The organism is Streptomyces sp. NPDC000075 (assembly GCF_040301925.1).
GTDB classification, from domain to species: Bacteria; Actinomycetota; Actinomycetes; order Streptomycetales; family Streptomycetaceae; genus Streptomyces; species Streptomyces polychromogenes.
The window spans coordinates 1-57,231 of sequence record NZ_JBEPFL010000024.1 but is presented as its reverse complement, the minus strand read 5'-3'; the positions used below and the strand labels follow the sequence as shown (position 1 = coordinate 57,231).

Sequence of the window (57,231 nt, the reverse complement as noted above, 5' to 3'; positions counted from 1 at the left end):
CGGGGACGAGGGCGGGTCGGCCCGCACCGCGGACACGGGGCCACGGAGCGGACCGGCTGCGGCCCGGGAAACAGAACGCCGGTGCGTCCGGGCTCAGGGGGAACGAGCCCGGACGCACCGGCGTTTCAGCGTGTCCCGGGGGCGGCCCCCGTCCGGACCGTCAGCCCCGGCCGCGCAGGGGGAGACGGATGCGGCCGCCGGCCCGGGACAGCGCCGACGAGACGGCCGACAGCCGGGCCGAGACGGCGGCGGACACCCGCGCCCCCGACCTCGGCAGCAGCAGCGCCCGCAGCCGGGACCACCGGCCGAGGCCGGCCAGGAGGGCCGCCCGGGCCGTGAGGACGTCCGCGGCCAGCCCGGGGTACGCGACCTCCGTGCCGGGCGGCGCGTACAGCTCCCGCTCCACCGCGCCCGCCACCCGGTGCACGGCCTCCGCGGCCCCGCCCTCCAGCCGGCCCAGCAGCACGATCCGTCCGGCCGCGCCGCGCGGAGACAGCGCCTCGTCCGGCGGGATGCCGACGTCCCAGGCGCAGTCGCCCAGCTCCCGCCAGGCGGCGGGCACGTCGCCCGGGCCCAGCCGCCGCTCACGCACCCGGCGGCGCCACAGCAGCGGCAGCAGCGGGATCCCGGCCGCCAGCACGGCCACCGCGGCCCAGCCGAGGACCGTCCCCGCCGACACCCCGCCCGCACCGGACCCGGTGTTCCGCTGCGCCACCGCGGCCCCGCACTCGCCGAGCTTCTTCAGCTCCGGCGGGCAGGCCTCGGACTGCGAGGGGGCGGGCGCCGGGGCCGACGCCGACTGCGAGGGCGCCGCGGACGAGGCGGACGGCTGCGGGGCCGGGGCCTCGGGACGGCTGTAGTCCGGCAGCGTGATGCCCGAGCGGGGGGTCGGCTCGAACCGGGTCCAGCCCACGCCCTCGAAGTACAGCTCCGGCCAGGCGTGCGCGTCCCGCATCGAGACGTTCACCGTACCGTCGGACTGCTTCTCGCCCGGGGTGAAACCGACCGCGACCCGCGCCGGTATCCCCAGCGTCCGCGACATCGCCGCCATCGAGAAGGCGAAGTGGACGCAGAAGCCCTCCTTGTCCTCCAGGAAACGGGCGATGGCCTGCGAACCCGTACCCGAGGACACCTTCGTGTCGTAGCGGAAGCCGCCGGTCACGGCGAAGAAGTCCTGGAGCTTGACCGCCCGCGTGTAGTCGTCCCGCGCGCCCTGGGTCACCCGTCGCGCCGTCTCCGCCACCACCGGCGGCAGGTTGTCCGGCAGCTTCGTGTACTCCCCGCGCACCGCCGGGTTCGCGGCCGGCGCCGACTGCAGCTGCTCCGCCGTGGGCCGCAGCAGCAGGCTCCGTACGGTGTACTGCGCGCCCTGCACGTTCTGGAAGCGGTCCTTGCCGAGCTGGTCGCCGACCAGGGTCCGGCCGGCGGGCTCGAAGCGCCACTTCCCGGCGATGTCGACCTGCGTCGCCGGGTACGGCATCGGCAGGTAGCGCTGGGCGTACGTGTCCGCCGCCGAGACCGTCGTGCGGACCTCGGCCGCGTTCTCGCGGACCTCCTCGGTGAGCCCCGCCGGGTTCGGCAGCCGCTGCGGGACGTCCGTCAGCGGGCGGGCGGACGCCTCCCACTTGACCCCGTTGAACTCGTCGAGGGCCAGGATCCGCAGGTACTGCTCGCCGAGCTGCGGGCTGTCCGTGCGGTACTTCATGACGACCCGGTTGTCCTGCGCGTTCAGGCTGCTCTGCAGCGAGACCAGCGGGTTCACCGCCGAGATCGTGCCGCCGCCCCCGCCCGCCGAGGGGGAGTCCTCGCCCGGGGCGCCCAGCATCCCGCCGCCGAGCGACGGCAGTGCGGCCGGCACGGCCAGGGCCAGGCCCAGCGCGACCGCGCCGATCCGCCGCCCGGTGCGTACGGGGGCCACGGCGCGGGTGCCCCCGGCCCCGTTCGCCCCGTAGCCGGAGGCGGCGGAGGCGGGCGTACGGGCGTTCGGGGCCCCGCCGAAGACCCGGCCCCACTGGGCCAGCCGGTCGCGGCCCTCCGACAGCAGCATCATCAGGTAGCCCGCACCGGCGAGCAGGAACGCGATCCAGGGCTGTCCGTGCCCGGCCGACAGCCCGGCGGCGACCGAGTACAGCGCCAGCAGCGGCAGTCCGGCCGCCGCGGCCGTCCGCAGCGTCACCGCCAGCAGGTCCACCAGCAGCCCGATCAGCAGCACCCCGGCCAGCAGCAGCAGCCGGATGCCGTCGGTCAGCGGCGCGGGTATGGCGAACTCGCCGACGTCCCGCACGCCCTGCTGGAACAGTCCCGCGAAATCGGTGACCAGGAAGGCCAGCGGCCCGCCTCCGGTGGACTCGGCCTTCCCCGCGAAGAGGAAGACGAGCAGCAGCAGCGACGCCAGCAGCTGGGCGCCCACGGTCAGCGTCCGGGCCAGCGGCACCCGCCGCCCCCCGGCGCCCACCGCGGCCTGCACGGCCAGCAGCAGCGCCGCCTGGACCAGCCAGCCGGAGGTCTCCACCAGCGGGGTCAGCGACCAGGAGGTCAGCAGCGTCGCCAGCGCTCCGAAGATCGTCACGCGGGTGCGCCCGCTCATACCGTGCCTCCGGGGGTCCGCATGCCGAGGGGGGCGTTCCCGGCCTGGCGCCACAGGTCGCCGAAGGCCGCGCCGGGCGGTACGGCCAGTGCCGTCCAGCCCGCGTCGCGCAGCCTGCGCAGCCGCTCCTCCACCCGCGTGGGCGCCCCGGCCCAGAGCGCGGGGTCCAGGACGAAGGCGACCGCGGCCGCGCTGCGCTGCCGCATCCGGGCGGCCAGCTCGGCCTGTTCGTCGTCCAGGTCGCCGAAGAAGGCGACCAGCAGTCCGTCGCCGCCGGAGCCGGAGACCGCCCCGCCGCGCAGCGCGTCGTGGGCGCGGCCCAGGCCGCTGCCCTCGGAGTGGCCGACGACCGCGAGGGTGTCCATCATCAGCCCGGCCGCCTCGACGGACTCCGGGCCGCCGGCGGTGCTCCCGCCGGCGAAGGCGCCCGCGCCGGGCACCGCGTCCCCGGTGTCGGTGAGCAGCCGGGCCGCGAAGCCCTGTTCGAGGACGTGCAGCAGGGTGGAGGCGGCGGCCGACACCGCCCATTCGAAGGCGGAGTCGGGGCCGGCTCCCTCGTAGGCGAGGTAGCGGGTGTCCAGCAGGACGGTGGCCTTGCTGCGCTGGGGCTGCTCCTCGCGGCGGACCATCAGCTCGCCGTAGCGGGCGGTGGAGCGCCAGTGGACGCGGCGCAGGTCGTCGCCGCGCCGGTAGGTGCGGGGGATGACGTCGTCGTCGCCGGCCAGGGCCAGGGAGCGGCGGCTGCCGTCGCCGTGGCCGCCCGCCTCGCCGGTCATCCGCACGGCGGGCAGGGGCTCGGTGCGCGGGACGACGGTGAGGGTGTCGTACGCGGTGAAGGAGCGGGTCAGCTCGACCATCCCGAAGGGGTCGGTCAGCCGCAGCTGGAGGGGGCCCAGCGGGTAGCGGCCGCGCAGGTCGGAGCGGACCCGGTAGGACACCTCGCGGCGGCCGCCGGGCTCGACCCGGTCCAGGACGAAGCGGGGGCGGGGCCCGAGGACGTAGGGCACCCGGTCCTGGAGCATCAGCAGGCCGGTGGGCATCCGGGAGACGTTCTCCAGCCGGAGCCGCACCCGGGCCTCGCCGCCGGCGGGCACCCGCGGCGGGGTCAGCCGGCGGCCGGCGGTGACCTGGTGGCGGGTGCGGTGCAGGGCCAGGACGCAGATCAGCGGCAGGACGACGAGCAGCAGCCCGACCCGCAGCAGCTGGTCCTGCCCGAGGACGTAGGCGCAGACGGCGGCCGCGGCCCCGGCGGCGAGGAACGAGCGGCCCCGCGTGGTGAGACCGGACAGCGAGGCGCGCACCCCGCCGGGGTTCCCGGCCTGCCCGCCGGCGCCGCCCTGGGCACCGGCGCCCATCAGAAGCTCCGGGCGCCCGCGCCGGGCGGTACCTCGCCGCGGGTGTGGGTGGCCGGGACGGGGGTGCGCTGGAGGATGTCGTGGACGACCTGCTCGGCGGTGCGCCGGTTCAGCTGGGCCTGCGCGGTCGGCAGGAGGCGGTGCGCGAGGACGGGCGCGGCCAGCTGCTGGACGTCGTCGGGCAGCACGTAGTCGCGGCCGGAGAGGGCGGCGGAGGCCTTCACGGCGCGCAGCAGGTGCAGGGTGGCGCGGGGGGAGGCGCCCAGGCGCAGGTCCGGGTGGCTGCGGGTGGCGGAGACCAGGTCGACGACGTAGCGCTTGACCGGGACCGCGACGTACACCTCGCGGACGGCCTCTATCAGCTTGACCACGTCGTGGGCGTGCGCGACGGCGGTGAGGTCGTCGAGCGGGGAGATCCCGCCGTGCACGTCGAGCATCTCCAGCTCGGCCTCGGGGCTGGGGTAGCCGACCGAGACGCGGGCCATGAAGCGGTCGCGCTGGGCCTCGGGGAGGGGGTAGGTGCCCTCCATCTCGACCGGGTTCTGGGTCGCGACGACCATGAACGGGCTGGGCAGCGCGTAGGTGGTGCCGTCGATGGTGACCTGGCGCTCCTCCATCGACTCCAGCAGCGCCGACTGGGTCTTCGGCGAGGCCCGGTTGATCTCGTCGCCGATCACGATCTGCGCGAAGATCGCGCCGGGCTTGAACTCGAACTCGCGGCGCTGCTGGTCGTAGATGCTGACGCCGGTGATGTCGGAGGGCAGCAGGTCCGGGGTGAACTGGATGCGCTGGACCGAGCAGTCGATGGACTTGGCCAGGGTCTTGGCCAGCATCGTCTTGCCGACGCCGGGCACGTCCTCGATCAGCAGGTGGCCCTCGGCCAGCAGGACCACCAGCGCGAGGCGGACGACCTCGGGCTTGCCCTCGATCACGCGCTCGACCGACCGGCGGACCCGCTCGGCCGTGCTGGTCAGATCAGCGAGGCTCGCTCGGTCGTCGTACGTGGTCACCTGGTTCTCCTCGGCCCATTCCACAGGGCCGACGCGCATGGCGCACGGTCCGGCCCGCCCCGAAACACGGACACCGCCCCGGAGGGTTCCGGGTGACGTCTCACCGCATTCTTGACGGCGCCGGGCGCTGTGTCACTCAGGTGGCCGGATCGATCTCCCGCAGGAGCCCGGTGTGCACGTCGAAGACGAAGCCTCGCACATCGTCCTTGTGGAGCAGGAACGGGTTGGTGCGAACCCGCTGCATGGACTGGCGCACGTCCTGGTCCACGTCGCGGAAGGCCTCGACCGCCCAGGCGGGGCGCTGGCCGACCTCGTCCTCCAGTTCGTGCCGGAAGTCCTCGGTCAGGCTTTCGAGACCACAGCCGGTGTGGTGGATGAGTATGACCGAGCGGGTGCCCAGGGCGCGCTGGCTGATGGTGAGCGAGCGGATGGTGTCGTCGGTGACCACGCCGCCGGCGTTGCGGATGGTGTGGCAGTCGCCGAGCTCCAGGCCGAGGGCCTTGTGCAGGTCGAGACGGGCGTCCATGCAGGCCACGACCGCCACGTGCAAGACGGGACGGGCGTCCATGCCGGGGTCGGTGAACTCGGAGGCGTAGCGGCGGTTGGCCGCTACGAGCCTGTCGGTGACGGAGTCGCCGGATTCCGAGGGCGCGGGGTGTGCGGGCAGGGATGCGGATGTCGTCATGGATACGACGTTAGTGGTCACAGGCCGTCCGGGCATGGGGTGAGGGTGGACAAAGAAGGTCATCCCCACTTGTCGGGAGCTCGTTGTGAGCTAACCCACAGGAGTGATACGGGGGCCGCCGTCCGGGTGATTCACGGCTTTTGCGGGTGCGCCGGGGCGGGGGCGCACCGCGCGCGGGGCGGTTCGTTGACCGGGGCGGGCGTTGCACTAAAGTGACGCGAACCGGCCGGAGCCCGGCCCCACCGGCCGCCCGGCCCCCTGGTAACACTCCGCGTGTGCGGCGCGGCGTACGCCTGCCGCGCCGTTATCTGAGAGGGCGCTTTGACTAGCGAGTCCCGACATGTCCCGGTGATGCTCCAGCGGTGCCTGGACCTGTTGGCCCCGGCGCTGGAGAGGCCGGGGGCCGTCGTCGTCGACTGCACCCTCGGCCTCGGCGGCCACAGCGAGGCCCTGCTGACCCGGTTCCCCGAGGCGCGCCTGATCGGCCTCGACCGCGACAAGGAGGCCCTGCGCCTCTCCGGCGAGCGGCTCGCGCCCTTCGGCGACCGGGCCACCCTCGTCCACGCGATCTACGCCGACCTCGCCGAGGTCCTCGACGGACTGGGGCTCCCCACCGTCCAGGGCATCCTCTTCGACCTCGGCGTCTCCTCCATGCAGCTCGACGAGGCCGACCGCGGGTTCGCGTACGCCCAGGACGCGCCGCTGGACATGCGCATGGACCAGACGACCGGCATCAGCGCCGCCGAGGTCCTCAACACCTACGCCCCCGGCGAGCTGGTGCGCATCCTGCGCCAGTACGGCGAGGAGAAGCAGGCCAAGCGGATCGTCTCGGCGATCGTGCGTGAACGCGCCAAGGAGCCCTTCAGCAACAGCGCCCGCCTCGTGGAGCTGATCCGCGACGCGCTGCCGCAGGCGGCCAAGCGCACCGGCGGCAACCCCGCCAAGCGGACCTTCCAGGCGCTGCGCATCGAGGTCAACGGGGAGCTGGCCGGACTGGAGCGGGCCATCCCCGCCGCCGTGGACCGGATCTCGGTCGGCGGGCGGATCGCGGTCCTGTCGTACCACTCCCTGGAGGACCGGCTCGTCAAGCAGGTCTTCACGGCCGGCGCCACCTCCACGGCCCCGCCCGGGCTGCCCGTCGTACCGGAGAAGTACCAGCCGAAGCTGAAGCTGCTCACACGGGGGGCGGAACTGCCGACCGAGGAGGAGATCGCCGAGAACCGGCGGGCCGCCCCGGCCCGGTTCCGGGGCGTCGAGCGCATCCGCGAGGCGCGGCCGTGACCAAGGCCGGGAAGGCGGGGAGGGCCGGGAAGGTGGCCACGCTGACCCGTGGGCAGGCGGCCCGCCTCGTCCGGGGCCGCACCGGCGGGAGCGGCCCCGGCGGTGCCCGGCAGGCGGCGAAGATGCCGTTCGTCCTCCTGGTCGTGGCGCTCCTGGCCGGCGGCCTGATCAGCCTGCTGCTGCTGAACTCGGCGCTCAACCAGGGCTCCTTCCAGCTGAGCCGGCTGAAGAAGGAGACCACCGCGCTGACCGACGAGCAGCAGGCCCTCCAGCGGGACGTCGACGCCTACTCGGCCCCCGACGCCCTCCAGCGGAGGGCCCGCGAGCTCGGCCTGGTGCCCGGCGGCAGCCCCGTTTTCCTCGGCCCCGACGGCAAGACCGCCGGCACCCCGGCGGTGGCCGAGGCCCCGCCGCCCCCCTCCCCGACGCCCACGCCCGCGCCGCCACCGGCTCCGGCCGCCACGCAGAACCCCGACGGCCCGGCCGGCCCGGCCGCGAGCGGGACCCCGCAGCCCACCCCGACCCCAGGCAGGTGACGTCGTGACGCGGATCCTCCCCCAGCTCCCGCCGGGGGTTTCCCCGGCGGGACTTCTGACCGCCCCGCCCGCCCCCCGTTCCCCGGAGCTCTGCGGAGCCCGCCGGTGAGCCCCAAGGAGCCTCCGCGCCGGGTGCCCGGTCCCGGGCGGCGTCCGCCGGCGAAGCCCGCGCAGCGCACCCCGCACACCATCCGCCTCGGCAGCCCCAAGCCGCGGCTGCGCCTGATCGGCGTCGGGCTCACCCTGGTGATGGTCGCCTTCGTCGTCCGGCTCCTCCAGGTACAGGCCGTCGACGCCTCCGCCTACTCCGCCAAGGCCACCGAGAACCGCTTCGCCAGCTACGTCCTGGCCGCAGAGCGCGGGGAGATCACCGACCGCAAGGGCGTCGCCCTGGCCACCAGCGTCGACGCGTACGACATCACCGCCGACCCGAAGATGTTCACCCCCCAGGAGAGCAAGGCCCCCGACGCCCCCGAGCAGGCCGCGGCCCTCCTCGCGCCGATCCTCGGCAAGGACGCCAGGGAGATCGCCGCCCGGCTGAAGACCAAGGACACCCGCTACGTGGTCCTGGCCCGCCGGCAGACCCCCCAGGTCTGGAACCAGATCAGGGACCTCAAGAAGCTCTTCGCCGACAAGGCGGCCGCCGACAAGCGCGGCAACGGCCCCGGCGCCAACGTCATCGCCGGCGTCTTCAACGAGAACAGCAGCAAGCGCGTGTACCCGAACGGCGACCTCGCCGCCGGGATACTGGGCTACGTCAACGCCGAGGGCAAGGGCGGCGGCGGCCTGGAGTCCGCCCTCGACAAGAAGCTGGCCGGCAAGGACGGCGAGATCACCTACGCCCAGTCCGGCGGCCGCCGCGTCCCCACCGCCGGGTCCCACGAGAAGCCCGCCGTGCCCGGCGAGGACATCGAGCTGACCATCGACCGCGACATCCAGTGGGCCGCGCAGAGCGCCATCGCCGAACAGGTCGAGAAGTCCGGCGCCGACCGCGGCTACGTCGTCGTCCAGGACACCCGCACCGGCGAGGTGCTGGCCATGGCCAACGCCCCCGGCTTCGACCCCAACGACCTGACCCGGGCCCGCTCCACCGCCCTGGGCAACGCCGCCCTCCAGGACGTGTACGAGCCCGGCTCCACCGCCAAGGTGATCTCCATGGCCGCCGTCCTGGAGGAGAAGAAGGCCGCCCCCGACACCCACGTCGAGGTCCCCAACCGGCTGCACCGGGGCGACCGGCTCTTCAAGGACGACATCGACCACCCCACCTGGTACCTGACCCTCAACGGGGTCCTCGCCAAGTCCTCCAACATCGGCACCATCCTGGCCACCGGCCAGCTCGGCGCCACCCAGCCCGAGGCCAACAAGGTCCTGTACTCCTACCTGGACAAGTTCGGCATCGGACGGCCCACCGGCCTGAACTACCCCGGCGAGTCCCGCGGCATCCTCGCCAGGCCGGAGGCCTGGTCCACCTCGCAGCAGTACACGATCCCCTTCGGCCAGGGCCTGTCCCTCAACGCGATGCAGGCGGCCTCCGTCTACTCCACCATCGCCAACGGCGGCGTCCGCATCACCCCCACCCTGGTCCGCGGCACCAAGGGCCCCGACGGCCGCTTCACCCCCGCCCCGGCACCCGAGCAGACCCGCGTGATCAGCGCCCAGACCGCCAAGACCCTCTCCGAGATGCTGGAGTCCGTGGTCGACGACCAGGAGGGCACCGGAACCAAGGCGAAGATCCCCGGCTACCGGGTCGGCGGCAAGACCGGCACCTCCAACCGGGTGGATCCCGCCACCGGCCGCTACAAGGGCTACACCGCCTCCTTCGCCGGCTTCGCACCCGCCGACAACCCCCGGATCACCGTCTACTGCGCCATCCAGAACCCCACCAAGGGCAGCTACTTCGGCGGCCAGATCTGCGGCCCGATCTACAAGACGGTCATGGAGTTCGCACTCAAGACCCTCCAGGTCGCGCCCACCGGAACGGCCCCCGCGGGCCTCCCGGTGACCTACGGATCCGCCCCGCCGCCGGCCGCCCCCACCCCACCGCAGCCCAGCCCGCAGCCCTGACAGAGAACCGACCGTCCCACCACTCACGCGTGAGGCTCCATCAGTGACAACGATCACCCCGAAACCCGGGAACCAGACGGCCGAAGCCGCCCAGGACGGGCCCTCGCTTCGCGAGCGGGCCGCCGCGCCCGGTACGCTCACCGCCGTGCCCCACGCTGATCAGCCCAGAACCGCCCAGAAAGACGCCCCGGCAGCGCCGCCGGGAGCGCCCCGGCCCGTGAACGCCCGCCCGATCCCCCTGGGCGAGCTGGCCGGCCTCCTGGGCCTGCCCGAGTCCGGCGCCGCTCGGATCACCGGCATCACGCACGACTCCCGTGCCGTGCGCCCCGGCGACCTGTACGCGGCCCTGCCCGGCGCCCGGCTGCACGGCGCCGACTTCGCCGCCCAGGCGGCCGCCCTCGGCGCTGCCGCCGTGCTGACCGACCCGGCGGGCGCCGAACGCGCCGCCGCGACCGGCCTGCCCGTCCTGGCCGTCGCCGACCCGCGCGGCCGGATGGGCGAGCTCGCCGCCGAGATCTACGGCCGCCCCGGCGAAGCCCTGCTCCAGCTCGGCATCACCGGCACCTCCGGCAAGACCACCACCGCCTACCTCGTCGAGGGCGGGCTGCGCGCGGCGGGCAAGACCACCGGACTGGTGGGCACCGTCGAGATGCGCATCGGCGACGAGCGCATCAAGTCCGAGCGCACCACCCCCGAGGCCACCGACCTCCAGGCCCTGTTCGCCGTCATGCGCGAACGCGGCGTCGAGGCCGTCGCCATGGAGGTCTCCAGCCACGCACTGGTGCTGGGACGGGTCGACGGCTGCGTCTTCGACGTCGCCGTCTTCAACAACCTCAGCCCGGAGCACATGGAGTTCCACTCCGACATGGAGGACTACTTCCAGGCCAAGGCGCAGCTCTTCACCGAGCGCCGCGCCCGCCTCGGCGTGGTCAACGTGGACGACGAGTACGGCCGCCGCCTCGCCAAGGAGTCGCCGATCCCGGTCGTCACCTTCTCCGCCGCCGGGGACCCGGCCGCCGACTGGCGCGCCGAGGACGTGGTCAGCGGCCACATGGACTCCACCCTGACCCTGGTCGGGCCGGAAGGACAGCGCGTCCGGGCCAAGGCCCCGCTGCCCGGCCCGTTCAACGTCGCCAACACCGTCGCCGCCGTCGTCACCCTGGCCGCCGCCGGGCTCGACCCGCAGACCGCCGCCGACGGCGTCGCCGCCGTCCCGGGCGTCCCCGGCCGGCTGGAGCGGGTCGACGCGGGCCAGCCGTACCTGGCCGTCGTCGACTACGCCCACAAGACCGACGCCGTCGAGTCCGTGCTGCGCGCCCTGCGCGAGGTCACCACCGGCAAGCTGCACATCGTGCTCGGCTGCGGCGGCGACCGGGACACCACCAAGCGCGGCCCGATGGGCGCCGCGGCGGCCCGCTACGCCGACACCGCCGTCCTGACCTCCGACAACCCGCGCTCCGAGGACCCCCTGAAGATCCTCGCCGCGATGTTCGAGGGCGCCGTCTCCGTCCCCGCCGAGGAGCGCGCCGCCGTCCTCGTCGACGCCGACCGGGCCGCGGCGATCGCCGCCGCCGTCGCGCGCGCCGGGGCCGGGGACACCGTCCTCGTCGCGGGCAAGGGCCACGAGCAGGGCCAGGACACGGCCGGCGTCGTACGCCCCTTCGACGACCGCGCCGTGCTCCGCGAGGCCATCGAGAACCGCCAGCACAGTGCCCGACAGGCCGAGGTGAACCAGTGATCGCCCTCTCCCTCGCCGAGATCGCCGACATCACCGGCGGGCGGCCCCACGACATACCGGACACCGCCGCGCTGATCAGCGGCCCGGTCGTCATCGACTCCCGCCAGGTGGAGCCCGGCAGCCTCTTCGCCGCCTTCGCCGGCGAGCACGTCGACGGCCACGACTACGCCGAGCGCGCGGTCGCCGCCGGCGCCGCCGCCGTCCTGGCCGCCCGGCCGGTCGGCGTTCCGGCGATCGTGGTCGACGACGTGGAGAAGGCGCTCGGCGCCCTCGCCCGCGCCGTCGTCGGACGGCTCGGCACCGACGTGGTCGCCCTGACCGGCTCGGCCGGCAAGACCTCCACCAAGGACCTGATCGCCCAGGTGCTCCAGCACCACGCGCCCACCGTGTGGACGCCCGGCTCCCTCAACAACGAGATCGGCCTGCCGCTCACGGCCCTGAAGGCCACCGGGGACACCCGGCACCTGGTCCTGGAGATGGGCGCCCGCGGCATCGGGCACATCGCCTACCTCACCGGGCTCACCCCGCCGCGCATCGGCCTCGTCCTGAACGTCGGCACCGCCCACATCGGCGAGTTCGGCGGCCGCGAGGCCATCGCCCAGGCCAAGGGCGAGCTGGTCGAGGCCCTGCCGTCCGAGGCCGAGGGCGGCGTCGCCGTCCTCAACGCCGACGACCTGCTGGTGCGCGCGATGGCCTCCCGCACGAAGGCCCGTACGGTCCTCTTCGGCGAGGCCGAGGACGCGGACGTACGCGCGACCGAAGTGCGGATGACCCCCTCGGGACAGCCCTCCTTCACACTCCACACACCGACCGGGTGCAGCGATGTGACCTTGCGCCTGTACGGTGAGCACCACGTGTCGAACGCGCTCGCCGCGGCCGCCGTCGCCCATGTCCTGGGCATGTCGGCCGAGGAGATCGCCACCGCGCTCTCCGGGGCGGGCACCCTGTCCCGGTGGCGCATGGAGGTCACCGAGCGGGCGGACGGCGTCACGATCGTCAACGACGCCTACAACGCGAACCCCGAATCCATGCGGGCCGCCCTGCGCGCACTGGCCGCGATGGGCGGCGCCGGCAAGGAGGGCGGGGGACGTACGTGGGCGGTGCTCGGTCCCATGGCCGAGCTCGGTGACGCGTCGCTGGCCGAGCACGACGCGGTGGGGCGGCTTGCCGTCCGGCTCAACGTGAGCAGGCTCGTGGCAGTCGGGGGCAGGGAAGCGTCCTGGCTGCAGCTGGGCGCATATAACGAGGGTTCGTGGGGTGAGGAGTCGGTGCTCGTGTCCGACGCGCAGGCGGCGGTCGACCTGTTGCGCAGTGAACTGCGCCCGGGGGACGTCGTGCTGGTGAAGGCTTCCAGGTCGGTCGGTCTGGAGCGGGTGGCGCTGGCGCTGCTCGAGGGTGAGGTCGCCGGCCGATGAGGCAGATCCTGTTCGCCGGTGTCATCGGCATGTTCCTCACCGTCATCGGCACCCCGCTGCTGATCAAGCTGCTGGCCCGCAAGGGCTACGGCCAGTTCATCCGCGACGACGGCCCCCGCGGCCACGCGGGCAAGAAGGGCACGCCCACCATGGGCGGTATCTCCTTCATCCTGGCCACGCTCATCGCCTACGCCCTGACGAAGGTCATCACCGGCGAATCGCCGTCCTTCTCGGGCCTGCTGGTCCTGTTCCTGATGGCGGGCATGGGCCTGGTCGGCTACCTCGACGACTACATCAAGATCGTCAAGCGGCGTTCCCTCGGTCTGCGGGCCAAGGCCAAGATGGCCGGCCAGCTGATCGTCGGCATCGCCTTCGCGGTGCTCGCGCTCCAGTTCAAGGACTCGCGCGGGCTCACCCCCGCCTCCACGAAGCTGTCGTTCGTCACGGACTTCGGCTGGGCCATCGGCCCCGTGCTGTTCGTGGTCTGGGCCCTGTTCATGATCCTGGCCATGTCCAACGGCGTGAACCTGACCGACGGTCTGGACGGCCTCGCCACCGGCGCCGCCGTGATGGTCTTCGGCGCCTACACCTTCATCGGCGTCTGGCAGTTCCAGGAGTCCTGCGCCAACGCGGTGACCCTGACCAACCCCAACGCCTGCTTCGAGGTCCGAGACCCGCTGGACCTCGCGGTCGTCGCCTCCGCCCTCATGGGAGCCTGCTTCGGCTTCCTATGGTGGAACACCTCGCCCGCCAAGATCTTCATGGGCGACACCGGTTCGCTCGCGCTCGGCGGCGCGCTCGCGGGTCTCGCCATCTGCTCCCGCACGGAGTTCCTGATGGCCCTCCTCGGCGGCCTCTTCGTGCTCATCACGATGTCGGTCGTCATCCAGGTCGGCTCCTTCAAGCTGACCGGCAAGCGAGTCTTCCGAATGGCCCCGCTCCAGCACCACTTCGAACTCAAGGGCTGGTCGGAAGTCCTCGTCGTGGTCCGCTTCTGGATCATCCAGGGCATGTGCGTGATCGTGGGTCTCGGCCTCTTCTACGCGGGATGGGCAGCGGACAAGTGACCCCCTGGCAGGACCGGAACATCACCGTCGCCGGCCTCGGCGTGAGCGGCATCAGCGCCGCCCGCGCCCTGGCCGGCCTCGGCGCGGTAGTGACCGTCGTCGACAACGGGGACGGGGACGCGCACCGTGCGCGGGCCGCCGAGCTCGCGGAGCTGGGCATCGGGGTACGCCTCGGCCGGCTGGAGAGCGGCGAGCGGGCCGGCGAGGTGCTGCCCGAGGGCACCGACCTCGTGGTGACCTCGCCGGGCTGGCAGCCCGACAGCCCCCTCTTCCTGGCGGCCGCCGAGGCGGGCGTGGAGGTCGTCGGCGACGTCGAGATCGCCTGGCAGCTGCGCGGGGAGAACGCCGCCCCCTGGCTCGCCATCACCGGCACCAACGGCAAGACCACCACCACCCAGATGCTGGCCTCGATCCTGCGGGCGGCCGGTCTGAAGACCGCGGCCGTCGGCAACATCGGCACCCCCATCATCGACGTGGTGACCGGCGAGGAGACGTACGACGTCCTCGCCGTGGAGCTCTCCAGCTACCAGCTGCACTGGGCGCCCTCCGTGCGCGCCCACTCGGCGGCCGTGCTCAACCTGGCCCCGGACCACCTCGACTGGCACGGCTCCATGGAGGCGTACGCCGCCGACAAGGGCCGGATCTACGAGGGCAACACCGTCGCCTGCGTCTACAACGTCGCCGACCCCGCCACCGAGCGGCTGGTCGAGGAGGCCGACGTCGAGGAGGGCTGCCGGGCCATCGGCTTCACCCTCGGCGCCCCCGGCCCGTCCATGCTCGGGGTGGTCGACGGGATCCTCGTCGACCGGGCGTTCGTGCAGAACCGGCAGAAGAACGCGCAGGAGCTGGCACACGTCGACGACGTCAACCCGCCCGCCCCGCACAACATCGCCAACGCCCTCGCGGCGGCGGCCCTGGCCCGCGCCTTCGGCGTCGAGCCGCGGGCCGTCCGCGACGGGCTGCGCGACTTCCGCCCCGACGCGCACCGCGTGGCGTACGTGGACGAGGTCGACGGGGTCCGCTACGTCGACGACTCCAAGGCCACCAACACCCACGCGGCCGAGGCCTCCCTCGCGGCCTTCGAACCGGTCGTCTGGATCGCCGGCGGCCTCGCCAAGGGCGCGACCTTCGACGAACTCGTACGGAAGTCCGCGAAGCGGCTGCGGGGCGTCGTGCTCATGGGCGCCGACCGGGCGCTGATCGCCGAGGCGCTGGCGCGACACGCGCCCGAGGTCCCGGTGACCGACCTCGAACGGACCGACACTGGGGCGATGCTCGCAGCGGTCCGGGAAGCGGCCCGGCTCGCGGAGCCCGGAGACACCGTCCTGCTGGCACCCGCGTGCGCCTCGATGGACATGTTCGCGAACTACAACGAGCGGGGCGACGCGTTCGCCGGCGCGGTACGCGAACTCGCCTCCGGGAGCGCCGCGGACACGGCCTAGCCGAGGGCGCCCGACAGGTTCCCTCCGGCCGGCTGCTCGCCTCGTACGAGTGGAGGGGAAGATCACAGATGCCGGCCAAACAGATGCTGCCGGGACGGCGGCCCTCCGCCGTCAAGGCGCAGGGCCGCAAACGTCCCGCGCCCGGTGCCGGGCGGTCCGCCCGGCGCGGGCCGCTGGAGCGGCTGCGGCGTACGCGGGGGCAGGTGACGAAGGCCTGGGACCGGCCGCTCACCGCGTATTACCTGATTTTCGGCAGTTCCCTGCTCATCACCGTGCTCGGCCTGGTGATGGTCTACTCGGCGTCCATGATCAAGGCCCTCCAGCTGGGCCTGGGAGACGCCTACTTCTTCAAGAAGCAGTTCCTGGCCGCCGCGATCGGCGGCGTCCTGCTCTTCGCCGCCTCCCGGATGCCGGTCAAACTGCACCGCGCGCTGTCCTACCCGGTGCTCGCCGGCACCCTCTTCCTGATGGTCCTGGTCCAGGTCCCCGGGATAGGGGTCTCCATCAACGGCAACCAGAACTGGATCTCCCTGGGCGGCCCGTTCATGCTCCAGCCCAGCGAGTTCGGAAAGCTGGCGCTGATCCTGTGGGGCGCCGACCTGCTGGCCCGCAAGGGCGACAAGGGGCTGCTGACCCAGTGGAAGCACCTGCTGGTGCCGCTCGTCCCGGTCGCCTTCCTGCTGCTCGGGCTGATCATGCTCGGCGGGGACATGGGCACCGCGATGATCCTCGGAGCGGTCCTGTTCGGCCTGTTGTGGCTCGCGGGGGCGCCCACGCGGATGTTCGTGGCGGTGCTCGCCTTCGCGGGTGTGATCGTCGCACTGCTCATCAAGACCAGCCCGCACCGCATGGACCGGCTCGCCTGCCTCGGGGCGACGGACCCGGGCAAGAACGACCTCTGCTGGCAGGGCGTGCACGGGATCTACGCCCTCGCGTCCGGCGGATGGTTCGGTTCCGGACTGGGTGCGAGTGTGGAAAAATGGGGGCAACTGCCCGAAGCCCACACCGACTTCATCTTTGCCATCACCGGTGAGGAACTGGGCCTGGCGGGGACGCTGTCGGTGCTCGCCCTGTTCGCGGCTCTAGGCTATGCGGGTATCCGCGTGGCCGGACGCACGGAGGACTCCTTCGTACGGTATGCCGCGGGAGGCGTGACCACCTGGATCACGGCCCAGGCCGTGATCAACATCGGTGCGGTGCTCGGTCTGCTGCCGATCGCAGGGGTACCCCTCCCGCTGTTCTCCTACGGGGGGTCCGCCCTGCTGCCGACCATGTTCGCCGTCGGACTGCTCATCGCGTTCGCGCGGGAGGAGCCGGCGGCGCGTGCGGCGCTCGCGCTGCGACAGCCGGGAGCCGGCTGGAAGCGGAGCGGGCCGATATGGAAGTCGATGAGACGGCGCGTCAAGAGGCGTCCGTCCGGAGAGCGGTGAATTTCGGTGCATGTCGTACTCGCCGGTGGGGGGACCGCCGGCCACATCGAGCCGGCGCTCGCCCTCGCGGACGCCCTGCGCAGGCAGGACCCGACCGTGGGCATCACCGCCCTGGGCACGGAACGCGGCCTGGAGACGCGCCTGGTGCCCGAACGCGGCTACGAGCTGGGCCTCATCCCGGCCGTACCGCTGCCCCGCAAGCCCACCCCGGAACTGATCACCGTCCCCGGCCGGCTGCGCGGGACCATCAAGGCCGCCGAGGAGATCCTCGTCCGCACCAAGGCCGACGTGGTCGTCGGCTTCGGCGGCTACGTGGCCCTGCCCGGCTACCTCGCCGCCAAGCGGCTCGGCGTGCCGATCATCGTCCACGAGGCCAACGCCCGGCCCGGACTGGCCAACAAGATCGGCTCCCGCTACGCGCACGCCGTCGCCGTCTCCACCCCCGACAGCAAGCTGCGCGGCGCCCGCTACGTGGGCATCCCGCTGCGCCGCGCCATCTCCACCCTCGACCGGGCCGCCGTCCGCCCCGAGGCGCGGGCCGCCTTCGGCCTCGACCCCAACCTCCCGACCCTGCTCGTCTCCGGCGGCTCGCAGGGCGCGCGCCGGCTCAACGAGACCATCCAGCAGGCCGCGCCGACCCTCCAGCGCTCCGGGATCCAGATCCTGCACGCGGTCGGCCCGAAGAACGAACTGCCGCGTGTCGACAACATGCCCGGGATGCCGCCCTATGTCCCGGTATCGTACGTGGACCGGATGGACCTCGCGTACGCCGCCGCCGACATGATGCTGTGCCGCGCGGGCGCGATGACCGTCGCCGAACTCTCCGCCGTCGGACTGCCGGCCGCCTACGTACCGCTGCCCATCGGCAACGGCGAACAGCGGCTCAACGCCCAGCCGGTGGTCAAGGCCGGCGGCGGCCTCCTCGTCGACGACGCGGAACTGACGCCCGACTGGGTGCTCGGCCAGGTCCTCCCGGTGCTGTCCGATCCGCACCGCCTGTACGAGATGTCCCGCGCCGCCGCCGAGTTCGGCCGCCGGGACGCCGACGAGCTCCTCGTCGGACTCGTCCACGAGGCGATCGCGGCCGCACGCGGGTAACCGCTGACCCAGGAGGCGCAGGAGTGGCCGGAGCGACGACGGCACGACGCGGACCGTCCGGCCGGGCGGGCAAGGGCGGCAAGGGCGCGGGCGTGCCCAAACCGCCCCGGCCGCCCAAGTCGCCCAAGGGCACCGGCCCGCGCGGGTCCGGCGGCGGGAGACCGCGCCGGGTCCGCCTGTTGGTGACCCTCGCCGCCGCGGCGCTCCTCGCCGGGGGCGGCACCTGGGCGCTCTACGGCTCCGCCTGGCTGCGCGTGGAGAAGGTCACGGCCTCCGGCACCGAGGTGCTCACCCCCGAGCAGGTCCTCTCCGCCGCGGCCGTGCCCGTCGGCGCGCCCCTGGTCAGCGTCGACACCGACGAGATCGCGAGCCGGGTGCGCACCCGGCTGTCCCGCATCGATTCGGTCGATGTGGTGCGGGCCTGGCCGCACGGGATCGGGCTGAAAGTGACGGAACGCAAACCGGTCCTGCTCATCAAAAAGGGCGCGGACTTCATCGAAGTGGACGCGAGGGGTGTCCGCTTCGACACCGTTGCGAAAGCACCCGTCGGCGTTCCGCTCCTCGAAATGGCCGCGGACCGCTCGCCGAGCGCGCGCCGCTTCGACGAGGAGCGGCTGCTGAGGGAGGCCGTGGGCATCGCGGGAAGCCTCCCCGACGCAGTCGCGAAGGAAACGGTGCAGGTCAAGGTGCGGTCGTTCGACTCGGTCGTACTGGAGCTGACGAAGGGCCGCACCGTGGTGTGGGGGAGCGGCGAACTGGGTGAGGCCAAAGGCCGGGCGCTGAGCGCCCTGCTGAAAGCCGCGCCCAAGGCCGGTCACTTCGACGTGAGCGTTCCCACCGCCCCGGCGGTGTCCGGGAGTTGACGTCGGGTCGAGGCCCGACGCACCCTGGTTGGCCACCGATACGGGTGATCACATAGGGTGAAAAGAAAAACGGGAGGTTCGGCGTGTTCGTTGAACACGCGCTACTTGTCGACTTAGTGTCCTGTTCGGAAGAGTCCAAGGAACAGACACACCTCTAACCCTAAACTTCAGGGTTAGGGTTCGGGTCGGCGCGTAGCGGACCGTCCCACATTTCGGCATCAGTCGTCGCACCGCAGGCCCGCGAGGCGGCGACACGTAACTCGAGGCGAGAGGCCTTCGACGTGGCAGCACCGCAGAACTACCTCGCAGTCATCAAGGTCATCGGTGTCGGCGGCGGTGGTGTCAATGCCATCAACCGAATGATCGAGGTCGGTCTCAAGGGCGTCGAGTTCATCGCCATCAACACCGACGCCCAGGCGCTGTTGATGAGCGACGCCGACGTCAAGCTCGACGTCGGCCGTGAACTCACCCGGGGCCTCGGCGCCGGAGCCAACCCGGCCGTCGGCCGCAAGGCGGCAGAGGACCACCGCGAGGAGATCGAGGAGGTCCTCAAGGGGGCCGACATGGTCTTCGTCACCGCCGGCGAGGGCGGCGGCACCGGCACGGGCGGCGCGCCCGTCGTCGCCAACATCGCGCGCTCGCTCGGCGCCCTGACGATCGGTGTGGTCACCCGCCCGTTCACCTTCGAGGGCCGGCGCCGCGCGAACCAGGCGGAGGACGGCATCGCCGAGCTCCGCGAAGAGGTCGACACCCTCATCGTCATCCCCAACGACCGCCTGCTGTCCATCTCGGACCGCCAGGTCTCGGTCCTCGACGCCTTCAAGTCGGCCGACCAGGTCCTGCTGAGCGGCGTCCAGGGCATCACCGACCTCATCACCACCCCGGGTCTGATCAACCTCGACTTCGCCGACGTCAAGTCCGTGATGTCCGAGGCGGGCTCGGCCCTGATGGGCATCGGCTCCGCCCGCGGCGACGACCGCGCGGTGGCCGCGGCCGAGATGGCGATCTCCTCGCCGCTGCTGGAGGCGTCCATCGACGGCGCCCGCGGCGTGCTGCTCTCCATCTCCGGCGGCTCGGACCTCGGTCTCTTCGAGATCAACGAGGCCGCGCAGCTGGTGAGCGAGGCCGCGCACCCCGAGGCGAACATCATCTTCGGCGCCGTCATCGACGACGCCCTCGGCGACGAGGTCCGCGTCACGGTCATCGCGGCCGGCTTCGACGGCGGCCAGCCCCCGGCCCGCCGGGACAACGTCATCGGCGCCGCGTCCACCAAGCGCGAGGAGCCGGCCCCCGCGCCGGTCCGCGCGCCCGAGCCGGTCCGCCCGGCCTTCGGCGGACTCGGCACCGTGACCCCGCGCGAGGAGCCCCCGGCCCCGGTCGAGCTCCCGGTCGAGGCCGCGCCGGCCCCGCCGCAGGTCCCGACGGCCCGGCCCTACCAGGACAGCCCGGCCGAAGAGCTGGACGTTCCGGACTTCTTGAAGTGACGCTGGAGCAGCATCACGAGAGCGGCGCCCACTTCGCCTTCACCGACCGGTGGGGCGGGGTGAGCGCCGTTCCGTACGAGGAGCTCAATCTCGGCGGCGCGGTCGGCGACGACCCGGCCGCCGTTCGCGCGAACCGGGCGGCGGCCGCGAAGGAACTGGGCATCGACCCGGACCTCGTGGTCTGGATGAACCAGGTGCACGGGCGGGACGTGGCCGTGGTCGACGGGCCCTGGGGCTCCGCCGCCGACATCCCCTCGGTGGACGCGGTGGTGACCGCCCGTCGGGGGCTCGCCCTCGCCGTGCTCACCGCCGACTGCACCCCCGTCCTGCTGGCCGACCCCGTCGCCGGGGTGGCCGGGGCCGCCCACGCCGGGCGGCCCGGGCTGGTCGCCGGGGTGGTGCCCGCCGCCGTCGAGGCGATGGTCGCCCTCGGCGCCGACCCCGCGCGCATCGTCGCCCGTACCGGACCCGCCGTCTGCGGGCACTGCTACGAGGTGCCGGCCGAGATGCGGGAGGCGGTCGCAGGGGTGGTGCCGGCCGCGTGGGCCGAGACCAGCTGGGGGACGCCGGCCGTCGACGTGGTCGCCGGGGTGCACGCCCAGCTCGCGGAGGCGGGGGTGCCGCAAGGCCACCGCTCCCCGGTCTGCACACTGGAGTCGCGGGACCACTTCTCGTACCGCCGCGACCGGGTGACCGGGCGGCTTGCCGGATATGTCTGGTTGGACTGACTGATGACGGATCGTAAGTCCGAGCTCGCGCAGAACCTCGCGCGGGTGGAGGAGCGGATCGCGTCCGCCTGCGCGGCGGCGGGCCGGAAGCGGGACGAGGTGACCCTGATCGTGGTCACCAAGACGTACCCGGCGACCGACGTACGCCTCCTGGCGGACCTGGGGGTCCGTCATGTTGCGGAAAACCGCGACCAGGACGCCGCCCCGAAGGCGGCCGCCTGCGCGGACCTGTCGCTGAACTGGCACTTCGTGGGCCAGTTGCAGACGAACAAGGTCCGTTCGGTGGCCGGATACGCGCAGGTGGTGCAGTCGATCGACCGGCCGAAGCTCGTCACGGCGCTCTCGGCGGCGGCGGTGGCCCACGGCCGGGAGATCGGCTGCCTCGTGCAGATCGCCCTCGACGCCGAGTCGGGCGAGCGCGGGGCCCGGGGTGGTGCCGCGCCCGAGCAGCTGGCCGAGTTGGCGGACCTCGTCGCCGGCGCGCCGGGACTGCGGATCGACGGTCTCATGACCGTCGCCCCGCTCGCCGGGCCTTACGCGGGGCGCGAACAGGCGGCCTTCGAGCGGATGATGGAATTGTCATCCGGCCTGCGCGCGGACCATCCGGCTGCCACGATGGTGTCGGCGGGGATGAGCGCCGACCTGGAACAGGCCGTCCTGGCCGGTGCGACACATGTACGCGTCGGCACTGCGGTACTCGGCGCGAGACCCCGGCTCGGGTAACGTCGCGAAGAAAGTCGGACCACAGCAGAAAATATGGTCATTTCCGCAGATGAGCGGACAGACCACGTGGATCGCGGGCAGTTGGTGACTTTGGTGACACAGCGACACCTGCGACAGGGCGATCCACCACAGAGCGGAGGACTCGGAGAATGGCCGGCGCGATGCGCAAGATGGCGGTCTACCTCGGCCTCGTGGAGGACGACCGGTACGACAACCCGGGGTACGACCCCGATGACGAATTCGAGCCCGAGCCCGAGCCCGAGCGCCCCCGGGAGAGGGAGCGGCGGCAGCAGCCCGTGCACCAATCGCCCGTAACGGACGAACCGGTACGAGCGGTGCAGCCGCCGGCTCCGCGCGAACCCCTCCCAATTCCGTCAGAAAACGGACGTCCTGCGCGAATTGCCCCCGTGGCATCTATCACACCTGACCGCACCAACCTGGAGAAGAACGCCCCCGTGATCATGCCCAAGGTCGTCTCCGAGCGGGAGCCGTACCGCATCACGACGCTGCACCCCCGGACCTACAACGAGGCCCGTACCATCGGGGAACACTTCCGTGAGGGCACTCCGGTGATCATGAATCTCACGGAGATGGACGACACCGACGCGAAGCGTCTGGTCGACTTCGCGGCCGGCCTCGTCTTCGGTCTGCACGGCAGTATTGAACGCGTGACACAGAAGGTGTTCCTGCTGTCGCCTGCTAACGTCGATGTCACGGCGGAGGACAAGGCCCGCATCGCGGAGGGCGGGTTCTTCAACCAAAGCTAGACCGATCCGTCAGATACGGGACCGGGAACAGAGCGGGAAACGGGGAGAGGGAAGCTCGGATGGGCATCGCACTAGACGTGGTCTACTTCGCGCTGTCGTGCTTCCTCATCGTGCTGATCTTCCGGCTGGTCATGGACTACGTGTTCCAGTTCGCGCGTTCATGGGCACCCGGCAAGGCGATGGTGGTCGTTCTGGAGGCCACCTACACTCTTACCGATCCACCGCTCAAGCTTCTTCGGCGGTTCATCCCGCCGTTGCGTCTCGGGGGCGTGGCACTCGACCTGTCCTTCTTCGTTCTGATGATCATCGTTTACATCCTCATCAGCTTCGTAAGAGCCGCTGCGAGCAGCGTGTGAACGATGAGCTCCCCCGCGCCTGCGGGGACAGTCCCGATACGGTCCTGCCGACTGCCGACGACTACGTAGAGGTGAAGAAGACATGCCGCTGACTCCCGAGGACGTGCGGAACAAGCAGTTCACGACCGTCCGCCTGCGTGAAGGCTATGACGAGGACGAGGTCGATGCCTTCCTCGACGAGGTCGAAGCCGAGCTGACGCGTCTACTGCGCGAGAACGAGGACCTGCGCGCCAAGCTGGCCGCCGCCACGCGCGCCGCCGCGCAGAGCCAGCAGCAGGCCAACATGCGCAAGCCGGAGCCCCAGGACCAGCGAGGCCCGGGCGCCCCCGTGCCGGCGGCCATATCCGGCCCGCCGCAGCCGCAGCAGCCGCAGATGGGTCCGCCGCAGCTGCCGGGCGGCCAGCCCCAGCTGCCCCCGGGCCCCGGTGGACACGGTCCGCAGGGTCCGGGCCCGATGGGCGGCCCCATGCAGCAGCAGTCCATGGGCGGCCAGCACCCGATGGCCCCGCAGCAGCAGCAGCAGCAGATGGGCCAGCAGCCCATGCCGCAGCAGATGCAGCAGCAGTCGATGGGCGGCCAGAACCAGCTCGGCCAGCCCATGGGCCAGCAGATGCAGCCCATGGGGCAGCAGATGCAGCCGATGGGCCAGCAGATGCAGCCCATGCAGCAGCCGCAGCTCCCGCAGCAGGGCCCCGGTGGCGACAGCGCCGCCCGCGTCCTGTCGCTCGCGCAGCAGACCGCCGACCAGGCGATCGCGGAGGCCCGCTCCGAGGCCAACAAGATCGTCGGCGAGGCCCGTTCGCGCGCCGAGGGCCTGGAGCGGGACGCCCGTGCCAAGGCCGACGCGCTGGAGCGGGACGCGCAGGAGAAGCACCGCGTCGCGATGGGCTCCCTGGAGTCCGCCCGCGCCACGCTGGAGCGCAAGGTCGAGGACCTGCGGGGCTTCGAGCGCGAGTACCGTACGCGTCTGAAGTCCTACCTGGAGTCGCAGCTGCGCCAGCTGGAGACCCAGGCCGACGACTCCCTGGCCCCGCCGCGCACGCCGGCCGGTCCGGCCCTGCCGCCGTCGCCGTCCCCGTCGATGGCTCCGGCCGGTGCGATGGGCATGGGCGGACCGTCCCCGATGGGCGGACCGTCGCCGATGGGCGGCCCCTCCCCGATGAGCGGTGCGCCGTCCTACGGTGGCCAGCAGCAGATGGCCCCGGCCATGACGCAGCCGATGGCTCCGGTGCGGCCGGTCGCTCCGCAGCCGATGCAGCAGGCGCCGTCGCCCATGCGGGGCTTCCTGATCGACGAGGACGACAACTGACGTAGCCGTCGGCAGTCTCTACGGGCCGGGCCCGGTTCCCCTGAGGGGGACCCGGGCCCGGCCCGTTTTCCGCTGCGCGGGCGCGGAGCGCCACGTGCGCGGGAGAGAACACGAAAGCGGCGCCCCCCCGCACGGGGAGGGCGCCGCTTCGTGGGGGTTACGCCTTGCGGAGGCGGAACGTCAGGGCGAGGGACTCGTCCTCGAAGGGGTCGCCGTACGAGCCGTCGGCCTCGCCGGAGGCGAAGTCCGTCGCGAGGACCTCGTCCGCGATCAGGGCCGCGTGGTCCGTCAGGGCCGTCACGACCTCCGGCGACGCCGAAGACCACCGCAGGGCGATCCGGTCCGCCACGTCGAGGCCGGAGTTCTTCCGGGCCTCCTGGATCAGCCGGATCGCGTCACGGGCGAGACCCGCCAGCCGCAGCTCCGGGGTGATCTCCAGGTCCAGCGCGACGGTCGCGCCGGAGTCCGAGGCCACCGACCAGCCCTCGCGCGGGGTCTCGGTGATGATGACCTCCTCCGGCGTGAGGGTGACCTCCTCACCGTTCACCGTCACGACCGCCGAGCCGGAGCGCAGCGAGAGGGACAGGGCGGCGGCGTCGGCCGCGGCCACGGCCTTCGCCACGTCCTGGACGCCCTTGCCGAACCGCTTGCCCAGCGCCCGGAAGTTCGCCTTCGCCGTCGTGTCCACCAGCGAGCCGCCCACCTCGGAGAGGGAGGCCAGGGAGGAGACGTTCAGCTCCTCCGTGATCTGCGCCTGGAGCTCCGGCGACAGCGCGTCGAAGCCGACCGCGCCGACCAGCGCACGCGACAGCGGCTGGCGGGTCTTGACGCCGGACTCGGCGCGCGTCGCCCGGCCCAGCTCCACCAGACGGCGGACCAGCAGCATCTGCTGCGAGAGGGCCGGGTCGATCAGCGAGGCGTCCGCCGTCGGCCACGTCGACAGGTGCACCGACTCCGGCGCCCCCGGCGTGACCGGGACGACCATGTCCTGCCAGACCCGCTCCGTGATGAAGGGGGTCAGCGGGGCCATGAGCCGGGTGACCGTCTCGACGACCTCGTGCAGCGTCCGCAGCGCGGCCTTGTCGCCCTGCCAGAACCGGCGGCGCGAGCGGCGCACGTACCAGTTGGACAGGTCGTCCACGAACGCGGACAGCAGCTTGCCGGCACGCTGGGTGTCGTACGCCTCCATCGCCTCGGTGACGTCGGAGACGAGGGTGTTCAGCTCGGACAGCAGCCACTTGTCCAGTACCGTGCGGTCCGCCGGCGCCGGGTCGGCCGCCGAGGGGGCCCACTCGGACGTCCGGGCGTACAGGGCCTGGAAGGCGACCGTGTTCCAGTAGGTGAGGAGCGTCTTGCGGACGACCTCCTGGATGGTGCCGTGGCCCACGCGCCGCGCCGCCCACGGGGAGCCGCCGGCCGCCATGAACCAGCGGACCGCGTCCGCGCCGTGCTGGTCCATGAGCGGGATCGGCTGGAGGATGTTGCCCAGGTGCTTGGACATCTTGCGGCCGTCCTCGGCGAGGATGTGGCCCAGGCAGACCACGTTCTCGTACGAGGACTTGTCGAAGACCAGGGTGCCGACCGCCATGAGGGTGTAGAACCACCCGCGGGTCTGGTCGATCGCCTCCGAGATGAACTGCGCCGGGTAGCGCTTCTCGAAGATCTCCTTGTTCTTGTACGGGTAGCCCCACTGCGCGAACGGCATCGAGCCCGAGTCGTACCAGGCGTCGATGACCTCCGGGACGCGGACGGCTTCGAGGGAGCAGCCCTCGGCCGTGCACGTGAAGGTCACGTCGTCGATGTACGGGCGGTGCGGGTCCAGGGCGGAGTGGTCCCGCCCGGACAGCTCGCTCAGCTCGGCGCGGGAGCCGACGCAGGTGAGGTGGTTCTCCTCGCAGCGCCAGATCGGCAGCGGGGTGCCCCAGTACCGGTTGCGGGAGAGCGCCCAGTCGATGTTGTTGTTCAGCCAGTCGCCGAAGCGGCCCTGCTTGACCGACTCGGGGAACCAGTTGGTCTTCTCGTTCTCCCGCAGCATCGCGTCCTTGACGGCGGTGGTGCGGATGTACCACGACGGCTGCGCGTAGTAGAGCAGGGCCGTGTGGCAGCGCCAGCAGTGCGGGTAGCTGTGCTCGTAGGCGATGTGCTTGAAGAGCAGGCCGCGCGCGTCGAGGTCGGCGGTCAGCTTCTCGTCGGCCTTCTTGAAGAAGACGCCGCCGACCAGCGGGACCTCCTCCTCGAAGGTGCCGTCGGCGCGGACCGGGTTCACGACGGGCATGCCGTACGAGCGGCAGACCGCGAGGTCGTCGGCGCCGAAGGCCGGGGCCTGGTGGACCAGACCGGTGCCGTCCTCGGTGGTGACGTACTCGGCGTTGACCACGTAGTGCGCGGCCTCGGGCTCGGGGAACTCGACGAGGGAGAACGGGCGCTCGTAGGTCCAGCGCTCCATCTCCTTGCCGGTGAAGCTCTGGCCGGTGGCCTCCCAGCCCTCGCCGAGCGCCTTCTCCAGCAGCGGCTCGGCGACGACCAGCTTCTCCTCGCCGTTGGTGGCGACCACGTACGTGACCTCGGGGTGCGCGGCCACGGCGGTGTTGGAGACCAGGGTCCAGGGGGTCGTCGTCCACACGACCAGCGCCGCCTCGCCCGCGAGCGGGCCGGAGGTCAGCGGGAAGCGGACGTACACGGAGGGGTCGACGACCGTCTCGTAGCCCTGCGCCAGCTCGTGGTCCGAGAGGCCGGTGCCGCAGCGGGGGCACCAGGGGGCGACGCGGTGGTCCTGGACCAGCAGGCCCTTGTTGAAGATCTCCTTCAGCGACCACCACACGGATTCCACGTACTCGGGGTCCATGGTCCGGTACGCGTCGTCCAGGTCGACCCAGTAGCCCATCCGGGTCGTGAGCTCGGTGAACGCGTCGGTGTGGCGGGTCACGGACTCGCGGCACTTGGCGTTGAACTCGGCGATGCCGTACGCCTCGATGTCCTGCTTGCCGTTGAAGCCGAGCTCCTTCTCGACGGCGAGCTCGACCGGCAGGCCGTGGCAGTCCCAGCCGGCCTTGCGGGCCACGTGGTAGCCGCGCATGGTGCGGAAGCGGGGGAAGACGTCCTTGAAGACGCGGGCCTCGATGTGGTGGGCGCCGGGCATGCCGTTCGCGGTGGGCGGGCCCTCGTAGAAGACCCACTCCGGGCGTCCCTCGGACTGCTCCAGCGTCTTGGCGAAGGTCTTGCTCTCGCGCCAGAAGTCGAGGACGGCGTGTTCGAGGGCGGGCAGGTCGACCTGGGCGGGTACCGGGCGGTACTGCGGCGGTGTGGTCATGAGGCTGAACTCTTCCTCCGGCGGGGTGTCACTTCCGTCCGGAGGGACGAGAGCGTCTGCTGCTCCCGCGGTACCACCCTCCTTGGCCTCCGGACGGGTCCGGCGGCCCCCTCATTGGGGTGCGAAGCCGGTTCTACCGGCCCGACGGGATCCCGTGCGGGCTTTCTTCCGGCGGCTCCGGGGTGATCCTTCACATCGCGCTCGCCCCCGGGCTCTCACCGTCCCCGGGTCGCTCCTGGCTGCGTCCGACGCTACTCGTCCCCATCCATGCCTTTCGCTGCGCCCAGTGTACGGGCCGGGGCGCGGCTCGGCAGACCGGTTTACGGCGGGGCGCGTCGGCCCGGGGGAGGGGCCGGGGTGACCCGGACGGTCCGATGGGCCGTCCGGGGAGCGGCCGGGGCGGGTGGGGCGGATTTACGGGGGCTTCCGCTGGGCACAACGGATGCAGGTTGACCTTGATGGACGCGTGCCCCGTTGCCGTGGGGTCGGAGGCGATTTATCGTTCCGGCACGATTTGGCTAAAAAGGCCACATCCGGTGAAAAGGGGCCGCGGCCATGGTGGCGAAGAAGACGGCGGCCGGGACGGCGCCGGAAAAGGGGGCGCCGGCCGAGAAGGCCGTCGCCGAAAAGACTGCCGCCCGGAAGGCGGCGGCCGCCGGCAAGGCCCCGGCCGGGAAGGCGGCCGCGAAGAAGGCCGTGGCCCAGAAGACGGCGGCCGAGAAGGCGGTCGCCAAAGAGGCGGTCGCCAAGAAGGCCCCGGCCAAGAAGGCGGTCGCGAAGAAGGCCCCGGCCAAGAAGGCGGTCGCGAAGAGGGCCCCGGCCAAGAAGGCGGTCGCGGAGAAGGCCGTGGCCGAGAAGGCGGTCGCGAAGAAGGTACCGGCAGGGAAGGCGGTGGCCGGGAAGGCCGCCGAGGCTCCGGCCCCGAAGGCGCCGGCAGGGAAGACGGCCGCCACCGGTGTGGCGGGCGAGGGGGCGGCCCCGGCCGCGCGGAAGACTGGAGCTCGGAAAGTGGTTGCCAAGAAGACCGCGGGCGCGGCCCGCAAGACGGCCGACGACACCGCCGGCGGGCTCGCGGCCACGGCCCCCGGTGAGCTGGCCGTACGCCCCGGCGAGGAGCCCTGGACCGCCGAGGAGGTCGCGGAGGCCCGTACGGAGCTGCTCTCCGAGGTGATGCGGCTGCGCGTGGAGCTGGAGGCCTCCGAGATGGCCATCTCCGGCCTGATGCGGGACTCCGGCGACGGCGCGGGCGACGACCAGGCCGACACCGGCACCAAGAACATCACCCGGGAGTCCGAGCTGGCCCTCGCCGCGAACGCCACCTCCATGCTGGAGCAGACCGAGCGGGCCCTGGAACGGCTGGAGGCGGGCACCTACGGGCTCTGCGAGAACTGCGGCAAGCCCATCGGGAAGGCCAGGATGCAGGCCTTCCCGCGCGCCACGCTGTGCGTGGACTGCAAGCAGAAGCAGGAACGAAGGCACTAGCCAGGACGTACGCACACTGACGTACTCTCGTGTCCGTCGGGATCGGGCTAGTTCGAGGGACTCACGTGGCAGAGGCGGAGCGCATCATCGGTACGCCGGAGGTCGGGGACGACGCCGAGCCGCAGTCGGAGCCCGCGGCGCCCCGGGGGCGCAGGCGGATCGCCGCGCTGCTCGTGGTGGCGGTGCTGGCGTACCTGCTCGACCTCGGCAGCAAGATGCTGGTCGTGGCCCGGCTGGAGCACCAGCCGCCGATCGAGCTCGTCGGCGACCTGCTGAAGTTCGACGCGATCCGCAACCCCGGCGCGGCCTTCGGCTTCGGTGAGGCCTTCACGATCATCTTCACGGTGATCGCGGCGACCGTGATCGTGGTGATCGTCCGGCTGGCCCGCAAGCTGTACAGCCTGCCGTGGGCGATCGCCCTGGGCCTGCTGCTGGGCGGCGCGCTGGGCAACCTGACCGACCGGATCTTCCGCTCGCCGGGCGTGTTCCGGGGGGCCGTGGTCGACTTCATCGCGCCCGCCCACTTCGCCGTCTTCAACCTCGCCGACTCGGCGATCGTGTGCGGCGGGATCCTGATCGTCCTGCTGTCCTTCAAGGGCCTGGACCCGGACGGCACCGTCCACAAGGACTGACCGCGGGGACGCGCGCGGGAATGGTCTTCCGCCGGGTCCGGCATACTCGACGGGTGAGTACGATTCCCGAGATCCGCACCCTGCCCGTTCCCGATGGCCTGGAAGGCGAGCGCGTCGACGCCGCCATCGCCCGTATGTTCGGTTTTTCCCGGACGAAGGCGGCCGAACTGGCGGCGGAGGGGAAGGTCTCGGTCGACGGCAGCGTCGTCGGCAAGTCCGAGCGCGTGCACGGCGGCGCCTGGCTGGAGGTCGAGATGCCGGCCCCGCCGCGGCCCGTCGAGCTGGTGGCCGAGCCGGTGCCCGGCATGGAGATCATCCACGACGACGACGACGTCGTGGTCATCATGAAGCCGGTCGGCGTCGCCGCCCACCCGAGCCCCGGCTGGACCGGCACCACCGTCATCGGCGGCCTCGCCGCGGCCGGCTACCGGATCTCCACCTCCGGCGCGTCCGAGCGGCAGGGCATCGTGCACCGCCTCGACGTCGGCACCTCGGGCCTGATGGCCGTGGCCAAGTCGGAGCGGGCGTACACCTCGCTGAAGAACCAGTTCCGCGAGCGGGTCGTGGACAAGCGCTACCACGCGCTGGTGCAGGGGCACCCGGACCCGATGAGCGGCACCATCGACGCGCCGATCGGGCGGCACCCCAGCGCGGACTACAAGTGGGCGGTGACCCAGGACGGCAAGGCGTCGGTCACGCACTACGACCTCATCGAGGCGTTCCGGGCGGCTTCGCTGCTGGACATCAAGCTGGAGACGGGGCGTACGCACCAGATCCGCGTGCACATGTCGGCGCACCGGCACCCCTGCGTGGGCGACCTGACGTACGGGGCGGACCCGACGGTCGCCAAGCGGCTGGGGCTCACGCGGCAGTGGCTGCACGCCGTGCGGCTCGGGTTCGAGCACCCGGCCGACGGGCAGTGGGTGGAGTTCGAGAGCGGCTACCCCGCCGACCTCCAGCACGCCCTCGACGTCATCCGCGCCGAAAGCCAGTAGCGGTCCCGGCGGGGTGCGCTTCCCGGGGGCTCCGCCCCCGGACCCCCGCGCCTCAAACGCCGGCGAGGCTGTTTACGGCAGGGTGGACGGGTGGATCAGCTCGCTCTGCTCTTCGTGCTGCTGCTCGGGGCCGTCGTCACCGTTCCCCTCGGGGACCGGCTGGGGCTGCCCGCGCCCGTGCTGATGACCCTCGGCGGGGTCGCGCTGGCACTGGTGCCGGCCGTGCCCAACGTGGACATCCCGCCCGAGTACATCCTTCCGCTGCTGCTGCCGCCCCTGCTGTACGCCTCGGCGCAGCGCACCTCCTGGCGGCAGTTCGCGGCCAACGTCCGGCCGATCCTGCTGCTGGCCGTGGCGCTGGTCTTCGTGACCACCGCCGCCGTCGCGGCCGTCGCGAACGCCGTCGTCCCCGGGCTGCCCCTGGCGGCGGCCGTCGCGCTCGGCGCGCTCGTCGCCCCGCCCGACCCCGTCGCGGCCACCGCCGTGGCCGGGTCGCTCGGGCTGCCGCGCCGCATGGTGTCGATCCTGGAGGGCGAGGGGCTCTTCAACGACGTCACCGCCATCGTCCTGTACCACGTGGCCATCGGCGCCGCGGTGAGCGGCAGCTTCTCCTGGCCCGGCGCGCTCGGGGAGTTCGTGCTGTCCGCCGTCGTGGCGGTGGCCGTCGGGCTCGCGCTCGGCTGGGCCACGAACCGGCTGATGGGCCGGCTCGGTGACGCCACCCTCCAGATCGGGCTGACGGTGCTGGTGCCGTTCGTCTCGTACGTGGTCGCCGAGGAGCTGCGGGGTTCGGGGGTGCTGGCCGTGCTGACCACCGCCCTGTTCCTCGCCGAGTACGCCACCGACGCCGACGACGTGCTGGGCCGGCTGGCCGGGCACACCTTCTGGGAGGTCATCGACGTCCTCGTCACCGGCGTGGCCTTCGGGCTGATCGGGCTGGAGCTGCACAACGTCTTCGGCGTCGCGAAGGGCCGCGAGTGGGAGATGGCCGGCTGGGCGGCGGCCGTGGTCGCGGTGGTGGTCGCCGTACGGCTGGCGTGGCTGCTGCCGGCGGGCTGGCTGGCGAAGAGGCTGCACGGCCGGCGCGACTACGACGAGGAGATCCCGCTGAGCTGGCGGGAGAGCGTGGTCATGTGGTGGGCGGGGATGCGCGGGGTGGCCTCCGTGGCCCTGGCCCTGGCCGTCCCGCTGCGGACGGACGCCGGGGCGCCCTTCCCGGACCGGGACGAGATCGTCTTCATCGCCTTCGCCGTGATCATGGCGACCCTGGTGTTCCAGGGGCTGACCCTGCCCTGGCTGGTGCGGCGGCTGGGGGTGGAGGCCGACACGGACGCCGAACGGGACACCGAGCGGGCGCTCGCGCTGCGCGCGGCGAAGGCGGCGAAGCGGCGGCTCAGGGAGATCGAGGAGGTCGAGGACCTCCCGGAGGACCTGGTCGAGGTCCTGTACCGGCGCGCCTACGACGTGGGGGCGAGGATCAGCCCGGACCTGGTCGACGAGGAGCGGCGGGAGGCGTACGCGAAGCGGGTCGAGCGGATCCGCCAGGTCCAGCGGATCCAGCGCGAGATGATGTCCGCCGCCCGCCACGAGGTGCTGTCGGCCCGCAGCGAGCCGGGCGCCGACCCGGAGATCGTCGACCGGGTCCTGCGCCACCTGGACGTCCGCAGCCTGCGCAGTGCGTAGCCGTCAGGCCCGTGGCGGGGCCTCCGCCGTGGTGACGCGGGGGAGGGCGTACGGGTGCTCCGCCGCCAGCCAGGTGATCAGCCGCTCGCGGACCGCGCAGCGCAGGGTCCACAGGTCGTCGGCGTCCTTCGCGGTGACCACCGCGCGGACCAGGATCGTGTTCGGTGTGGTGTCCGTCACGGCCAGGCCGCCCGTGCGGCCGTCCCACTCGGGGATGTCCTTGAGGAGTTCGGCGAGTTTGTCCCGCATCAGCGCGACGGGCGCCGAGTGGTCCAGGTGCCAGAAGACGGTGCCGGTCATCTGGGCGCCGCCGCGCGACCAGTTCTCGTACGGCTTGCTCGTGAAGTACGAGACGGGCATCGTGATCCGGCGCTCGTCCCAGGTGCGGACCACCAGGAACGTCAGGGTGATCTCCTCGACCTTGCCCCACTCCTTGTCCACGACGACCGTGTCGCCGATGCGGACGGTGTCGCCGAAGGCGATCTGGAGTCCGGCGAAGAGGTTGCCGAGGGAGGCCTGGGCGGCGATGCCGGCCACGATGCCGAGGACCCCGGCCGAGGCCAGCACGGAGGCGCCGACGGTGCGCATCGCGGGGAAGGTCAGCAGCATCGCGGCGGCGGCGACCAGGACGGCCACGGCCGTGAGCGCCCGCTGGATCAGCGTGACCTGGGTCCGCACGCGCCGCACCCGGGGGTCGTCCGGCGCGGAGGCGGCGTAGCGGGCGTACGCGGAGTCGACGACCGCGGTGGCGATGCGGACGAGCAGCCAGGCCGTCGAGGCGATCTGGACCAGGGTCAGGACGTGGCCCACGGCGGCCGCGTGGCCGGGGAGGAGGCGCGCGGGCCGGTACGCGGCCTGGAGCGCGGCCGTGGCCAGGACCAGCCGGAAGGGCGGGCCGCAGCGGCGCAGCAGCCCCCACAGCGGGGTCTCGGTGTGCCGGGCGTCGGCCTGGCGCAGCAGCAGGTCCAGCAGCCAGGCGGCGAGCAGGGTGAGGATGAGTACGGCGCAGACGGCGGTGGCGGGACGCAGGACGTTCTCCATCTCCATGCGGGAGAACCTATCCCCGGGGCGGCGCCGGACTCCGGCCTTTGCGATCCAATGGCACGATGGGACGCATGAACATCATGCTCTTCCACTCGACGTACGGGCTGCGGCCCGCGGTGCACGCGGCGGCCGACCGGCTGCGCGGCGCCGGACACCGGGTGCAGGTGCCCGACCTCTTCGAGGGCCGTACGTTCGAGACGTTCGAGGAGGGCGTGGCCCACCTGGAGGAGGTCGGCCGCGACGAGCTGCTCAAGCGTGCGGTGCTGGCCTCCGCGCCCTTCTCCGACGAGGGCCTGGTCTACGCCGGTTTCGACTTCGGCGGCTCGGTCGCCCAGCACCTGGCGCTGGCCGACGACAAGGCGCGCGGGCTGCTGCTCCTGCACGGCACGGCGGACCTGGAGGACGGCACGTCGGCCGACGAACTGCCGGTGCAGCTGCACATGGCGGACCCGGATCCCTTCGAGACGCACGACTGGCTGACCGCCTGGTACCTGCGGATGCGGCGGGCCGGGGCGGACGTGGAGATCCACAGCTACCCGGGTGCCGGCCACCTGTTCACGGACCCGGACCTGGACGACTACGACGGGGACGCCGCCGAGGAGGTCTGGCGGATCGCGCTGGCCTTCCTCGACAGCCTGTAGGGGGACGCGGTACAGCGGGCAGGGCCCGGCGCTCGGTGCGCCGGGCCCTGCCGTGTGTGGAGCGGTGCGCGCGATCAGGCGCGGTAGGCGGTCCACATGCTCTTCATGCGCGCCACCTGGCCGGCGGTGAACTGGTACATGCACGAGTCGTACGTGTAGTCCATGAAGTTGTGGATCGGGTCCACGCCCGCCTTGGTGGTGCAGGAGTCACGGCCGGTCGGGCACTCGAAGGCCGCGCTCTTCTCGGCCGGGGTGTCGGAGACGGAGTCGCCGCTGCCCGAGCAGCCGCCCTGGAAGGTGTGGTACAGGCCCATCCAGTGGCCGACCTCGTGGGTGGCGGTGTCGCCCTCGTTGTAGTTGGCGGCGGAGCCGCCGGGCAGCGAGGAGTTGAGGATGACGACGCCGTCCATCGAGGGGGCGGAGGCGTAGGAGCTCGGGAAGGTGGCCCAGCCGAGGAGGCCGCCGCCGAGGTTGGCGGTGTAGAGGTTGAGCGCGTTCTTGCCGCCCTTGCGCAGGGCGGTCTTCATGTCCTTCTCGGCCTGGGTGCCGTCCGAGACGTTGTACCAGGCGTCGTTGTCGGTGTAGTCGGTTCCGGCCAGCGAGAACTGGTAGCCGGAGTCGACGTTGCCGTTGCCCTGGCCGCTGTAGGCGGCGTTCAGGACGTTGATCTGGTTGTTGATGTCCGTGGCGGTCAGCTTGCCGGCGGTGCCGGAGGTGATCACGTGGACGTACACCGGGATGGTGGTGACGGCGGCCAGGGAGGTGACGCCCTCGCGCGCGCCGTAGACCTGCTGCGGCGACAGCTGCATCTGGCTGAGCTTCTTCTTGAGGTCCGCGTCCATGGCCTTGGTCTGGGACTCGGACAGCTCGTTGGGCTCGGCCGCGTGGTCGGCCTTGGGCTTGGCGACGCGGGCGTTGGCAGGGGCGGAGCCCTGCTGGGCACAGGCCTCGGCACCGGTCTTGGGGGCTGCGGTGGCGACCGTGGTGGGGGCGGTCAGCGGGGCGAAGGCCAGGGTGGAGGCCAGGACGGCCGTACCCATGAGGCGGCGGCGGAGAAGGGGGGATATGCGGGCAGCGGCGCGCACGGTGACTCCTCGGCAAGCGTGGTGGGGGGTGAGGTATTTCCTCACGCTGGCCGGAAGTTTATGTGTGCATGTCATTCATTCCGCAAGTACCCGGAAGTTAAAGATTTGTTGCCTGCGGTACATCCGGGGCTCCTGGTCTGCACCAGGAGCCCCGTCACGCAGCAGATTTGACGGTGTATCAGGTGATTCAGCGGACGGGCTGGTCGACCCGCTCCACCTTCTGCGTCCCGTTCAGCGTGCGGTACGAGCGGGCCCAGGACGAGGTCGCGTCCTGGCGCCGCTTGTCCGAAACCACGTAGTAGTCCATCTGCGAGCGCTCGGACGTCACGTCCAGGACGCCGTATCCGTGCGAGTCCATGTCCAGCCACTTCACGTGCCAGTTGGCGGCCTTGATGGCCGATTCCGCCACGACCGAGACCGTGTGCGGCAGTACGTGCAGTGTGTCGTCTATGTTGTCGGAGGTCACCGAGGTGACCACGAACTCGGTGCCCACCGTGCCCGAACCCGGGTAGGTGGCCATGTTCACCGGGACGTCGTTCGCCCAGGCCATGTGGATGTCTCCGGTCAGGAACACCGTGTTCTTGATGTTCCGGTCCTTCAAGTGGCCCAGGAGTTCCTTGCGATCGTCCGTGTAGCCGTCCCACTGGTCCGTGTTGACCGCGAGCCCGCCGTCGGGCAGGCCCAGCAGGTGCGTGAGCGGCTGCAGCAGGTGCGCGGGCAGGGAGCCGAAGGCCACCGGGGAGATCATCACCGAGGTGCCGACCAGCTTCCACGTCGCCGTCGAGGCCGCCAGCCCGGCCTTGAGCCAGTCCAGCTGCGCCCGCCCGGTGATGGTGCGCTCCGGGTCGTCCACCGCGCCGCTGCCGGCCTTGGCCTGTTCCGAGCGGAAGGAGCGCAGGTCCAGCAGGTGCAGGTCGGCCAGGCTGCCGAAGCGCAGGCGACGGTACACGGTACCGGCGATGGAGGTGCGCACGGGCATCCACTCGAAGTACGCCTGCTTGGCCGCGGCCGCGCGGGCCGCCCAGTCGCCCTCGGTCCCCGGGGTGTGGTTGTTCGCGCCGCCCGACCAGGCGTTGTCGGCGAACTCGTGGTCGTCCCAGATGGCCACGATGGGGTGGGCCGCGTGCATCGCCTGGGTGTCGCGGTCCGTCTTGTACTGGCCGTGCCGGGTCCGGTAGTCGGCCAGCGTGATGATCTCGTTCTTCGGCTCGTGCTGGCGTACGACGTACTTCGCGGCCGGGTACTCGCCGGTCTTGTACTCGTAGATGTAGTCACCCAGGTGCAGGACCGCGTCCAGGTCGGTGCGGGCGGCCAGGTGCCGGTACGCCGAGAAGTAGCCGGACTCCCAGTTGGAGCAGGAGACCACGCCGAAGCGCACGCCCGGGGTGGCCGCGTCGGCCGCCGGGGCGGTGAGGGTGCGGGCGACCGGCGAGACGGCGGCGCCGGCGGTGAAGCGGTACCAGTACGGGGTGTGCGGGCGCAGGCCGCGCACGTCCGCCTTGACGGTGTGGTCGGAGGCGGCGCTCGCGGTGACGGAACCACGTGCGACGACGCTGGAGAAGGCCTTGTCCTCGGCCACCTCCCAGCCCACCACCGTGTCCGGGCCCACCCCGGAGCCGGGCACGGCCTCGGGGACGGGGGTGACACGGGTCCACAGCAGGACGCCGTCGGGCAGCGGGTCGCCGGAGGCGACGCCGTGCAGGAAGGCGGGGGCGGACTCGGCGGCCCGGGCGGTGGAGGCACCCAGGGCGATCGGCGCGAGGGCCGCCGTGGCCGCGGCGGCCAGGACGACCGTGCGGCGGCGCGGGCTGGCCGCGCCCGCGGCGGAACCCGCCGCAGGGGAAAGGGGGGTGAGATGACTGGTCACGGGTGGTCATATTACTGATCGGTATGTGGCCGGGAACAGTCACTGAACGACAACGGGCGGGCGAACTTTGAGAGTTCGCCCGCCCGTTTCGGCGGTAATGCGGAGTAAGGGCGGCCCGGCGGCCGGATCAGCCGGCGATCGCCTTGTCGATCGCCGCGGTGAACGCCTCCGGGGTGGCCGGCGTGTCGATCTTCTTGCCGTCCATCTTGAGCGTCGGGGTGCCCGTCACGCCGGACTTGTTGAAGGCGCTCGACATGTCCATCGCCCACCGGTCGTAGGTGCCGTCCTCGACGGCCTTCTTGAACTCGGCGTTCCCCTTGAGCGCCGGGACGGTGTCCGCGACCTTGATGAGGTACTCGTCCTTCGCGAAGCTGTCGACGGTCTCGTCGGGGTGCAGCGCCTTGGAGTAGAGGGCGGCCTTGTAGTCGAGGAAGGCCTCGGGGCTCACGTTCAGCGCCGCGCCCAGCGCGCTGAGCGCGTTCTTCGAGCCCACGCCCTTGGCGCCGTTGTCGATGAAGGTGGCGCCGTGGAAGCTGAGCTTGAACTTGCCGGCGTCGACGTCCTTGCGGACCTGGTCGCCGACCGTCTGCTCGAAGGCGGCGCAGGCGGGGCAGCGCGGGTCCTCGTAGAGGTCGAGGGTCTTCTTCGCCTCGGGCTTGCCGATGACCACGGTCAGGCCGTCCGCGCCCTCGGTGTTCTTCGGCTTGACCAGGGTGGCCTCGGCGGCCTTCTCCCAGTAGCCGGGCTGGCTGGACTGCACGACCGCGTAGCCGATGCCGCCGGCCAGCGCGAGCGCCGCGACGACGCCGCCGGCCACGAACACCTGGCGGCGGGCCTTGTCCTTCTTGGCCTGCTTCTCGCGCTCGACGCGCAGCTTCTCGCGGGCGGCGGCCTTGTTCTGCTGGCTGTTGCGTGCACTCATGGTGATCTCCGGGGAGGTGGAAAAGGGGGGACTGTCCGGTACGTACGGGTCAGACGCACAGATGCGTCGCCGTCCGTACGGGAGGTCCCCGCCGGCCCACGGAGTGCGCGGGGAAGCGGGTACGGGCCACGGCGCCGGACCGCCGCGGGCGCAGCGCCCGCCGGGTCCGGCCGGGGGCCGCCGCCACCGAGGCCGCCGCCAGCAGCAGCGGCCGGAAGGCGAGGGCGGCGACGGCCCGCAGCAGCCGTCCCAGGGCCCGCTCGCCGTGACGCAGCCAGGCGGCGGCGAGCAGCCCGACTCCGACGTGCGCGCCGAGCAGCAGCCAGGGCGTCCACGGCCCGGGCGCGGCCGGCAGCGCGGCCGGGTCGCCGGCGGGGCCGGTCACCTCGGCCAGCGGCCCGCCCACCGGGGTCCCGCCGCACAGGCCGTCCAGGCCCAGCGCGTGCAGCGGGCCGGAGACCGGCCCGCCGGAGGGGCCGTAGCAGACGCGCTGCCCGGCGGTGAAGACGGTGTCGGCCGTCAGCTCCAGCGGGACCAGCAGCCCGGCGATCGCGCCGAAGCCGCGCTCGCGGCCGGCGAGGACGTAGGCGATCGCGAAGACCCCGGCGAAGGCCCCGCCCAGCAGCGCGGGCGGCATGGGCACCCGGGACAGGAGCACGTGGGAGCCGGCCGAGAGCAGCACGACGAGCGCGCTGAACAGCGCGGCCCGCAGCCCCCGGATTCCCGCCCCTGATATGTCCATCGCCGCGAGTCTGCCATGACTTCCTGTGAGGGCGGGGGGACGGGGTGCCTTGTCGGCCAGGATCCGCGGCCGGGCCCGACGGACCGGGGCCACGGACCGGGCCGACGGACCGAGCCCGGAGGGCCTACGAGGTGATCCGGCCGTTGCGGAACAGGTCCACGAAGATCTGGTGGTCCGCGCGGGCCCGGGCCCCGTAGGCGTGGGCGAAGTCGACCAGGAGCTTGGGGAAGCCCTCCTCGTCGGCGGCGATGGCCGCGTCGATGGCGCGCTCGGTGGAGAAGGGGACCAGGGACTGGCCGCTCTCCGCCTCGTCGGCCGAGGCGTGCATGGTGGCCGTGGCCCGGCCGAGGTCCGCGACCACCGCCGCGATCTCCTCCGGGTCGTCCAGGTCCGACCAGTCCAGGTCCACCGCGTACGGGGAGACCTCCGCGACCAGCTGCCCGGCGCCGTCCAGCTCGGTCCAGCCCAGCCACGGGTCGGCGTGCGCCTGGAGGGCCCGCTGGGAGATCACCGTGCGGTGGCCCTCGTGCTGGAAGTACTCGCGGACCGCCCGGTCGGTGATGTGCCGGGAGACGGCCGGGGTCTGCGCCTGCTTGAGGTAGATCACGACGTCGTTCTCCAGGGCGTCGCTGTGCCCCTCCAGCAGGATGTTGTACGAGGGCAGCCCGGCCGAGCCGATGCCCACGCCCCGGCGGCCCACCACGTCCTTGACCCGGTAGGAGTCCGGGCGCACCAGGGACTCCTCGGGGAGGGTCTCCAGGTAGCCGTCGAAGGCGGCCAGCACCTTGTAGCGGGTGGCCGCGTCCAGCTCGATCGCCCCGCCGCCCTCGGAGAAGCGGCGCTCGTGGTCGCGGATCTCGGTCATCGAGTCCAGCAGGGAGAAGCGGGTGCGGGAGCGGGCGTCGCGCAGGGCGTCCAGCAGGGGGCCCTCGGCGGTGTCCAGGGTGAAGGAGGGCACTTCCTCGTTCTTGGCGCCGGTGGCCAGCTGGTGGATGCGCTCGCGGTAGGCGGCCGCGTAGGTGCGCACCAGGGAGCTGATCTGCTCGTCGCTGAGCGCCTTGGTGTAGCCGATCAGGGCGACGGAGGCGGCGAAGCGCTTGAGGTCCCAGGTGAAGGGGCCGACGTACGCCTCGTCGAAGTCGTTGACGTTGAAGATCAGCCGGCCGTTGGAGTCCATGTACGTGCCGAAGTTCTCGGCGTGGAGATCGCCGTGGATCCAGACCCGGCCGGTGCGCTCGTCCAGGTAGGGGCCGCCGTGGCGGTCGCGCTCCAGGTCGGCGTAGAAGAGGCAGGCCGTGCCCCGGTAGAAGGCGAAGGCCGAGGCCGCCATCTTCCGGAACTTGACCTGGAAGGCGGCGGGGTCGGCGGCGAGCAGCTCACCGAAAGCGGTGTCGAACACATCGAGTATCTGCTCGGCGCGCTGCTCGTCGGTCGTCTCGGGAACCGCCATGGCGGATGCCTCCTGGTGCACGGGGTGGTACGGGTTCTGACCGACTGGACGTCGGACGTGTGTTCCTGGTTCTGCAACGCCCGACCGTATCTCCGCGTGCCCCGGATCTGTCACCCGCGGGACGTAGGATTCATAGCTGCCGCCCCTCTCGCCCCCGGAGGCCCCCACCGTGTCGAAGACGCCCTTCACGCACCTGCACGTCCACACCCAGTACTCGCTGCTGGACGGTGCGGCTCGGCTGAAGGACATGTTCGCCGCCTGCAATGAAATGGGCATGACGCACATCGCCATGTCCGACCACGGCAACCTCCACGGCGCGTACGATTTCTTCCACTCCGCCCAGAAGGCCGGGGTCACCCCGATCATCGGTATCGAGGCGTACGTCGCCCCCGAGTCCCGGCGCAACAAGCGGCGCATCCAGTGGGGCCAGCCGCACCAGAAGCGGGACGACGTCTCCGGCTCCGGCGGTTACACCCACAAGACCATCTGGGCGGCGAACGCCACCGGCCTGCACAACCTCTTCCGGCTCTCCTCCGACGCCTACAAGGAGGGCTGGCTCACGAAGTGGCCGCGGATGGACAAGGAGACCATCAGCCAGTGGTCCGAGGGCCTGATCGCCTCCACCGGCTGCCCCTCCGGCGAGCTCCAGACGCGCCTTCGCCTCGGCCAGTTCGACGAGGCCCTCAAGTCGGCCTCCGAGTACCAGGACATCTTCGGCAAGGACCGCTACTTCCTGGAGCTGATGGACCACGGCATCGAGATCGAGCGCCGGGTCCGCGACGGCCTGCTGGAGATCGGCAAGAAGCTCGGCATCCCGCCGCTGGTCACGAACGACTCCCACTACACGTACGCGCACGAGGCCGGCGCCCACGACGCCCTGCTCTGCATCCAGACCGGCAAGAACCTCTCGGACCCCGACCGCTTCCGCTTCGACGGCTCCGGCTACTACCTCAAGTCGACCGACGAGATGTACGCCATCGACTCCTCGGACGCCTGGCAGGAGGGCTGCGCCAACACGAAGCTGGTCGCGGACCAGATCGACACCGAGGGCATGTTCAAGTTCCGGAACCTGATGCCGAAGTTCGACATCCCGGAGGGCCACACCGAGGTCAGCTGGTTCCGCGAGGAGACCATGCGCGGCATGCACCGCCGCTACCCGGGAGGCATCCCCGAGGATCGGATGAAGCAGGCCGAGTACGAGATGGACACGATCATCTCGATGGGCTTCCCCGGCTACTTCCTCGTCGTCGCCGACTTCATCATGTGGGCCAAGAACCAGGGCATCGCGGTCGGCCCGGGCCGAGGCTCCGCGGCCGGCTCGATCGTCGCGTACGCCATGGGCATCACCGACCTCGACCCGCTCACGCACGGTCTGATCTTCGAGCGCTTCCTGAACCCCGAGCGCGTCTCCATGCCCGATGTCGACATCGACTTCGACGAGCGCAGGCGCGTCGAGGTGATCCGGTACGTCACCGAGAAGTACGGCGAGGACAAGGTCGCCATGATCGGGACCTACGGCACCATCAAGGCCAAGAACGCGATCAAGGACTCCGCGCGCGTCCTGGGCTACCCGTACGCCATGGGCGACCGGCTCACCAAGGCCATGCCCGCCGACGTCCTCGGCAAGGGCATCCCGCTCTCCGGCATCCTCGACCCCTCGCACCCCCGCTACAGCGAGGCCGGCGAGATCCGCGGGATGTACGAGAACGAGCCCGACGTGAAGAAGGTCATCGACACCGCCCGCGGTGTGGAGGGCCTGGTCCGCCAGATGGGCGTGCACGCCGCCGGCGTGATCATGTCCAGCGAGACGATCACCGACCACGTGCCCGTCTGGGTGCGGCACACCGACGGCGTCACCATCACCCAGTGGGACTACCCGAGCTGCGAGTCGCTCGGCCTGCTGAAGATGGACTTCCTCGGCCTGCGCAACCTCACGATCATGGACGACGCCGTCAAGATGGTGAAGGCCAACAAGGGGATCGACATCGACCTCCTGGGCCTCCCTCTGGACGACCCCAAGACCTTCGAACTGCTCAGCCGCGGCGACACCCTCGGCGTCTTCCAGTTCGACGGCGGCCCCATGCGCTCCCTGCTGCGCCTGATGAAGCCCGACAACTTCGAAGACATCTCCGCCGTGTCCGCGCTCTACCGCCCGGGCCCGATGGGCATGAACTCGCACACGAACTACGCCCTGCGCAAGAACAAGCAGCAGGAGATCACCCCGATCCACCCCGAGCTGGAGAAGCCCCTCGAAGAGGTGCTCGCGGTCACCTACGGCCTGATCGTCTACCAGGAGCAGGTGCAGAAGGCCGCCCAGATCATCGCCGGCTACTCGCTCGGCGAGGCCGACATCCTGCGCCGCGTGATGGGCAAGAAGAAGCCCGAGGAGCTCGCGAAGAACTTCACGATCTTCCAGGAGGGCGCCCGCAAGAACGGCTACTCCGACCAGGCCATCCAGGCCCTCTGGGACGTCCTGGTCCCCTTCGCCGGCTACGCCTTCAACAAGGCCCACTCGGCCGCGTACGGCCTCGTCTCCTACTGGACCGCCTACCTCAAGGCGAACTACCCCGCCGAGTACATGGCGGGCCTGCTCACCTCGGTCAAGGACGACAAGGACAAGTCCGCGATCTACCTGAACGAGTGCCGGCGCATGGGCATCAAGGTGCTCCCGCCCAACGTCAACGAGTCCGAGTCCAACTTCGCTGCCCAGGGCGACGACGTGATCCTCTTCGGCCTCACCGCCGTCCGCAACGTCGGCCAGAACGTCGTCGACTCGATCATCAAGACCAGGAAGTCCAAGGGCAAGTACTCCTCCTTCCCCGACTTCCTCGACAAGGTCGAGGCCGTCGTCTGCAACAAGCGCACCATCGAATCCCTGATCAAGGCCGGCGCCTACGACGAGATGGGCCACACCCGCAAGGGCCTGGTCGCCCACCACGAATCGATGATCGACAACGTGGTCGCGGTCAAGCGCAAGGAGGCCGAGGGACAGTTCGACCTCTTCGGCGGAATGGGTGACGAGGAGAGCACCGAGCCCGGCTTCGGCCTCGACGTGGAGTTCTCCGACGTCGAGTGGGAGAAGTCCTACCTGCTCGCCCAAGAGCGCGAGATGCTCGGCCTCTACGTCTCCGACCACCCGCTCTTCGGCCTGGAACACGTCCTCTCCGACAAGACGGACGCCGGCATCTCCCAGCTGACCGGCGGCGAGCACTCCGACGGCGCCGTCGTCACCATCGGCGGCATCATCTCCGGCCTCCAGCGCAAGATGACCAAGCAGGGCAACGCCTGGGCCATCGCCACCGTCGAGGACCTGGCCGGCTCCATCGAGTGCATGTTCTTTCCCGCCACCTACCAGCTCGTCTCCACCCAGCTGGTCGAGGACACCGTCGTCTTCGTCAAGGGCCGCCTCGACAAGCGCGAGGACGTCCCCCGCCTCGTCGCGATGGAGATGATGGTCCCCGACCTCTCCTCCGCCGGCACCAACGCCCCCGTCGTCCTCACCATCCCCACCGTCAAGGTCACCCCGCCGATGGTCACCCGACTGGGCGAGATCCTGCGCCACCACAAGGGCAACACCGAGGTGCGGATCAAGCTCCAGGGCCCGCGCACCACGACCGTGCTGCGCCTGGACCGCCACCGGGTCCAGCCCGACCCGGCGCTCTTCGGCGACCTCAAGGTGCTGCTCGGCCCGTCCTGCCTCGCCGGTTAGCCCGGACGGGCGGAGCGCCCGGCCCCGCGCGCGAGAAGGGGGCCCGCCCCGGCACTGCCGGGGCGGGCCCCCTTCGCGATCACCGCTCGCGCGGAGGCGTCAGTTGTGGCCGAAGCGCTTCGACTTGCTCTTGTGAGCCATGTCCAGCGGACTGGGCGACTGCGTGGGGCGGTCGTCGGAGGTCTCCGTCGAGCCCTTCGGCATGTCCTGCCCGCCCGGGCGCGGCTGCTGCTTCGCCGGCTGCTTCTGGTTCTTGTTCTTGGCCATGGGATGCCTCCGTGGGGGGTGTAGGGGCCAGGGCCGCCTTCACCCTCACACACCGCAACAAACCGCGCATTTTGGATCATTGCCGTGCGTAGCGGTGCGCCTCGCCGGGCTTCCCGTGAGATACGCCACGCCGGTGATCCAGTTCCGGACCTCAACGCCCTTGCGGTCGGGCAGACTCGGGGAAAACCTGTCGAGGACCCCCACGGAAGAGGGTGGAACGCGTGGACCGCTGCGTCGTCCTGGTGGATGCCGGATACCTGCTGGGCGCGGCCGCGAGCCTCCTCGCGGGGGAACCCTCGCGCTCCCGCATCACCGTCGACCACTCCGCCCTCATCCAGGGCCTGCGCGAGCGCGCCGAGGCCGACACCCAGCAGCCCCTCCTGCGGATCTACTGGTTCGACGGCGCCCCCGACCGGGTGCCGCAGCCCGAACACCGCCGGCTGCGCGTCATGCCCCGCGTCACCGTCCGGCTCGGCGCCCTGACCCGCAGCGACGGCCGCTGGGCCCAGAAGGGCGTCGACGCCGCCATGCACGCCGAACTCACCGAGCTCGCCCGCAACCGGGCCTGCTCCGACGTGGTCCTCGTCACCGGCGACGGCGACCTGCTGCCCGGACTGATGTCCGCCAAGGAACACGGCGTCGCCGTCCACCTGTGGGCCGTCCAGGCCGCCGACGGGGACTACAACCAGTCCGAGGACCTCGTCGCCGAGGCGGACGAGCGCCGCGTCCTCGACCGCGCCTGGATCACCCGCGCCGTCCGCGCCCGCGACCTCGCCGGGCTGTGCGCCCCCGCGCCCGCCCCCCGCCCCGAGATCGCCGCCATCCTCTCCGCCCCGCTGCCCGAGGCCGCGCTCGCCGAGGCCGCCCGCAACGGCACCCCGCCCGCACCCGAGCCCGCCGCGAACGGAGCGGCCGTACCGGCGCCCGCCACCGAGGGCGCCAAGCCCGCCGTCCCCACCCCCAAGGACCTCGCCGCCCTCCGCGCCCCCGGCCAGGGCCACGGCGCCGCCGCGCCCGCCCACACCGCCCCCAGCCCGGCCGGCAGCGCCCTGCGCTGGTCCTCCGACAAGGGCTGGATCGACCGCCCCGGCCCCCTCGGGGAACCCGCCGAGACCGCCTCCCTGCCCACCCTCGCCCAGCTCACCAGCGCCGAGCAGCGCTGGGCGGACCGCGAGGAGGACATCACCACCGTCGGCGGCGACCCCTTCGAGGTCGGCCAGGTCTTCGCCCGCCGCTGGATGGAACGCCTCCCGGAATCCGTCCACCTCCAGAAGCTCGCCACCATGTACCCGCGCGTCCCGCACCGGATCGACGGGGAGCTGCTGCGCTACGCCGCCCGCTTCGGGCTCCTCGCGCACAAGGACGACCAGATCGACGAGCACGACCGCTACGCCATCCGCGCCGGGTTCTGGAGGGAGATCGACGTGCGGGCGGCGGCCGAGCACGTGGGTGGAGCGGCGGCCTCCGCACCGGTGGCGCCGATGACCCCGGCGGCCGAGTAGGGGCGGAAGCCGCGTAGGCTGCTCCCTCGTGAGTACGGGCACAGCACAGGCAGGGCACACCACGGCACAGGCCGCAGGGTCGGCTTCCGGGGTGGTCTGCGCGGTGCGTGACCTGGTCAAGACCTACCCCGCGGTGCGCGGCCGGCGCGGCGCCCCCGCCCTGCCCGAGACCCGGGCCACCGACGGGATCTCCCTGGAGGTCCGGCGCGGCGAGATCTTCGGACTCCTCGGCCCCAACGGCGCCGGCAAGTCCACCCTGGTCCGCCAGCTGACCGGACTGATGCGGCCCGACGCCGGCTCCGTCACCCTGCTCGGCCACGACCTCGTACGCCACCCCGAGCGGGCCTCGCGCCTCCTGGCCTACCTCGGCCAGGAGTCCACCGCCCTCGACGAGCTCACCGTCGCGCTGGCCGCCGAGACCACCGGCCGGCTGCGCGGACTCGACGCCCGTGCCGCCCGGGCCGCGCGCGACGAGGTGCTGGAGGAGCTCGGGCTCACCGAGATCGCCGGGCGCCCCCTGAAGAAGCTCTCCGGCGGACAGCGGCGCCTCGCCTGCTTCGCCGCCGCGCTGGTGGGGGAGCGGCCCGTGCTCGTCCTCGACGAGCCCACCACCGGCATGGACCCCGTCGCCCGCCGCGCCGTCTGGGCGGCCGTGGACCGGCGCCGCGCCGGGCACGGCGCGACGGTGCTGCTGGTCACCCACAACGTCATCGAGGCGGAGACGGTCCTCGACCGGGTCGCCGTCATCGACCAGGGCCGGGTCATCGCCTGCGACACCCCGGCCGGCCTCAAGGCCCGGGTCTCCGACGAGGTCCGCCTGGAACTGGTGTGGCGCACCGCCGCGCCGCTGGAGGTGCCCGAGGTCGCCGCGCTGGCGCCGCTGGCCGCCGAGTCGGGACGCCGCTGGGTGCTGCGGCTGGGCCAGGACGAGGCCCGCGCCGCCGTCGCCGCCGTCACCGGCGGGCCGGCGTTCGCCGCCCTCGACGATTTCACGTTGGCCACGCCGAGCCTGGAGGACGTCTACCTCGCGCTGGGCGGCCGGATGAAGGGTCTGGTCAAGTCGTGACCACCGCTGCCGCCCCCGCCGCCGTCCTGGCCCCCCGGGCCCGGCTCTTCCCCGCCCTCGCGGCCGTCTACCGGGCCCAGCTGTCCCGGGCCCGGGTGGCCCGCATACCGCTGCTGTTCGTGGCCACCTTCCAGTCCGTCGGCATCATGGTCCTGATGAGGGGAGTGGTGGACGGGGGCTCCGAGGCGCGGGCCGTCGTCGCCGGCTCCTCGGTCCTGGTCGTCGCCTTCGTCGCGCTCAACCTGCTGGCCCAGTACTTCGGCCAGCTCCGGGCGAGCGGCGGGCTCGACCACTACGCCACCCTGCCGGTGCCGCCCGCCGCGGTGGTGCTGGGCGCGGCCGCCGCGTACGCCTCCTTCACCCTGCCGGGCACGCTGGTGACGGCCGTCTTCGGGTGCGTGCTGTTCGGGCTGCCGATGGGCGGGCTGTGGATCCTGGCCGCGGTGGTGCCGCTGGCCGGGGCGGCGCTGGCCGGGCTCGGCGCGGCGCTGGGCCTGCTGGCACCCCGGCAGGAGCTGGCCACCCTGGCCGGACAGCTGGGCATGTCGGCGGCGCTGCTGCTCGGGGTGCTGCCGGCCGAGCGGATGCCGGAGGTGATCGTGTGGGCCCGGAACCTGCTGCCCTCGACGTACGGGGTGGAAGCCTTCGCACGGACCTTCGCCCCCCACCCGGACTGGGCGGCCGTCCTCGCCGACCTCGGCGTGTGCGCGGCGGTGGGGGTCGTCTCCCTCGCCGTCGCGACCTGGGCGTACCGGCGGGCGGCGGTCCGCTGACGCGGCCGCCGGGGCCACCTGGCACGATGTGGGGGTGACCGAAGCCGTGACCCCGCCGCTGCCGCCCGTCGACCTGCCCGACCAGGAGCCCGCCGTCACCCCGGCGGACATCCGGGACGGGGCCGCCGTCGCCCTGGTGGTGGGCGTGTCCGGGGCGCTCCTCGCGCTGCTGTGGGTCTGGCTCGCGCCGCGCGTCCAGTACGTCTCCAACGGCCAGGCCGTCTTCCTGAAGAACACCGAGGGCGAGGCGCGGATCGGCGCCGACGGAACCTTCTTCCTGCTGTCGCTGGGGCTGGGCGCGCTGAGCGCGCTCGCGGTGTTCCTGTGGCGGCGGCGCGGGGGCGTCCCGCTGGTCATCGGCCTCACGGTCGGGGCGTGCTTCGCCGCGCTGCTGGGCTGGCGGATGGGGCTGTGGCTGGGGCCCGGCTCCGACGTGGCCGCGGCGGCGGCGAAGGCCGGCGTGGGGGTGCCGTTCGACGCGCCGGTGCAGTTGCTGGCGTACGGGGTGCTGCTGGGGTGGCCGATGGCCGCCGCCCTCGTCCACCTGTGCCTGACGGCGGCCTTCGGGCCCCGGGACCCGGCCCCGGCCGCCCCGTGGGAGGGCACGTACCCGCCGCCGCACGTCCACGCGGAAGCGCAGCCGCCGCAGGGCTGACCGTTCCCGCCTCAAACGCCGGCGGGGCTGCAAGATTCGCCTCAAACGCCGGCGGGGCTGGAATGCCGGGCGATCGGGGCGAGGACCGCCCCGGTGAGGGTCGCCAGGGCGGTTGGGGCGAGTTCGACCTCCAGGCCGCGGCGGCCCGCCGAGACGCAGATGGTGGGGTGGGCGGACGCCGAGGCGTCGAGGACCGTCGGCAGCCGCTTGCGCTGCCCCAGCGGGGAGATCCCGCCCCGCACGTATCCCGTGGTCCGCTCCGCCAGTGCCGGGTCCGCCATCGCCGCCCGCTTGCCGCCCACCGCGGCGGCCAGGGCCTTCAGGTCCAGGGAACCCGAGACCGGGACCACCGCGACCGTCAGGGCCCCGTCGACCTCCGCGACCAGGGTCTTGAACACCTGCTCCGGCGAGACGCCCAGCGCCTCGGCCGCCTCTTCGCCGTAGGAGGGGTGCGCCGGGTCGTGCTCGTAGGCGTGGGTGGTGAAGTCGACGCCGGACGCGGTCAGGGACGTGATCGCCGGGGTGCCTGCCGTCTGCTGCTTCTTCTTGGCCATGGCCTCAGTTCGGGCTCGTCGGGGCGCGGGTCAGTTCCACCGCCGGGAGGGACGGCAGGTGGCGGATGACCGCCGTCTCCGCGCGGAGCAGCTTCAGCTCCTCCGCCAGCCGCGTCGCCGTGTCCGGCGCCTGGAGCAGGCGCTGCTTCGCCGGGATGTCGAGGACGGCCGCGGCCGCCACCAGGTACGACACCACCGACGGCTCGTCCGGCAGGTCCGGCGTCGTGGCCAGGGACCGCTCCCGCGCCCCCGCCAGCCGCTTCTGGTAGCTGCGGAAGGCCCGCAGGACCCCCTCCGACAGGGCGCCCGCGCCGTCCCCGGCGTCCTCCGCCAGCTCCTCCAGCTCGGCGACGAGGAAGGGCCCGGAGGCGTCCACCAACAGCAGCCGCACCCGCGTCGTACCGGTGGCCAGGACCTCGAAGCTGCCGTCCTCCCGCTCCCGGATGGTCGCCGCGTCCGCGATGCAGCCCACCCGGTGGAACGCCTGGATCGGGTCCGTGCCGAAGCCCGCCGCCGGGCCCTTCTCGGGCAGGGCGGTCGGGTCGGGCAGCCCGGGCGCCGTCGGGGCCACCTCCCGGCCGTCGCGGATCGCGACGACGGCGAACCGGCGCGGCTCGTCCTCACCGAGCTTCAGCAGCTCGCGCATCATGGCGCGATACCGCTCCTCGAAGACGTTCAGCGGCAGCACGAGGCCCGGGAACAGTACCGAGTTCAGGGGGAAGAGGGGCAGGCGAACGGTGGTCACGACCCACAGGGTAGTGGCCGCGGCGGCCGGGCCGTCACCCCCGCCGCAGCAGCCGGGACGCGCCGGCGGCCACCGTCGTGGCCAGGATCCATCCCAGCAGGACCAGTGCCGCCGACCCCCACTGCCAGACGCCCTCCGTCTTCCACTGGCCCTCCTGGCCCAGGTCGATCACCGGCAGGAGGAGGTCGAGGGCGTACAGGGCGGCGTTCCAGGCGGGGTGCTCGTCCGCCTTGATCGGCTCCGGGCGGTGCCGCAGGAACAGCAGGGTGCCCGCCGCCCACAGCACCGCCATCCACAACGCCGCCCGCCCCGGCCGGTACCCGTAGAGCACCGTCCAGTCCTGGAGGTGCCCCCAGGCCCGCCCCGCCGGCGACAGCGTGCCCCGCCGGCGCCGCTCCTTGGCCAGCAGCACCTCGCGGGCGTCCGCGTCCTCCCCGCGCGCCCGCAGCACGGCGGCGAGGCGCTCGTAGGGCTCCGGCGAGTAGTCGGGGCTGGCCGCCCCGACCCACTCCAGCCGGCGCTCCAGCGGGAAGTGCCCCCGGGGCGCGAGGGTCTCGTAGGCGAAGCCCTCCATCAGCAGCCGGCCCGGCCCCGGCCAGCTCGTCGAGCGGTCCACCAGCCGCACCACCTTCGCCCCGGACAGCACCACCCGGCCCTGCTCCGGCGCGTCCCCGACGAAGCGCAGCTCGGGCGTCTGGATCCGGCGCAGCGAGAGCTCCTGCTCCGGCTGGAGCTCGAAGCGGGCCGCGTAGAAGTCGACGGAGTCCCCGAAGCGGCCGTCGTCCAGCCGCAGCCCGCCCCGGCACTCGAACGGCCGTGCCGGAACGCCCCGGGTGGGGGTCCGGCTCCAGTCGTACGGGCGCTCCGCGTCCCCGGTCGCGGGCCCCAGGGCGGCGGAGGTCAGGTACAGGGTGCGCTCGACGGTGAGGGTCGGCGCGTTCAGGGCGCGCCGGCCGTAGGGGTTGCGCAGCCGGGCCCCGCGCAGGCTCATCGAGGCGCCGACCCGGGCCCCGCGCAGGCTGACCTCGCCGTTCGTCTCCAGCAGCTCGGCCTGGAAGTCCTGGGCCACCGCCAGCCCGTCGGCGGCGATCGCCCGCCCCCGCCCGTCCCGCTGCACGACGCTGCTGCTGATCAGCAGGTCGGTGCCGATCTGCGCGTCGGTCAGCCGGAGCCCGCGCGCCACCCGGCAGCGCGCGAGGTGCAGGTCGCCCTCGGTGTGCAGGCGCGCCCCGTCCAGCCGGGGGATCGCGCAGTTGTCCAGCCGCAGGGTGCCGAAGCGGGTCTCGGAGAGCTGGATCTCGCCGTCGAAGCGGCAGGAGCGGATCTCCACGTACGGGGAGACCGTGCCCCCGGACAGGTCCAGCCGGCCGGTGATCCGTGCGCCGCGCAGCTTCAGGCAGCCGACCCGGCCGGGCACCGGCGCGGGCCCGGCGAGCAGCAGGTGGGCCACCACCTCCGCCCGGACCCGCCGCTCGGGACCCCAGGCCGGGCCCTCGTGCGGGTCGTCCCGTTCGGCCGAGTGCGCGCTGAGATCGCACACCGTGCCCGCCCGGAACGTCTCCCACATGCGCCGCTCGGGCTCCGTGAGGTCGTCCGGACGCCCGTCCGCGTGCACCTGTGCCCGCACATCCGCCATGGCAGCCCCCCCGCCGTCATTTACGTGTAAGGGAACGCTAGAGGGAGGCCGTGACGTCCGGGGCGTGTATCAGCCAGTGATACGGGCGAACGGTGGCGGGAGCCGGTCTGAGAGAATTGGGGGGTGATCTCTCGTATCGACCTGCGCGGTGACGCCCTCCCCGAGGGTGGCGCCCTGCGCGATCTGCTGCCCCGTGCCGAGTTCGACGTGGAAGCCGCCCTGGACAAGGTGCGGCCCATCTGCGAGGACGTCCATCATCGTGGCACGGCGGCGCTGATCGAGTACGCGCGGAAGTTCGACGGGGTCGAGCTCACGCAGGTCCGGGTACCCGCGCAGGCCCTCACGGCCGCCCTGGAGGAGCTGGACCCGGCCGTCCGGGCCGCCCTGGAGGAGTCCATCCGGCGCGCCCGGATCGTGCACCGGGGCCAGCGCCGCGCCGAGCACACCACCCAGGTGGTCCCCGGCGGCACCGTGACCGAGAAGTGGGTTCCGGTCGAGCGCGTCGGCCTGTACGCGCCCGGCGGCCGCTCCGTGTACCCGTCGTCCGTCGTCATGAACGTCGTCCCCGCCCAGGAGGCCGGCGTCGAGTCGATCGCGCTCGCCTCCCCGCCGCAGAGGGAGTTCGGCGGCCTGCCGCACCCGACCATCCTGGCCGCGTGCGCGCTGCTCGGCGTGGACGAGGTGTACGCCGCCGGCGGCGCCGTGGCCGTCGCGATGTTCGCGTACGGCACCGAGGAGTGCCTGCCGGTGAACATGGTCACCGGCCCCGGCAACATCTGGGTCGCCGCCGCCAAGCGCTACTTCACCGGGAAGATCGGCATCGACACCGAGGCCGGCCCGACCGAGATCGCCGTCCTCGCCGACGCCACGGCCGACCCGGTGCACGTCGCCGCCGACCTGATCAGCCAGGCCGAGCACGACCCGCTGGCCGCCGCCGTGCTCGTCACGGACTCCGAGGAGCTCGCGGCCGCCGTCGAGAAGGAGCTGGAGCCGCAGGTCGCGGCCACCAAGCACGTCGAGGACCGGATCAAGCCCGCCCTCGCCGGGAAGCAGTCCGCGATCGTCCTCGTCGACAGCCTGGAGGACGGCCTCAAGGTCGTCGACGCGTACGGCGCCGAGCACCTGGAGATCCAGACCGCCGACGCCGCCGCCCTGGCCGCCCGGGTCCGCAACGCCGGCGCGATCTTCGTCGGCCCCTGGGCGCCGGTCTCCCTCGGCGACTACTGCGCCGGCTCCAACCACGTCCTGCCCACCGGCGGCTGCGCCTGCCACTCCTCGGGCCTGTCCGTGCAGTCCTTCCTGCGCGGCATCCACATCGTCGACTACACGCGCGACGCCCTCGCCGAGGTCACCCACCACGTGGTCACCCTCGCCGAGGCCGAGGACCTGCCCGCGCACGGCGCCGCCCTGAAGGCGCGTTTCGGATGGAAGGTGCCGAACCAGTGAGCACCATCGGCATCGACGACCTGCCCATCCGCGAGGAGCTCCGCGGCAAGTCCCCCTACGGCGCCCCCCAGCTGGACGTCCCCGTCCAGCTGAACACCAACGAGAACCCGTACGAGCTCCCCGAGCCCCTGGTCCGGCGCATCGCCGAGCGCGTCGCCGACGCCGCCCGCACCCTCAACCGCTACCCCGACCGGGACGCGGTCGAGCTGCGCACCGAGCTGGCCGCCTACCTCACCCGTACCGGCAAGCACCCGGTCGCCAAGGAGAACGTCTGGGCCGCCAACGGCTCCAACGAGGTCCTCCAGCAGCTGCTCCAGACCTTCGGCGGCCCGGGGCGGACGGCCATCGGCTTCGAGCCCTCGTACTCGATGCACGCCCTGATCGCGCGCGGCACCGGCACCGGCTGGATCTCCGGCCCCCGCCGCGAGGACTTCACCATCGACGTGGAGGCCGCCGAGCGGGCGATCGCCGAGCACGCCCCCGACGTCGTCTTCATCACCTCGCCCAACAACCCCACGGGCACCGCGGTCGAGGCGGAGACGGTCCTCGCCCTCTACGAGGCCGCCCAGGCGGCCAAGCCGTCCCTGGTCGTCGTGGACGAGGCGTACGTGGAGTTCAGCCACCGCGACTCCCTCCTCCCGCTGATCGAGGGCCGCCCGAACCTGGTGGTCTCCCGGACCATGTCCAAGGCCTTCGGCGCCGCCGGCCTGCGCCTGGGCTACCTCGCCGCGCACCCCGCCGTGGTCGACGCCGTCCAGCTGGTGCGCCTGCCGTACCACCTGTCCGCCGTCACCCAGGCGACCGCGCTGGCCGCCCTGGAGCACACCGACACCCTGCTCGGCTACGTCGAGCAGCTCAAGGCCGAGCGGGACCGCCTCGTCGCCGAGCTGCGGGCCATCGGCTACGAGGTCACCGAGTCCGACGCGAACTTCGTCCAGTTCGGGCGGTTCGAGGACTCGCACACCGCCTGGCAGCAGATCCTCGACCGGGGCGTCCTGGTCCGGGACAACGGAGTACCCGGGTGGCTGCGGGTCACCGCCGGCACCCCGGCCGAGAACGACGCGTTCCTGGAAGCGGTTCGCGCACTGAAGAAGGAGCAGCAGGCATGAGCCGCATCGGACGGGTCGAGCGCACCACGAAGGAGACCTCGGTCCTGGTCGAGATAAACCTCGACGGCACCGGCCGGGTCGACGTGTCGACGGGCGTGGGCTTCTACGACCACATGCTCGACCAGCTCGGCCGCCACGGCCTCTTCGACCTCACGGTCAAGACGGACGGCGACCTGCACATCGACAGCCACCACACCATCGAGGACACCGCCCTCGCGCTGGGCGCCGCCTTCAAGCAGGCCCTCGGCGACAAGGTCGGCATCTACCGCTTCGGCAACTGCACCGTGCCGCTGGACGAGTCCCTCGCCCAGGTCACCGTCGACCTCTCCGGCCGCCCCTACCTCGTGCACACCGAGCCCGAGAACATGGCGCCGATGATCGGCGAGTACGACACGACGATGACCCGGCACATCCTGGAGTCCTTCGTGGCCCAGGCCCAGATCGCCCTGCACGTCCACGTCCCGTACGGCCGCAACGCCCACCACATCGTGGAGTGCCAGTTCAAGGCGCTGGCCCGCGCCCTGCGCTACGCCGCCGAGTTCGACCCGCGCGCGGCCGGCATCCTGCCCTCCACGAAGGGCGCCCTCTAGACGTGAACGGCCTCAACACCGTCCTGATCGTCCTCGGCCTGTTCCTGGCCGGGGGCGTCTACTCCTTCCAGAAGCAGAAGATGCCCAAGTCGGTGATCGTTCTGCTCGCCCTCGGCTCCGCCATGTGCCTGGCCGCGGGGATCCTGCGAATCCAAGGAATCTGGGAATGAGCGCATCGAAGAACGTCGTGGTCTTCGACTACGGCTTCGGCAACGTCCGCTCCGCCGAGCGCGCCCTCGCGCGCGTCGGCGCGGACGTCGAGATCACCCGCGACTACGACAAGGCCATGGACGCCGACGGCCTCCTCGTGCCCGGCGTGGGCGCCTACTCCGCCTGCATGCGGGGGCTCAAGGACGCCCGCGGCGACTGGATCATCGGCCGCCGCCTCTCCGGCGGCCGCCCCGTCATGGGCATCTGCGTCGGCATGCAGATCCTCTTCGAGCGCGGCATCGAGCACGGCGTCGAGACCGAGGGCCTGGACGAGTGGCCCGGCACGGTCGGCCCGCTGAAGGCCCCCGTCGTCCCGCACATGGGCTGGAACACCGTCGAGGCGCCCGGGGACAGCCAGGCCTTCGCCGGCCTGGACGCCGACGCCCGCTTCTACTTCGTGCACTCCTACGCGGCCCACGACTGGACCCTGGAGGTCACCAACCCCAGGATCAGGGGCCCCAAGGTCACCTGGGCCACGCACGGCGAGCGCTTCGTCGCGGCGGTGGAGAACGGGGCCCTGTGGGCCACCCAGTTCCACCCCGAGAAGTCCGGCGACGCCGGCGCCCAGCTCCTCACCAACTGGATCGAGACCCTGTGATGACCGCACCCACGCTCGAACTCCTCCCCGCGGTCGACGTCCGCGACGGCCAGGCCGTGCGCCTCGTGCACGGCGTCTCCGGCAGCGAGACCTCCTACGGCTCCCCGCTGGAGGCGGCCCTCGCCTGGCAGGCCTCCGGCGCCGAGTGGCTGCACCTCGTCGACCTGGACGCCGCCTTCGGCACCGGCGACAACCGCGCCCTGGTCGCCGAGATCACCCGCGCCATGGACATCAAGGTGGAGCTGTCCGGCGGCATCCGCGACGACGCCACGCTCGCCGCGGCCCTCGCCACCGGCTGCACCCGCGTCAACCTCGGCACCGCCGCCCTGGAGACCCCGGAGTGGGCCGCCAAGGCCATCGCCGAGCACGGCGACAGGATCGCCATCGGCCTGGACGTGCGCGGCACCACCCTCAAGGGCCGCGGCTGGACCAGCGAGGGCGGCGATCTCTACGAGACCCTGGCCCGCCTGGACTCCGAGGGCTGCGCCCGCTACGTGGTCACCGACATCGGCAAGGACGGCACCCTCACCGGCCCCAACCTGGAGCTGCTGAGGAACGTCTGCGCGGCCACCGACCGGCCCGTCGTCGCCTCCGGCGGCGTCTCCTCCCTGGACGACCTGCGGGCCCTGTCCGAGCTGGTGCCGCTGGGCGTCGAGGGCGCCATCGTCGGCAAGGCCCTGTACGCCAAGGCCTTCACCCTGGAAGAGGCCCTGGAGGCGGTCCGCGCATGAGCGAGATCCGTCGCATCTCCTCCGGCGGCGCCTACGAGGACGTCATCGGCTACTCCCGCGCCGTGGCCCTCCCCAACGGCCTCGTGCTGGTCTCCGGCTGCACGGCGGCCGGGGTGGACGGCCCGTACGACCAGACCATGACCGCGTTCGGGGTGGCCTTCAAGGCCCTCGCAGAGGCCGGTCTCGGCCCCGAGCACGTCGTCCGCACCCGGATGTACCTCACCCACGCCCGGGACGTCGACGAGGTGGGCCGCGCCCACAAGACCCTCTTCGACACCGTCCGCCCCGCCGCCTCCATGATCATCGTCTCCGGTTTCGTCGACCCGAGCATGGTCGTCGAGGTGGAGGTCGAGGCGTTCAAGGAGCCCGTCGCTCCGGAAGGAGGGGCGGCATGAGCCTCGCCGTACGCGTGATCCCCTGCCTGGACGTGGACAACGGCCGGGTCGTCAAGGGCGTCAACTTCCAGAACCTGCGCGACGCCGGTGACCCGGTGGAGATGGCCAAGCTCTACGACGCCGAGGGCGCCGACGAGCTCACCTTCCTCGACATCACCGCCTCCTCCGGCAACCGCGAGACCACCTACGACGTGGTCCGGCGGACCGCCGAGCAGGTCTTCATTCCGCTCACGGTCGGCGGCGGCGTCCGCACCGCCGAGGACGTGGACAAGCTGCTGCGGGCCGGCGCGGACAAGGTGGGCGTGAACACGGCCGCCATCGCCCGCCCGGAGCTGATCCAGGAGATCGCCGAGCGCTTCGGCCGCCAGGTGCTGGTGCTGTCGGTCGACGCCCGCCGTACCGAGAGCGGATCCTTCGAGGTCACCACCCACGGCGGCCGCCGGGGCACCGGCATCGACGCCGTCGAGTGGGCGCACCGGGCGGCCGAGCTGGGCGCCGGGGAGATCCTGCTCAACTCGATGGACGCCGACGGCACCAAGGACGGCTACGACACCGAGATGATCGCCGCCGTCCGCAAGCACGTCACCGTCCCGGTGATCGCCTCCGGCGGCGCCGGGAGGCTGGAGCACTTCCCGCCCGCCATCGCGGCGGGCGCCGACGCGGTGCTCGCGGCGTCGGTGTTCCACTTCGGCGACCTGCGGATCTCCGAGGTCAAGACGGCTCTGCGCGAGGCGGGCCACCCGGTCCGCTGACCGCCGACGCCGCCCGCCATGGCGCGGTCGCGGCCGCGCACGCGCCGGACGGGGGAGCCGGGGGAGTCCCCCCGGCTCCCCCGTCCGGTCCGCGGACCTAGCGGAAGTCGTCGTAGGAGTCGGACGCGTCCGGGTGCTCGTTCTGCATCTCCTGGCGGCCCGGCTGCTCCTGCTGGTCGGCCTGCTGCTGCTCCGGCTTGTGCGCCTTCTGGAAGACCACCGAGGCGGCGTGGAAGTCGCCGGCCTTCTCACCCGGCTGGAGGGTGGCGACGGGCTCGCCGCCGCAGTCCGCCTCGTCGAAGATCAGGGCCACCGAGTCGGTCTCGTTCACCGCTTCGACCACCTCCGACGCGGCGGAGGGCAGGGCGTGGCATTTGTCCGAGCCCGCGTCCTTGAGCTGGCCGTTCTTCTCCTGGTTGCTCTGGTCCACGTACACGTAGTTCAGGGCCTTGCCGTCGTCGGCGAACGCCTGGGCTCCGGCGGGGAGGACCAGCGCGAGGGCTCCGGCGAGGGCGGCGGCGGTGGTGCGAAGACGCATGGGGGTTCCGTTCCTTCCACGGTGACGACGCCGAGACGGTCGGCATCCGTGACGGAGCGTAGGGACGGGGCGGTGTGCGGAAACCTTTTCCCACGGGGCGCCATGCCCGATTTCACCGGCCCGGCGGTACCGCCCTCCCGCCGCGCGGGGCGGTCTCCCCGCCC

50 protein-coding genes are annotated in these 57,231 nt (G+C 72.3%); 34 read left to right on the top strand and 16 right to left on the bottom strand.

The window, feature by feature from the left end:
• Window positions 1-160 precede the first annotated feature (160 nt).
• The 4 genes from ABT403_RS25475 to ABT403_RS25460 all read right to left on the bottom strand — a co-directional run bounded on the left by ABT403_RS25475 (window position 161) and on the right by ABT403_RS25460 (window position 5,637).
• Window positions 161-2,587 carry a transglutaminase TgpA family protein gene (locus ABT403_RS25475; RefSeq protein ID WP_344153956.1) on the bottom strand — a complete coding sequence of 809 codons (2,427 nt, stop codon included), beginning with the start codon at window positions 2,585-2,587 and terminating at the stop codon, window positions 161-163.
• The gene (locus tag ABT403_RS25470; RefSeq protein WP_344153959.1) at window positions 2,584-3,942 is read right to left on the bottom strand and encodes a DUF58 domain-containing protein; all 1,359 of its coding nucleotides are present in this window, start codon (window positions 3,940-3,942) and stop codon (window positions 2,584-2,586) included. The genes ABT403_RS25475 and ABT403_RS25470 overlap by 4 nt, the downstream gene beginning before the upstream one ends.
• Window positions 3,942-4,952, bottom strand: a complete 1,011-nt coding sequence (locus tag ABT403_RS25465; protein ID WP_344153962.1) for an AAA family ATPase — start codon at window positions 4,950-4,952, stop codon at window positions 3,942-3,944. Before ABT403_RS25465 ends, ABT403_RS25470 begins: the two co-directional genes overlap by 1 nt.
• 136 nt (window positions 4,953-5,088) lie before the next feature.
• On the bottom strand, window positions 5,089-5,637 hold the full coding sequence (locus tag ABT403_RS25460; protein WP_344153965.1) for a beta-class carbonic anhydrase: 549 nt from the start codon (window positions 5,635-5,637) through the stop codon (window positions 5,089-5,091).
• 321 nt (window positions 5,638-5,958) lie between these two features.
• On the opposite strand from ABT403_RS25460, the gene rsmH reads away from it, so the two are divergent.
• From rsmH to ABT403_RS25380, 16 genes are all read left to right on the top strand, one after another.
• Window positions 5,959-6,918: a 16S rRNA (cytosine(1402)-N(4))-methyltransferase RsmH gene (gene rsmH, locus ABT403_RS25455; protein ID WP_344153968.1), complete on the top strand. Its 960-nt coding sequence runs from the start codon at window positions 5,959-5,961 to the stop codon at window positions 6,916-6,918.
• Entirely contained in the window at window positions 6,915-7,454 is a 540-nt protein-coding gene (gene ftsL, locus ABT403_RS25450; RefSeq protein ID WP_344153971.1) for a cell division protein FtsL, read from the top strand. Before rsmH ends, ftsL begins: the two co-directional genes overlap by 4 nt.
• A 105-nt stretch (window positions 7,455-7,559) precedes the next feature.
• Window positions 7,560-9,518 (top strand): peptidoglycan D,D-transpeptidase FtsI family protein, encoded by a 1,959-nt coding sequence (locus ABT403_RS25445; RefSeq protein ID WP_344153974.1) that lies wholly within the window; start codon window positions 7,560-7,562, stop codon window positions 9,516-9,518.
• A 43-nt stretch (window positions 9,519-9,561) separates the two neighbouring features.
• Window positions 9,562-11,256, top strand: a complete 1,695-nt coding sequence (locus ABT403_RS25440) for a UDP-N-acetylmuramoyl-L-alanyl-D-glutamate--2,6-diaminopimelate ligase (protein ID WP_344153977.1) — start codon at window positions 9,562-9,564, stop codon at window positions 11,254-11,256.
• Complete coding sequence (locus tag ABT403_RS25435; RefSeq protein ID WP_344153980.1) at window positions 11,253-12,671, top strand: UDP-N-acetylmuramoyl-tripeptide--D-alanyl-D-alanine ligase; 1,419 nt, start codon at window positions 11,253-11,255, stop codon at window positions 12,669-12,671. Before ABT403_RS25440 ends, ABT403_RS25435 begins: the two co-directional genes overlap by 4 nt.
• Entirely contained in the window at window positions 12,668-13,738 is a 1,071-nt protein-coding gene (gene mraY / locus ABT403_RS25430) for a phospho-N-acetylmuramoyl-pentapeptide-transferase (RefSeq protein ID WP_344153983.1), read from the top strand. The genes ABT403_RS25435 and mraY overlap by 4 nt, the downstream gene beginning before the upstream one ends.
• Window positions 13,720-15,180: a UDP-N-acetylmuramoyl-L-alanine--D-glutamate ligase gene (gene murD, locus ABT403_RS25425; RefSeq protein WP_344153986.1), complete on the top strand. Its 1,461-nt coding sequence runs from the start codon at window positions 13,720-13,722 to the stop codon at window positions 15,178-15,180. Before mraY ends, murD begins: the two co-directional genes overlap by 19 nt.
• 68 nt (window positions 15,181-15,248) lie before the next feature.
• Window positions 15,249-16,610, top strand: coding sequence for a putative lipid II flippase FtsW (gene ftsW, locus ABT403_RS25420; protein WP_344153989.1), 1,362 nt, complete (start codon window positions 15,249-15,251; stop codon window positions 16,608-16,610).
• 6 nt (window positions 16,611-16,616) lie between these two features.
• A complete protein-coding gene (gene murG / locus ABT403_RS25415; protein WP_344153992.1) occupies window positions 16,617-17,708 on the top strand; it encodes an undecaprenyldiphospho-muramoylpentapeptide beta-N-acetylglucosaminyltransferase in 1,092 nt (363 codons plus the stop codon).
• A gap of 23 nt (window positions 17,709-17,731) precedes the next feature.
• A complete protein-coding gene (locus ABT403_RS25410; RefSeq protein WP_344153995.1) occupies window positions 17,732-18,571 on the top strand; it encodes a cell division protein FtsQ/DivIB in 840 nt (279 codons plus the stop codon).
• Window positions 18,572-18,852: 281 nt separating this feature from the next.
• Entirely contained in the window at window positions 18,853-20,055 is a 1,203-nt protein-coding gene (gene ftsZ, locus ABT403_RS25405; RefSeq protein ID WP_045949549.1) for a cell division protein FtsZ, read from the top strand.
• Window positions 20,052-20,783: a peptidoglycan editing factor PgeF gene (gene pgeF / locus ABT403_RS25400; protein WP_344154005.1), complete on the top strand. Its 732-nt coding sequence runs from the start codon at window positions 20,052-20,054 to the stop codon at window positions 20,781-20,783. Before ftsZ ends, pgeF begins: the two co-directional genes overlap by 4 nt.
• A gap of 3 nt (window positions 20,784-20,786) precedes the next feature.
• Window positions 20,787-21,506: a YggS family pyridoxal phosphate-dependent enzyme gene (locus tag ABT403_RS25395; protein ID WP_344154008.1), complete on the top strand. Its 720-nt coding sequence runs from the start codon at window positions 20,787-20,789 to the stop codon at window positions 21,504-21,506.
• Window positions 21,507-21,655: 149 nt separating this feature from the next.
• Window positions 21,656-22,273 (top strand): cell division protein SepF, encoded by a 618-nt coding sequence (locus tag ABT403_RS25390; RefSeq protein WP_045949551.1) that lies wholly within the window; start codon window positions 21,656-21,658, stop codon window positions 22,271-22,273.
• 59 nt (window positions 22,274-22,332) lie between these two features.
• A complete protein-coding gene (locus ABT403_RS25385) occupies window positions 22,333-22,629 on the top strand; it encodes a YggT family protein (protein ID WP_344154013.1) in 297 nt (98 codons plus the stop codon).
• Window positions 22,630-22,711: 82 nt separating this feature from the next.
• Window positions 22,712-23,938 (top strand): DivIVA domain-containing protein, encoded by a 1,227-nt coding sequence (locus tag ABT403_RS25380; protein WP_344154015.1) that lies wholly within the window; start codon window positions 22,712-22,714, stop codon window positions 23,936-23,938.
• A gap of 157 nt (window positions 23,939-24,095) precedes the next feature.
• Here ABT403_RS25380 and ileS read toward each other — a convergent pair whose 3' ends face one another.
• Entirely contained in the window at window positions 24,096-27,248 is a 3,153-nt protein-coding gene (gene ileS / locus ABT403_RS25375; protein WP_344154018.1) for an isoleucine--tRNA ligase, read from the bottom strand.
• Between the two features lie 555 nt (window positions 27,249-27,803).
• Here ileS and ABT403_RS25370 point away from each other — a divergent pair.
• The 4 genes from ABT403_RS25370 (at window position 27,804) to ABT403_RS25355 (ending at window position 32,040) form a co-directional block, all read left to right on the top strand.
• Entirely contained in the window at window positions 27,804-28,730 is a 927-nt protein-coding gene (locus ABT403_RS25370; RefSeq protein ID WP_344154021.1) for a TraR/DksA family transcriptional regulator, read from the top strand.
• A 65-nt stretch (window positions 28,731-28,795) separates the two neighbouring features.
• Window positions 28,796-29,362 carry a signal peptidase II gene (lspA, locus tag ABT403_RS25365; protein ID WP_344154024.1) on the top strand — a complete coding sequence of 189 codons (567 nt, stop codon included), beginning with the start codon at window positions 28,796-28,798 and terminating at the stop codon, window positions 29,360-29,362.
• A gap of 53 nt (window positions 29,363-29,415) precedes the next feature.
• Window positions 29,416-30,357, top strand: coding sequence for an RluA family pseudouridine synthase (locus tag ABT403_RS25360; RefSeq protein WP_007263598.1), 942 nt, complete (start codon window positions 29,416-29,418; stop codon window positions 30,355-30,357).
• Between the two features lie 90 nt (window positions 30,358-30,447).
• The gene (locus tag ABT403_RS25355; RefSeq protein ID WP_344154030.1) at window positions 30,448-32,040 is read left to right on the top strand and encodes a Na+/H+ antiporter; all 1,593 of its coding nucleotides are present in this window, start codon (window positions 30,448-30,450) and stop codon (window positions 32,038-32,040) included.
• Window positions 32,041-32,043: 3 nt separating this feature from the next.
• On the opposite strand, the gene ABT403_RS25350 is transcribed toward ABT403_RS25355, so the two are convergent.
• A complete protein-coding gene (locus tag ABT403_RS25350) occupies window positions 32,044-33,081 on the bottom strand; it encodes a mechanosensitive ion channel family protein (RefSeq protein ID WP_344154841.1) in 1,038 nt (345 codons plus the stop codon).
• A gap of 65 nt (window positions 33,082-33,146) precedes the next feature.
• Between ABT403_RS25350 and ABT403_RS25345 the strand changes: the two genes are divergently transcribed.
• Window positions 33,147-33,725, top strand: a complete 579-nt coding sequence (locus ABT403_RS25345; RefSeq protein ID WP_344154033.1) for a dienelactone hydrolase family protein — start codon at window positions 33,147-33,149, stop codon at window positions 33,723-33,725.
• Between the two features lie 74 nt (window positions 33,726-33,799).
• Here ABT403_RS25345 and ABT403_RS25340 read toward each other — a convergent pair whose 3' ends face one another.
• From ABT403_RS25340 to ABT403_RS25320, 5 genes are all read right to left on the bottom strand, one after another.
• Complete coding sequence (locus ABT403_RS25340; protein WP_344154844.1) at window positions 33,800-34,765, bottom strand: zinc metalloprotease; 966 nt, start codon at window positions 34,763-34,765, stop codon at window positions 33,800-33,802.
• 232 nt (window positions 34,766-34,997) lie between these two features.
• Window positions 34,998-36,677, bottom strand: a complete 1,680-nt coding sequence (locus ABT403_RS25335; RefSeq protein WP_344154036.1) for an alkaline phosphatase D family protein — start codon at window positions 36,675-36,677, stop codon at window positions 34,998-35,000.
• A 127-nt stretch (window positions 36,678-36,804) separates the two neighbouring features.
• Window positions 36,805-37,599, bottom strand: coding sequence for a DsbA family protein (locus tag ABT403_RS25330; protein WP_344154039.1), 795 nt, complete (start codon window positions 37,597-37,599; stop codon window positions 36,805-36,807).
• A 49-nt stretch (window positions 37,600-37,648) separates the two neighbouring features.
• Complete coding sequence (locus ABT403_RS25325) at window positions 37,649-38,341, bottom strand: hypothetical protein (protein WP_344154042.1); 693 nt, start codon at window positions 38,339-38,341, stop codon at window positions 37,649-37,651.
• A gap of 124 nt (window positions 38,342-38,465) precedes the next feature.
• Window positions 38,466-39,791 (bottom strand): DUF2252 domain-containing protein, encoded by a 1,326-nt coding sequence (locus ABT403_RS25320; protein WP_344154045.1) that lies wholly within the window; start codon window positions 39,789-39,791, stop codon window positions 38,466-38,468.
• 169 nt (window positions 39,792-39,960) lie between these two features.
• Here ABT403_RS25320 and dnaE point away from each other — a divergent pair, with 169 nt between their 5' ends.
• Window positions 39,961-43,500, top strand: coding sequence for a DNA polymerase III subunit alpha (gene dnaE / locus ABT403_RS25315; RefSeq protein ID WP_344154048.1), 3,540 nt, complete (start codon window positions 39,961-39,963; stop codon window positions 43,498-43,500).
• A 99-nt stretch (window positions 43,501-43,599) separates the two neighbouring features.
• On the opposite strand, the gene ABT403_RS25310 is transcribed toward dnaE, so the two are convergent.
• Window positions 43,600-43,767 carry a hypothetical protein gene (locus tag ABT403_RS25310; protein WP_344154051.1) on the bottom strand — a complete coding sequence of 56 codons (168 nt, stop codon included), beginning with the start codon at window positions 43,765-43,767 and terminating at the stop codon, window positions 43,600-43,602.
• A 212-nt stretch (window positions 43,768-43,979) separates the two neighbouring features.
• On the opposite strand from ABT403_RS25310, the gene ABT403_RS25305 reads away from it, so the two are divergent.
• Genes ABT403_RS25305 through ABT403_RS25290 form a run of 4 tightly spaced genes read left to right on the top strand, consistent with a single transcriptional unit; the run spans window position 43,980 to window position 47,763 of the window.
• Window positions 43,980-45,269, top strand: a complete 1,290-nt coding sequence (locus ABT403_RS25305; protein ID WP_344154054.1) for an NYN domain-containing protein — start codon at window positions 43,980-43,982, stop codon at window positions 45,267-45,269.
• 28 nt (window positions 45,270-45,297) lie between these two features.
• Window positions 45,298-46,335, top strand: coding sequence for an ABC transporter ATP-binding protein (locus ABT403_RS25300; protein ID WP_425580130.1), 1,038 nt, complete (start codon window positions 45,298-45,300; stop codon window positions 46,333-46,335).
• Complete coding sequence (locus tag ABT403_RS25295) at window positions 46,332-47,108, top strand: ABC transporter permease (protein WP_344154058.1); 777 nt, start codon at window positions 46,332-46,334, stop codon at window positions 47,106-47,108. Before ABT403_RS25300 ends, ABT403_RS25295 begins: the two co-directional genes overlap by 4 nt.
• A gap of 34 nt (window positions 47,109-47,142) precedes the next feature.
• The gene (locus ABT403_RS25290; protein WP_425580131.1) at window positions 47,143-47,763 is read left to right on the top strand and encodes a hypothetical protein; all 621 of its coding nucleotides are present in this window, start codon (window positions 47,143-47,145) and stop codon (window positions 47,761-47,763) included.
• Between the two features lie 41 nt (window positions 47,764-47,804).
• Here the strand turns inward: ABT403_RS25290 and ybaK are convergent, their stop codons facing one another.
• From ybaK to ABT403_RS25275, 3 genes are read right to left on the bottom strand one after another with little or no spacing between them, the layout of a single operon-like run.
• Complete coding sequence (gene ybaK / locus ABT403_RS25285; protein WP_344154061.1) at window positions 47,805-48,317, bottom strand: Cys-tRNA(Pro) deacylase; 513 nt, start codon at window positions 48,315-48,317, stop codon at window positions 47,805-47,807.
• A gap of 4 nt (window positions 48,318-48,321) precedes the next feature.
• Window positions 48,322-49,062, bottom strand: a complete 741-nt coding sequence (locus ABT403_RS25280) for an LON peptidase substrate-binding domain-containing protein (RefSeq protein ID WP_344154064.1) — start codon at window positions 49,060-49,062, stop codon at window positions 48,322-48,324.
• Between the two features lie 34 nt (window positions 49,063-49,096).
• Window positions 49,097-50,698, bottom strand: a complete 1,602-nt coding sequence (locus tag ABT403_RS25275) for an oxidoreductase (RefSeq protein ID WP_344154067.1) — start codon at window positions 50,696-50,698, stop codon at window positions 49,097-49,099.
• Window positions 50,699-50,821: 123 nt separating this feature from the next.
• Here ABT403_RS25275 and hisD point away from each other — a divergent pair, with 123 nt between their 5' ends.
• From hisD to hisF, 8 genes are read left to right on the top strand one after another with little or no spacing between them, the layout of a single operon-like run.
• Window positions 50,822-52,144 carry a histidinol dehydrogenase gene (gene hisD / locus ABT403_RS25270; RefSeq protein ID WP_344154070.1) on the top strand — a complete coding sequence of 441 codons (1,323 nt, stop codon included), beginning with the start codon at window positions 50,822-50,824 and terminating at the stop codon, window positions 52,142-52,144.
• Window positions 52,141-53,253: a histidinol-phosphate transaminase gene (locus ABT403_RS25265; RefSeq protein ID WP_344154073.1), complete on the top strand. Its 1,113-nt coding sequence runs from the start codon at window positions 52,141-52,143 to the stop codon at window positions 53,251-53,253. Before hisD ends, ABT403_RS25265 begins: the two co-directional genes overlap by 4 nt.
• Window positions 53,250-53,843, top strand: a complete 594-nt coding sequence (gene hisB / locus ABT403_RS25260; RefSeq protein ID WP_344154077.1) for an imidazoleglycerol-phosphate dehydratase HisB — start codon at window positions 53,250-53,252, stop codon at window positions 53,841-53,843. The genes ABT403_RS25265 and hisB overlap by 4 nt, the downstream gene beginning before the upstream one ends.
• A gap of 2 nt (window positions 53,844-53,845) precedes the next feature.
• A complete protein-coding gene (locus ABT403_RS25255; protein WP_167747577.1) occupies window positions 53,846-54,013 on the top strand; it encodes a CG2302 family histidine operon protein in 168 nt (55 codons plus the stop codon).
• On the top strand, window positions 54,010-54,651 hold the full coding sequence (gene hisH, locus ABT403_RS25250) for an imidazole glycerol phosphate synthase subunit HisH (RefSeq protein ID WP_425580132.1): 642 nt from the start codon (window positions 54,010-54,012) through the stop codon (window positions 54,649-54,651). Before ABT403_RS25255 ends, hisH begins: the two co-directional genes overlap by 4 nt.
• Window positions 54,651-55,382 (top strand): bifunctional 1-(5-phosphoribosyl)-5-((5-phosphoribosylamino)methylideneamino)imidazole-4-carboxamide isomerase/phosphoribosylanthranilate isomerase PriA, encoded by a 732-nt coding sequence (gene priA / locus ABT403_RS25245; protein WP_344154086.1) that lies wholly within the window; start codon window positions 54,651-54,653, stop codon window positions 55,380-55,382. The genes hisH and priA overlap by 1 nt, the downstream gene beginning before the upstream one ends.
• A complete protein-coding gene (locus ABT403_RS25240; protein WP_344154089.1) occupies window positions 55,379-55,777 on the top strand; it encodes a RidA family protein in 399 nt (132 codons plus the stop codon). Before priA ends, ABT403_RS25240 begins: the two co-directional genes overlap by 4 nt.
• On the top strand, window positions 55,774-56,529 hold the full coding sequence (hisF, locus tag ABT403_RS25235; protein WP_344154092.1) for an imidazole glycerol phosphate synthase subunit HisF: 756 nt from the start codon (window positions 55,774-55,776) through the stop codon (window positions 56,527-56,529). Before ABT403_RS25240 ends, hisF begins: the two co-directional genes overlap by 4 nt.
• 97 nt (window positions 56,530-56,626) lie before the next feature.
• Here the strand turns inward: hisF and ABT403_RS25230 are convergent, their stop codons facing one another.
• Window positions 56,627-57,067 (bottom strand): hypothetical protein, encoded by a 441-nt coding sequence (locus ABT403_RS25230; protein WP_344154095.1) that lies wholly within the window; start codon window positions 57,065-57,067, stop codon window positions 56,627-56,629.
• Window positions 57,068-57,231: the final 164 nt, after the last annotated feature.

What these genes read in the sequence shown, in the direction of transcription:
- ABT403_RS25395 (WP_344154008.1), top strand. Translation starts at nt 20,787, where the DNA reads ATGACGGATCGTAAGTCCGAGCTCGCGCAGAACCTCGCGCGGGTGGAG.
- murD (WP_344153986.1), top strand. Translation starts at nt 13,720, where the DNA reads ATGGGCAGCGGACAAGTGACCCCCTGGCAGGACCGGAACATCACCGTC.
- ABT403_RS25380 (WP_344154015.1), top strand. Translation starts at nt 22,712, where the DNA reads ATGCCGCTGACTCCCGAGGACGTGCGGAACAAGCAGTTCACGACCGTC.
- ABT403_RS25310 (WP_344154051.1), bottom strand. Translation starts at nt 43,767, where the DNA reads ATGGCCAAGAACAAGAACCAGAAGCAGCCGGCGAAGCAGCAGCCGCGC.
- ftsW (WP_344153989.1), top strand. Translation starts at nt 15,249, where the DNA reads ATGCCGGCCAAACAGATGCTGCCGGGACGGCGGCCCTCCGCCGTCAAG.
- ABT403_RS25325 (WP_344154042.1), bottom strand. Translation starts at nt 38,341, where the DNA reads ATGGACATATCAGGGGCGGGAATCCGGGGGCTGCGGGCCGCGCTGTTC.
- ABT403_RS25460 (WP_344153965.1), bottom strand. Translation starts at nt 5,637, where the DNA reads ATGACGACATCCGCATCCCTGCCCGCACACCCCGCGCCCTCGGAATCC.
- mraY (WP_344153983.1), top strand. Translation starts at nt 12,668, where the DNA reads ATGAGGCAGATCCTGTTCGCCGGTGTCATCGGCATGTTCCTCACCGTC.
- ABT403_RS25345 (WP_344154033.1), top strand. Translation starts at nt 33,147, where the DNA reads ATGGGACGCATGAACATCATGCTCTTCCACTCGACGTACGGGCTGCGG.
- ABT403_RS25370 (WP_344154021.1), top strand. Translation starts at nt 27,804, where the DNA reads ATGGTGGCGAAGAAGACGGCGGCCGGGACGGCGCCGGAAAAGGGGGCG.
- ABT403_RS25240 (WP_344154089.1), top strand. Translation starts at nt 55,379, where the DNA reads ATGAGCGAGATCCGTCGCATCTCCTCCGGCGGCGCCTACGAGGACGTC.
- hisF (WP_344154092.1), top strand. Translation starts at nt 55,774, where the DNA reads ATGAGCCTCGCCGTACGCGTGATCCCCTGCCTGGACGTGGACAACGGC.
- ABT403_RS25340 (WP_344154844.1), bottom strand. Translation starts at nt 34,765, where the DNA reads ATGGGTACGGCCGTCCTGGCCTCCACCCTGGCCTTCGCCCCGCTGACC.
- ABT403_RS25390 (WP_045949551.1), top strand. Translation starts at nt 21,656, where the DNA reads ATGGCCGGCGCGATGCGCAAGATGGCGGTCTACCTCGGCCTCGTGGAG.
- ABT403_RS25470 (WP_344153959.1), bottom strand. Translation starts at nt 3,942, where the DNA reads ATGGGCGCCGGTGCCCAGGGCGGCGCCGGCGGGCAGGCCGGGAACCCC.
- ybaK (WP_344154061.1), bottom strand. Translation starts at nt 48,317, where the DNA reads ATGGCCAAGAAGAAGCAGCAGACGGCAGGCACCCCGGCGATCACGTCC.
- ABT403_RS25330 (WP_344154039.1), bottom strand. Translation starts at nt 37,599, where the DNA reads ATGAGTGCACGCAACAGCCAGCAGAACAAGGCCGCCGCCCGCGAGAAG.
- hisH (WP_425580132.1), top strand. Translation starts at nt 54,010, where the DNA reads ATGAGCGCATCGAAGAACGTCGTGGTCTTCGACTACGGCTTCGGCAAC.
- ABT403_RS25230 (WP_344154095.1), bottom strand. Translation starts at nt 57,067, where the DNA reads ATGCGTCTTCGCACCACCGCCGCCGCCCTCGCCGGAGCCCTCGCGCTG.
- hisB (WP_344154077.1), top strand. Translation starts at nt 53,250, where the DNA reads ATGAGCCGCATCGGACGGGTCGAGCGCACCACGAAGGAGACCTCGGTC.
- ileS (WP_344154018.1), bottom strand. Translation starts at nt 27,248, where the DNA reads ATGACCACACCGCCGCAGTACCGCCCGGTACCCGCCCAGGTCGACCTG.
- ABT403_RS25320 (WP_344154045.1), bottom strand. Translation starts at nt 39,791, where the DNA reads ATGGCGGTTCCCGAGACGACCGACGAGCAGCGCGCCGAGCAGATACTC.
- ABT403_RS25350 (WP_344154841.1), bottom strand. Translation starts at nt 33,081, where the DNA reads ATGGAGAACGTCCTGCGTCCCGCCACCGCCGTCTGCGCCGTACTCATC.
- ABT403_RS25475 (WP_344153956.1), bottom strand. Translation starts at nt 2,587, where the DNA reads ATGAGCGGGCGCACCCGCGTGACGATCTTCGGAGCGCTGGCGACGCTG.
- ABT403_RS25275 (WP_344154067.1), bottom strand. Translation starts at nt 50,698, where the DNA reads ATGGCGGATGTGCGGGCACAGGTGCACGCGGACGGGCGTCCGGACGAC.
- ABT403_RS25385 (WP_344154013.1), top strand. Translation starts at nt 22,333, where the DNA reads ATGGGCATCGCACTAGACGTGGTCTACTTCGCGCTGTCGTGCTTCCTC.
- priA (WP_344154086.1), top strand. Translation starts at nt 54,651, where the DNA reads ATGACCGCACCCACGCTCGAACTCCTCCCCGCGGTCGACGTCCGCGAC.